We start from the raw sequence: 50,922 nt of genomic DNA on the forward strand, positions 1-50,922 counted from the left end.
TCCTGATCGAAAGGAAGGATCAGACCGTGCCAGTGAATGGACGTCATCTCATCCAGATTGTTGGTCACGTTGATCCTGACGTTTTCGCCTTCCTTGAAGCGCATCACCGGTCCCGGAGATGCGCCGTTGTATCCAATACCTTCCTTCACGAAATCGCCGGTATCAATTTTTACCCGGTCGACCGTAAGGTCGTACTCACCGGCCAAAACCATGGCTGGCATCAGCAGGCTCAAAAATCCTGTCAAAAAGCGTGTTTTCATCTGTTTTGCTCCAAACTGCATTTCGTTGGAGCTGGGCTGGGAAGCCATCACCAGCCCCTGCATTCGTTCGGTACTCAGCGCACTGTATTATTCGAAATTTACGTCACCGTACATTCCTGACTCGTAATGGCCTGGCACGTTACAGGCAAACTCAATGTCACCTTTTTCCGTAAACTTCCACACAACTTCCTTGCTCTGCCCGGGCTCAAGCAACACGCTGTTGGGGTCATCATGCTTCATGGTCTTACCATTGCCCATGTCCATGCTCATCATGTCCTGGTTGAGCTTGCCGCCCTGAATCACACCATGCTCGACCATCATCATCATTTCTTTCTGATGGCCTTCGTGCATGGAGGGGGTGCCAATATTGAACTCGTGAACGAGACTACCTTCGTTCTTCACCACAAAGCGCACGGTTTCGCCGGGCTCAACAGTGATTTCTTCCGGCTCGTAGTAATTATCGTACATTTCCACCGTGATAGTGCGACTGGCTTCGGAGGCTTTACCCAGTTCGCCGCTGCTGGCGCCATGGCCACCGCCATGAGCACCACCGGCGAGGGTCACTGCCGACATCGACATGGCGGCGGCTGCAACAATCAACTTGGATGCGTTCATCTTGTCTTCTCCTTTGTCATACTGACCGGCAAAGCCGGCGCTGGTTAGCCCTGAACATAGAGCAATGCCAAAATAGGAAGAACACCATCGCGCACTAACCTGAATTCTTACTGAAAATATCCAACTATTTTGTCGTTCAGGATGAATTCAGGTTGATCGGCGACACTCGATACACTCTTGACTCAGAGAAAGGGCACCGCGATGCGATTACTACTCGTTGAAGACGACCGATTGCTGGCAGACGGTTTAGGTCGTCAGCTTGAAAAGGCGGGATTCAGCGTTGATACAACCCATACGGCCAGAGAAGCCGCGATTCTGGGCGAGCAGGAAGATTATCGCGCGGTTGTTCTTGATCTTGGTCTGCCAGACGGCAATGGGTTGAACGTTTTAAGGACGTGGAGAAAACACCAGATCGGCTTTCCGGTGCTAATCCTTACGGCAAGGGGCGACTGGCACGACAAAGTAGAAGGACTGAAAGCGGGAGCAGACGATTACCTGGCAAAACCTTTCCAGACTGAGGAGTTGATCGCCCGGCTTAACGCCATTGTGCGTCGAAGCGAAGGGCGCATTCATTCCGTGGTAAAAGCCGGACGCTACGAACTGGATGAGAATCGCCAGAGCCTGAAATCCGACGATGGCAAAGAATACAGCCTCACGGGTACGGAATTCCGCCTGCTGCGCTGTCTGATGAGCCGTCCCGGTCATGTATTTTCAAAAGAGCAGTTAATGGACCAGCTATACAACCTGAACGACACCCCGAATGAGAACGTAATCGAAGCCTACATCCGCAGATTGCGAAAACTGGTAGGCAACGACACCATTTCTACCCGTCGCGGCCAGGGGTATCTGTTCAATGACACTGTTTAGCAAGCCCAAATCCGTCAAAGGAACTTTGCTTTTATTACTACTGCCTGCCGGCATTGCGTTAATGGGGCTTGCATGGCTGGTTCACGGCTTGTTACTGGACCGGATGTCCCGGGAATTCGTTGCGACACGACTTAAGGATGAGGTCGCCTTTCTGGAACACCAGATTCGCGACTCTGGCGGTCAATTGGATGATCTCCAGACCGGCGACTACTTTCAGGAGGTGTTTCACCACGCCTTTGCCATACATTCTCCTTCTTCAACCGTTATTTCCCCGGATTCCTGGGCGCCGGTGTTAACGTCCTTAATTGAATCAGCAGAAGATGGAACCCGTCGTGTGCAGGATGCGGATACCGTCGATGGGCCAAAGGACATTCTCGCGTATCGAAAGTCGTTCCTGGTGGGCGACACCCCTATTATAGTAATCGTGTCCGAGGATCTAGGCGCCCTGAAACGCAGCCAGGCAGAATTGCACGCGTGGACAGCCATCGTCTCTATTCTGCTGATTCTGCTTTTGGTCGTTGTAATCTGGTTCGGTATCAATCTGTCCATGCGCCCCGTTGTCGAGCTAAGAGCCACGCTTAAGCGACTTCAGGATGGCAAGGTCTCGCGGATTCATGTTCAGGCGCCTGAGGAGTTTCGACCGCTGGTCCAGCAGCTCAACCAGTTGCTCGACTCGCTGGATCAACGCCTGGAACGCTCAAGGGATGCGCTGGCAAACCTCTCTCACAGCGTGAAAACACCCATTGCGGCCGTCCGGCAGATTCTTGAGGACACCAGTCGTCCGCTCTCCAACGATCTCCGCCTTCAAATGACCGCGAGACTCAATGACATCGACAAACAGCTTGAAGCCGAGATGCGCCGAAGTCGCTTTGCAGGGCCGCAAGTTGGAAAAAGCGCTTACCCGCTGAAACAGGCGCGGGACCTACTCTGGATGCTGGGGCGGCTATACCCGGAAAAGTCTTTTGAACTGTCGAGCTCCCTGCCGGAGGACGCTCGCTGGCCGATTGAGGAACACGACCTGAATGAAATCATGGGCAATCTCCTGGACAACGCAGGCAAATGGTCAGAACGATGCGTGGAACTGTCACTCGTTCAACACTCCGGAAATCTGCAGATCGGCGTTTCAGACGATGGGCCAGGCGTCATTGAGACTGAAATCGGCAAGCTGGGTCAACGGGGATTGCGGCTGGATGAGCAAACGCCCGGCCATGGCCTTGGGCTGGCGATTGTTCGGGAAATTGTGGAACGTTATGGTGGAAGCCTCCATTTCTCACGCGCCAAAGAACACGGACTTTGCGTGACAGTCGACGTCCCCAGGGCTTCGAGTACGATCAGCTAAAACCGAATATCTGCACCGGAGCCCCCGTTCCGCCAGGCCCGTACAGTACTTCTGATCCCAGAATCCGTCCTCGCGGAGCTTACTGAGGAATCTCTGATCCTGGCTGGCCCACTCACCCAGATATCCAAAGCCCGGAGGTGTGCCAGAATCTTTCACAAGAGACTCACAAGTAATCGCCGCAGGAATTGCCGTTGCCCGATAAAGATCCCGGCGGCCAATTGATACCGAAAGCTTCGGCCCAGCAGCTAATACAGGGTCAAGTGGTGACACTTGAACGTGCGCTGGTTAAGGGGCCCATATCCAAGCATAGGCTAAACATTGACTCTATAGTTACTACAGAGTTTTAAATAGCGTTATTCGAACGAGCACCAGAAACGTGAATATGAGTATCGACCGGAATGAATAGTGTGGCAAATCACCCTATTTTTTAACAGGGTGCATCTTTGAAATAGGGCCGCGGCCTTCAGTCTCTTTGCCGATGGCGGGGGCTGGCACTGGCCGGCGTTCAATCTTGCCGACGTCTTCATAGTCCTGGGTGTGACCATGATTTTTGTCACGGGCTTCAGGGCCGAAAAAAGTGCCGGAAACAACACGAAATGAACAACTACCGAACAAGGAGAAAATAATGGGCCACGAGCATGCTCACATGTCACCGGATACCAAGGACAAGCGAGTTGCAGTAGCCATCTGGGCGAATGGCATCCTGACTGTCGCCCAGATCGCGGGCGGGATCTTCGCCGGTAGCCTGGCGTTGATCGCCGACGCTATACATAACTTTTCAGACATGGCATCGCTGGTTATCGCTTTTGCTGCCCGGAAAATTGCACGCCGCCCGGCCGACTCAAAGATGACCTTTGGCTATGGGAGAATTGAGATCGTTGCGGCACTCATAAACTACACCACCCTGATCATGATAGGCCTCTACCTGATCTACGAAGGTACCATGCGATTCATTGAGCCGACGGAAATCAAGGGATGGTGGGTAATCTGGCTTGGCATTGTCGCACTGGTGGTGGACGCGCTGACCGCGCTGCTGACCTACTCTATGCAGAAGGGCAGCGTTAATATTCGTGCGTTGTTTTTACACAACTTGTCTGATGCGTTTGCATCAATCGCAGTCGTTGTAGGCGGTGCCCTGATTCTCCTGTACGACATGCGCTGGGTTGATCCCGCAATCACAATTGGTATCGCCAGCTACATTCTCTACCTGGGCCTGACGGAAATCGGCGGAACCATCCGAACACTCATGCTGGGAAGTCCTGTGGATATTGACACAGATTCGGTCATTGAGGCTGTATCAAACGTAGAAGGCGTTATCGACCTTCACCACGTACATTTCTGGCAGATGGGTGAGCATGATGCCTCCCTCGACGCCCATGTGGTGGTCGAGATAAGTGCCTGGAATGAACTTGAGAAAGTCAAGGACGGGATAAAACGAACTTTGGAAAACGAATTCAGCATCACTCATTCAACATTGGAGTTTGAGCACCCTGATCACAGTCACAAAGATGCCCATACTTATGGCCATGGCTAGCAGGGCTGCTGAAAAGGGTGCCGTGTGGCAGATCGGCTGCGAATGGCCGACATGCCACACGGTTACGAACACCTTATGCGAGACGTAATTGAACGCCATCAGGTCTGGGCCTACCTCATCGCTGTTTTTTCCGGCCTCATTGCCGGATAGACCTCTTCCCTCGGCGACAGGGTGGAGGAGTGCCAGAGCACCCGAGCCATTGCGGCAACGCCGGTTCTGTTGATTGCTCAACTGGCTCTTCTGCCACTCTACCTCTGGCTTTTTGTGGGCAGTCAATTCGATTTAAATCTGGAGCTTGGGCGACACCTCCTGCCGGCCTTTGTCGGGCTGATTGTTGTCCCGCTTATTCTGGCATTTCTGACTGAAAAATGGGCCGAAAACTCCAGAAAAGCCACCGGGTTCATTCGCTTCATGGGCCTGATGCCGGTCCTTCTGCTTACAGTCGTACTTTTTATCATCACGATGACACAGGTCAGCCAGATCGACAGTGCCGGCCCACTCATCTGGCCCTTGATGATTCTGTTCCCGACCTATCTGCTAGCTGCGGCTCTGGTTGGAAAGGCTCTGCGCCTGGTCTTTCGATTACCGATGGAAACCGGCCGAACCGTCATCTTCAGCCTTGGAACACGCAACTCCTTCATGGTTTTACCTTTGGCACTTTCAATACCAGAGGCCTGGGCTACGGCCGTCGTGGTGATTGTCGTCCAGTCTTTGGTGGAACTGTTTGGAATGATGCTTTATCTGCGGTGGGTGCCTGGTCGGCTGCTACCGGACACCTGAAAAATCTGACACCCATTGAGCTCATCTAAAAACAGGGAGATCTTGTGTGCATACCCGAACAAAGTGCGCCTGATCCTGCGCTAACTATTGTTTCACGAAGGCTCGGAAGGGGCCGTCAAGAACTGGCAACGCTATGTCACTGCTTGACCACCTTCTACCCTACGATTTCTCGCCGCTGACCGTGCTGAGCGCTGAAGAGGTTCGACATGACCTCGTTGCTCTTATTCAGGAGGATTCCTGAATCGAGTTGGAGTTGATCTTAGGGCACATTTCATCAGCTTGACGCCTAAAGGCGACGAAGTCATTTAACCCGGCCACCGCGGATGCAGCTCATCAATCACATACCGGTGGGAATGCTCCGCTCCCGATTCCGTTCTGTGCGGGTGGTCGCGTGGCAGGTCATGATGGCTATGGGCAATCACCAATGGATCATCGGCGGGCCACAGTCGGCTGGCTGCAATCAGGAAGACGAGTCCCAGAACCGCCAACACCATCAGCGTTGGCTGAATGCCGGCAGATGAGCCAAGCCATCCCGCCAGCGGATAGGCAATCAGCCAGCCGGCGTGAGACAGCGAAAACTGGGCGGCAAAAAGCGCTGGGCGGTCTTCGCCATGAGAAGACTGGGTGAGCAAACGACCTATGGGTGTCTGAACCGTTGAGAATCCAACACCAAGCAGCGCCCAGACTGGCATCAGCATGTAGAGGCTGTCAGCAAACCACGCCGCGCCCAAGCCGCCGAGCAACACCCAAGCCCCTGCCAGCATCACCGAACGGTCCTTCCAGCGTTTGAGCAGCGCGGGCAGCGCCAGTGCCGCCAGCATGGAACCCGCGCCGAATGCCGCAAAAGCCATGGCCGTGTGCTGATCGGTCAGGCCAAAACCACCCTGCACGATCACTACGGTGTTCACGATCACCATGGAGCCGGCCATGCTGACCACCACATTCAGCGCTATCAATCCCCGAAGGCGCGGTGTGGCCATAAAGATGCGAAACCCACGACGGGAGCGTTCGTAGATACCCCGACGCTTCTCCGGCGCGGAGCCAGAAGGCAGAGCCACCGATACGACGAGCAACGCTGATGCTATGAAGCCAACCACCGTGCCTGAAAACAGCCCCTGCCAACTGGTAACCAACAACAGCATGCCGGCCAGAGCCGGACTGATCAGGTTTTCAAGATCGTAAGCCAGACGGGAAAGGGACAGCGCCCGCGTATAGTCGTCCTCGTTGGGTAAGGTGTCCGGGATGGTGGACTGGAACGTCGGCGTAAAGGCCGCAGATGCCGATTGCAGCACGGCGATCAGTACATACACCTCCCAGACCTCAGTCACAAAAGGCAAGGCAAGTGCAACGGCAGCTCGCACCAGATCCAGAGAAACCAGCATCACACGACGAGGTATGTTCTCCGCCAGTGCTGCAGCAATGGGGGCAATGAAGACATAGGCGACCATTTTGATTGCCATGGCTGTGCCAACCACCTGCCCCGCCTTATCACCAGCAAGATCAAAGGCCAGAAGGCTCAGGGCAACCGTTGCCAACCCCGTTCCCAGCAGGGCAACGACCTGGGCTAAAAACAGATGCCGGTAGGTGCGATTTTTCAGAATCTCAAGCATGGTTCTCCTGACTAAAGACCCGCAACCGGGCGGTTAGCGGGCCTTTGCTCCATCTCCAGCTTTACATTTTGCCGGAGTGGTTAGCTCCAACGGGGTTGCCGTACTCATCCACAAAGACATACAGGTTCGCTTTGTCTTCGCTGGCAGAGTCAGGATTAGCAAACTGGACGACCCATAGTTTACCCGCCGAGGTAGACCGCTGCTCGGCCTTGCCTCTGGAGGCTTCCGCCCAGCTAGAAGCAATCTGTTCTGAATTGACGAGTTGCTGCTTGACGGCGGCTGCTCGCTCGGTCACCTGTTCTTTCGAAACAGGCTCCGAAGCACCATGGCTATGGCCAGCCCCGGCAAATGCGTAGCCGGAAACCGACAAAACAATGACCGCTGCAAATACGTGAATCATTTTTTTCATGAGATAACTCCTAAGGATCAATAATTGAATTACTTCTTGCTAATGCCGCTGTAAAACCCGCTGGTGTCAAGAACCACAGTGACAGCTGTTTCTCCGCGATTTTCCCAGTACCATCCATGCGTACCGTCAAACGGTGCCTCAAATGCTCCGCTCGCAGACGGCTGGTCGCGCCCCTGCCAGTAGCTGGTGAAATTGTCGCCGTCATTGAACCGTTCACCGTGCATATCGAAGTTCACCGAACCTCCCTCCGTGGTCCAGTTAAAGACCATTCGATCACCCTCGGCCATTGTGGCTTTGACTTCCAGACCCTCGTTTGGTCCCAAAGTGACGGTTGTGGAATCAGAACTCAACCCTTCTGGCGTTTTCCAGACCGGGCCAGCCGACAATGCCAGCAGGTTACCTGACGAGGCCGGTGCTGACTCAGGCTGCGCGGACTCAGCGGCGTTAGCCTGACTGAGTACAGTCAACCCCATGGTCTGGCCGAGTCCCGTGGGATCGATGCCATATTCGGCCGGGAGGATGGTTGTGACCAGAACCACTCCGCCGATAACAGCAGCCACTCCGGTCGCCTTGAACAAGCTTTTTGAGGAAGGAAGTCCCTCACGATTCATATTGGAAATGTCTTGCATGGTCTAGCTCCTCAGGAAACGGTGTACAGGCCAGTCAACTGATAACCCATCAGCATAAAACCGGCACTCATCAACAGAACGTTGGCTGCAAGTGCTTGCCGGGGGAAAACATCCGTCCGGCGCCAGAAGTTCATCGCAATCAGAATGATGCCCAGAGCCATCAACTGGCCAATCTCAACTCCAACATTAAACGCCAGAATGTTCGCCACCAGGCCATCCTCTGCAAGCGTGAAATCCTGGAGCTTTGTGGCCAGGCCGAACCCATGGAAAAACCCGAAAATCAGGACAGCGGCCTTGGTATTGGGCTGAAATCCAAACCAACGGCGAAACGCGCCAAGGTTATCCAGAGCCTTGTAAACCACGGAAAAGCCAATAATGGCATCCACCATATAGGCGTTGACGTTGGTCTCGCTGAGCACGCCGTAAAGAAGCGTGACGCTGTGTCCAACTGCAAAAAGCGTGACGTAGATACCCACGTCTTTCATGCGGTAAAGAAAGAAGATGACACCTGCCAGGAACAGGAGGTGGTCATAGCCGGTGACCATGTGTTTGGCCCCCAGATAGATAAAGGGCAGCAATTGTGCCCCGCTGGCCTGCTCAATGAACGTGGCATCGCCTGCTTCAACACCATGGGCAAATAGCAGAGGAGAAAACATCAGGCCTACGAGCGCTGCCCCTAAAAGGTACAGCCAACGCACGCCAACGCCCACGCCTGTTCGGCGCGGAAACGGCATATGATTCATTCGGTGATCTCCGAAATATCGACAGAAATTTAGATAAAGACGCTGACGCGTCAGTTCTTAATGACGTTTTCAGGCTTTCGGAGGCCGATAAAGTGCGGATGTCTGCTCCGGCAGAGGAGACGGCGTTCTTTGAAGCACAGGCTTGTCCTGCCTGTGGAAAAGCGGCACTGCATCCAGCTTCAGGGGCACGTGCTTTTCGACTGCGCCAATCGCATGGAGTAGCAGGTGGTCCTGGTCCGTCATTTCAACTGTCGAAACATGGAGATGATCGAGAGAGGACGGATGGATATGCCCATGGTTCTGGACAAATTCTGCAAGAGATAGACTCTGTGATGCATCGTGAACGTTCTGATCTGAAGCCCAGGCAAGACGAAAAAGCATCATGAGTGACAGCATGGTCACCACAAAAATACGTCTGCCGGTGGAAAATTGGGCCTGGTTAATGAACACTTCGTATCTCGTTAGCGTCGATCTTTGGACAGGAAGACTATCCAAGTACGATCTGCTTTGCAAAGGTGCGCATTTAAAGCGCCTGGTTCCAGGCAGGGGGCAACCTCTAACCATCCACTACTCAATTTCAGGAGCGCGTCTATGCATCACGAACGACTGGACCAATGGCAACACGATCACGTCTTCGGGCAGAACCACAAGCGCTCCGGCGAAACTCGCACGCTCATCGTTGTGGCCTTGACCCTGGCGATGATGGGTTGGGAAATTTTCGCAGGGATCATTTATGGCTCAATGGCGTTGCTTGCCGACGGCCTGCATATGGGATCACACGCCGTAGCTCTTGGCATTGCCGCTTTTGCCTATACGTACGCACGCAAAAACGCAGGTAGCGCACGGTTTTCTTTTGGCACAGGGAAAGTCAACGCCTTGGGAGGCTTTACCGGGGCGATTCTATTGGCTGTCTTTGCCCTCTACATGGTCATCGAAAGTGTTGGGCGCTTTATCCAGCCGGTCGGAATTTCATTTGATGGCGCAATATTTGTGGCCTTTATCGGCCTGGTGGTCAATGGGATTTCCGCCTGGATACTGGGTGAGAAAGGACATGACCATGGCCATGATCACAGCCACGGGCACGACCATCACAGCCATCACAGCCATCACAGCCATCACAGCCATCACAGCCATCACAGCCATCACAGCCACGATGATCATAACCGCAGGGCGGCATATCTTCATGTGCTCGCCGATGCCCTGACGTCGGTATTGGCAATCGTCGCCCTTCTGGCCGGGAAATACGCAGGATGGAACTGGATGGACCCGATGATGGGCATTATCGGTGCCACGCTGGTGACGCGCTGGTCCTGGCTTCTGGTCAAAGACACCTCAAGGGTCCTCCTCGACGAGCAGCATCAGGACATGGAGGAAGCGGTAAAACAGGCAATAGAGGACGGCGATGCCAAAGTCAGTGATCTGCATGTTTGGGCGATTGGGCCAAACATTCATGCGGCCATTGTCTCGGTTGTTTCCCACCAGCCTGAGTCAGCCACCGCTTACAAAAACCGCATTCAGAACCAGTGCCGGTCACTGGTACATGTAACAGTTGAACCGCTAAGGTGTGACTGAATCCGGGGGCTGACTACTGACAGGCGGCGCAGTCATCCTGGCCACTCAAGGTGCCCCTCAACAATAAGTCGCGATGGCCCGCTTTGTGCATCCACCTCCCCTAGACACCAAAACCGTCAACATTTCCCCAGTGACCATAGGAGGGGACCAATGCCATGTCGCTGCTCACATCGCTGATCAAAGCCAGCACCCAGTTCCAGCAAGCCATGGAAAAGAAACAGCCGGCGGGGTCGGGCAATGCGTTGCCAAAGCCCGCTGCACCAGAGGCACCGGTCTCCGCAACCGATGACCGGTTTACCCTGTCCGAGCGGGCGAGTTTCGATACCGGCCGCCCAAAATCCACCAGGTTGCAGATGGCTGAGTACAAGCAAACCGTCGGGCAGGACCTTGCCTATATGCGGGAGACGCTGCGGCATAAACTTGCCGAATACAAACTCAACCCGGCAACCAGTGTGGAAGTCTCGAAGAACGACGAAGGCAAGATCAGCGTTGGTGGTGGAATCCCAGAGGAAAGCCGTAACCGTATCGAACAGGACCTGAACAACAGCAAGCCGTTCCGGGAGGCATTCAGCCGGCTCAGTGCCAGCGAGCCCACCCTGCACTTTGTGGACAACGCGCTCAAGTTGAACAAGGCATACGGCGTGAACAATTCACTGCTGGACACCCTGGTCAGCGACAACCAGCAATTCAACGGCCTGCAGGACTTGGCGCACCGCTACGACAGCCTGCGCAGGACCATCAGTACCGATCAGGCCACCAACTACGCAGACCGCAAAAATTTCGCCCTGAGCCTGAACACCCGGGCCTGACTCCGTTAAATCCGGAAGGGCTCTGGGTCCCCTTTGCCGACGCGAGTCACCTCCGGTGCATCCCCAGTCATGTTCACCACGGTGGTCGCCTCCAGGCCGCAGAAACCACCATCGATGATCAGATCCAGCTCGTGTTCCAGAGTTTCCCGGATGTCATAAGGGTCAGTCATTGGGTCCTCGTCACCCGGCAATATCAGCGTACTGCTCATGATAGGTTCGCCCAGTTCCGCCAACAGCGCCTGCACAATTGCGTTGTCCGGCACCCGCATGCCAATGGTTTTACGCTTGGGGTGTAACAGACGGCGTGGTACTTCACTGGTGGCGTCCAGAATGAATGTGTAAGCCCCCGGCGTGAAGTTCTTGAGCAGCCGATACTGGGTGTTGTCGACCTTCGCGAACACACCGATGTCCGAAAGGTCCCGGCACATCAGGGTGAAGTTGTGCTTGTCATCCAGGCGGCGAATGCGCTTTATCCGGTCCGCTGCCTGCTTGTCACCGAGGTGGCAGCCAATGGCGTAGGCGGAATCCGTCGGATATACAATAACGCCTCCCTTGCGGAGAATATCCACGGCCTGGTTGATCAGTCGTTTCTGGGGCGTTTCCGGGTGAATCTGGAAGAACTGGCTCACTGGCCACCTCCGGATGCAAAGGCCGGATCGTTCTTGGAGCCGCCCATGCAATTGGGAGAATCGGGCGCTGCCTGGCCGGACGCCTCCCACTCCTGTGGTGAATACACGTGCAGCGCCAGGGCGTGGACGCCACCGGACATTTCGTCCGCCAATATTTTGTAGATGGCTTGGTGCCGCTTGACCTTGCCCTGCCCTTCGAACTCCGGAGACACCAGAGTCACCTTGAAATGGGTTTCAGAGTTCAGCGGCACGTTATGTTTGTGGCTCTCGTTTTCAACCATGAGGTGTTGGCTGTCGAAAGCGCTTGTCAGCTTTTGCTCAATGGCTTGTTGTGTGGACATAAACAGGCCTGCTCCTGATTGAATGTGTTATGGAACAGTCTACTACACCAAACGCTGTGTTACCTTGACAGGATACAGACAAAGCGCCATCTTCGACCCCCACCCGAAAACTGCTTCCGACTTATGCGCCTGTACATTGCTGAAAAACCAAGCCTGGGCCGGGCAATTGCTGCTGCCCTCCCCGCTCCCCATCAGAAGGGGAACGGATGGATTCGTTGCGGCGAAGGAAGCAACGCCAGCACCGTTAGCTGGTGTATCGGCCATCTATTGGAACCGGCGGAACCCGGCCAGTACGACCCGCGCTGGAAAAAATGGCGACAGGAAGATCTGCCCCTGTTTCCCGGGCGCTGGGAGGTGATGCCCAAGGACAGCGTACGCCAGCAGCTCAAGGTATTGGAGTCTCTGGTCCGCAAGGCGGAGACCATTGTCCACGCCGGCGATCCGGACCGGGAAGGCCAACTGCTGGTAGACGAAGTCATCCGCTACACAGGCGCCACTTGTCCTGTTCAGAGAATCCTGATCAACGACCTGACTCCGGCGGCCGTGGCAAAGGCCATCCAGGCACCCAAGGACAATCGTGAGTTTCGCCGCCTGTCCCATTCCGCCCTCGCCCGCCAGCGGGCGGACTGGCTCTACGGCATTAATCTTACCCGTTTTTACACGCTGTCTTACCAGCAGCAAGGCCAGCAGGGCGTGTATTCCGTTGGCCGGGTACAAACCCCGGTGCTCGGATTGGTGGTGGCTCGGGACACCACCATTGAGAACTTCCAGCCGAAACCTTTTTTCCGCGTTCAGGCGACGTGCCACGCGGTGGATGAGGAATCGGACCAGCAATCGTTTACGGCACGCTGGCAGCCCTCGGAAGCCTACCGGGAATACCTGGATGAAGAAGACCGTTTGTTGGACAGCGATGTCGCCAGACAGATCGCCGAGGCCGTAGAAGGACGGCCCGGCAAAGTTACGGAATCCCGTTTCCGCGACAGGAACGAAACGCCGCCCCTGCCATTCTCACTCTCAGCCTTGCAGATCGAGGCGGGGCGACTGTTCCGTATGGGTGCGAAAGACGTATTGGACACCGCCCAGAACCTGTACGAACGCCATCAGTTGATTACCTATCCCCGTTCGGACTGTCGTTATCTGCCGGAAGGACATTTTGACCAGCGCCAGAGTGTGGTGCAGGCCATTGGCAATGTCGCCGATGAACTGGCACCGGCCTGCAAGGCGGCGGACCTGAACCGCCGTACCGAAGCCTGGAACGACAAAAAGGTGGATGCCCACCACGCTATCATTCCCACGGCCAGAAAGGCGCCCAATGGACGTCTGAGCGAGGCTGAGAAGAACATTTACGAACTGATTAGCCGGTATTACCTGATGCAGTTCAGCGCCGACGCCATTCACCGGGAAGGCAAGTTAACTGTCGGGATTGGCGAACACGCGTTCAGGGCGACGGAAACCGCGGTTCTTCAGCCGGGTTGGAAAACCCTGGAAATTCGCCAGCGGGAAAGCCGACAGGAGGCCGCCAAAGCGCCCCTCCCCCGCCTGGAGAACGGTGACCCCATACTCTGTGACTCGGTGGACATCGCCGAGCGCAAAACCCAGCCACCCCAATACTTCACCGACGCCACGCTGCTGTCAGCGATGACCAATATCGCTCGCTTTGTCAGCGATCCAGAGCTTCGCAAAACCCTGCGTGAGACCGATGGGCTGGGCACTGAGGCCACGCGGGCGGCGATCATTGATACGCTGTTCCGGCGCGACTATTTATACCGGGATAAGCGCCACATCCGGTCGACACCTAAAGGGAAAGCGCTGATTGAATCGCTGCCAGAGTCCGTCAGCAAGCCGGATATGACGGCCATCTGGGAAGCCACCCTGGAAAGCATTCGTCGTGGTGAGGGCAATCCCAAGCAGTTTATTGCGGAGCTGAAAGAACAGATACGCGATTTCATCAACACCCCTGAGCAGGAAGCCAAGACTGCCCCACCAGGCGAGGGGCAGCCGCATTGCCCCAAGTGCCGCGCTCCCATGCGCCAGCGCGAGGGCAAGTTTGGTGCCTTCCATGCCTGTACCCGCTTTCCGGACTGCAAAGGCACGCGGCCCATTGAGGACCAGTCGCCGGAGGATGGCACAGGAGAAAAACCCATTCCCTGCCCGCACTGCTTTTCGCCCCTGGTGCGCAGAAAAGGCAAAAAAGGCTGGTTCTGGGGCTGCAGCAGTTTCCCCGGCTGCCGACAAACACTGGATGACGACAACGGAAAGCCTGCGATCCGTTTACGCAACACTACATAACGACACTGAAGCAAAATTGCGGATTTGTAATAATGTAAAGCGGAATTCAATAACCATTCCCCGCCTTCGGTCGGGAAGCCTGAATATGACAATTTTGATGTCGGGAGACGTTTGATGCGAATTGCCCTGCTTGAGGACGAACATGAACAGGCTCAGCACATCCAGTCTGTGTTGTCCGAGCGTGGGCACCACTGCGACAGTTTTCCGTCAGGCCAGGCATTCCTGAGCGCGGTCCTTCACCGCAGCTATGATCTGTTGGTGATGGATTGGCAAATACCCGACATGACGGGAATTGAAGTTCTGGAAAACGTGCGTGCGCAGTTGAACTGGCAGATTCCGGTGGTGTTCCTCACTCAGCGTGACAGCGAGACGGACATCGTGCGTGCGCTGGATGCCGGTGCCGACGACTACCTGGCCAAGCCCGCTCGCGAGGCAGAACTGGTGGCGCGCATCAATGCATTGGCACGTCGCACCAGCCCCGATGCCGACAAAGAATCGCTGCAGTATGGCCCGTTCGAGATCAATACACAGCTTCGGACCATTGCGCTTCACGGCAACGTGCTAACACTCACCGACAAAGACTTCGATCTGACCCTGTTCCTGTTTCAGAACCAGGGTCGGCTGCTGACCCGCGAGATGCTGCTTGAGCGGGTATGGGGACTGGCGAAAGACATCAATACCCGTACCGTGGACACACATATGAGCCGGCTTCGACGCCGACTGGGCCTTAATCCCGAAAACGGCTTCCGCATCAAGACCATTTACCAGCGCGGCTATCGTCTTGAGGCCATGAAAGCCTCTGGCCCGGATGAGAACGTACCGGTCATGGAACAAGCCTGACATGAGTCAATGCGTCACCCTGCGAACACTCACCGGTTTGCTGCTCCTAATCAGCTCCCTGGCGGCGTTGCCAGTACAGGCGGAACTTTCGGTCACCCGGGGCTCCCAGGCGGCCACTGCTACCCCTGAATCCAATGCGACGCCGGAGTGGATCTATACGGTACGACCCGGTGAACATTTTGCGGAGATCGCTGACGCATTGTTGTCCAAGGATATTCCCGCCATTCGCCTGCTACAGCATAACGGCATCGATAACCCCGCCAAGGTGGGCAGTGGAGACAACCTGAGAATTCCCCTTGCCTGGCTTCAGCGCCAACCCAACCCTGCGCGGGTCAACTCGGTGACCGGGTCGGTGCAACTGATTTCCGGTAGTGACGGCACCAAACGCCCCCTGACCAGCGATTCCCTGATTCGGGTGGGTGATGAAATCCGGTCACAGGCTGGCACGGCAACCATCGAACTTGCTGACGGCTCTGTAGTGCGGATATCACCGCATTCCCGCCTCGCCTTCAATCGCCTGACGCAGTATGGGAAGTCCGGCATGGTGGACACCCGCCTGCGCCTCAATCAGGGCGAAATTGAAACCCAGGTGAAACCCGTGATCGAGGGCGGTTCACGTTTTGAGATCGAAACACCCTCCGCGGTGGCGGCAGTCAGGGGCACCATGTTTACCCTCAGGACTGCACCCGGCATGACCGATCTACGGGTTACCGAGGGCGAGGTATCGTTTGGCCCGCCGGGGCAAACACGCCGGATTCCAGCTGGTTATAGCGCCAGCGTTTCAACCGCAGGTGTGGGCAGAATGAGCATCCGCCGCCTGCCCCCAGCTCCGGAGATTAACCCCCTGCCGCAGCAGTTGAAGCAACTTCCTGCACAGTTGAGCTGGACGCCCAACGGAGCCAACAGCCATCGCGTGGATATCTTTGATGCCGAGTCCGGCCGCTGGATTAACAGCAGCGAAGTCAGCGACAATGATTTCGATATTAACCTGCTGGACAATGGCCGCTACGAGATTCACCTTGCCGCCATCGACAATCGTGGCATGGCAGGCATGCCCGGCGTCATGTCTTTCGAAGTCGACCTACAGGCCCGGACTGCCGCACTGGAACAACCGGAACCAGGCGCGACCGTTAACGACGACATGCCCGAGTTCCGATGGCAGTTGCGCGGCGAAAACGAAGTCGCCCGGGTGGAAATTGCGGAGGACAAAGACTTTGGAAACACGATTGCCACCAGCGAGTGGGCGCCTGATGAAAGCGCGCTGCCTTCTCGACCACTGACACCGGGACAATACTACTGGCGGGTGGTCACCGAGGCCGGCGGCAATTCTGTGGCCACGAGTGAGGCACGCTCGCTGGTCGTGAACGGGACCTTGCCACCGGTTCGCATCATCAGTGTCAACTACGTCGATAGCCAGGTAAGGGTATTCTGGCAGAAGGTGGATACTGCAACCGATTATCGCCTGCAGCTGTCTGAAGAACCGGGATTTAACAACATCATCAAAGAGGCTACGCTGTCGGATACCACTGCGGCCTTGCGCCTCATTCCCGGAAGACGGTATTTTGTTCGCCTGAAAGCCCTCTCTGACGGTCCGCTTGAAAGCCGGTGGGGACCAGGGAGGGAATTGTTTCTGGAATAACCCACAATTTCCTGATACCCGACAGCAGGCCCCATGACCCGGAACTGGTTTCCCATTAAAACAACACCTTGGACGCTGGGCCTGCCACTACTGACATTTTTGCTACTGTTCCAGACGACCTCTGCTCCAGAGCGCCTGGACTTCTGGCTTTACGACACCCTTATCACCGCAACACCCGCAGAACCGGCCGATGACGTCGTTGTTATCGCCATTGACGAACTGAGCATGGATCGCCTGGGGCGCTGGCCCTGGCCACGGACAACCCATGCACAGCTCATTGAGAAACTCCATCAGGCCGGCGCCAAAACGATTGTCTTCGACATCCTGTTCCCCGAACCATCGCCGGCAGACCAGGCAATGGCCAACGCCATGCAGAAACACGGCAACGTCATCCTGCCGCTTCATCTGTCGCCGCCCTCCCGGCACTACCTGATCAGCGAACAACTTCCCGCCCCTGCGTTGGCGTCCGCAGCTGCAACGCTTGGGCACGCCCACGTGGAGCTTGACGAAGACGGCTTGGCGCGAGGACTTTATCTGTTCAATGGCCTGGGCGATCAGCTATGGCCCAGCCTGGCACTGGCGGCCTCTGATACACCGTCACCGGGCCCGGAAATATCCAGTGTGCCGCCCTACACAAACGTCAGACAGCACTACCGCGCCATTCCAATGGCTGGTGGTGCCGGGACGCTGCCTTCCCACTCCTATACCAAGGTGCTTGATGGGCAATTCGCAAAGGATGCTTTCAAAGGGCAAACCGTGTTTGTGGGAGCAACCGCACCGGGCTTTGGCGACATCCTGCCCACCCCGTTTTCGGGCCTCAAACAGCCCATGTCCGGCGTTGAGTTCCACGCCAACAGCTATTCCGCATTGGTGAAAGACGAATTGATATCACGGGTATCGAAGCCTATTGCGATTGGTCTCGCCGTTTTTATCATCGCTCTATTGTCGTTCACCCTACCCCGCATGCGACCGGCACGTAGTATTTTGCTCTGTTTGACGAGCCTCGGCTTATTGGCTCTTCTGCATGCGCTGCTGTTGGTCGGAGCCAAGCTCTGGCTACCGATCTCCCACGCCATCGTGATTCCCCTGCTGGCGCTGCCCGTATCCAGCGCACTACGGCTGGCCATGACCAACAGCTTCCTCAACCGGCAGCTTGACGAGCTTGCCCGCGGGCCCACCATGACCCTCGAAGAGCCGTCACTGAGGCACCCACCGCAACTGCTCAGCCATTTCCAGGCCCTGCTTCAACCAGAGGGCTGGCTGTTAGCTGAAGGTGATGACGTGATGACATCTTCTGGTCTGGCCGCCGATGATATCCCGCCACTGGACACCCCGGGCCAATGGCATCACATTGATGGCCAAAGCTGGGTCAGCCTGATACGCAATGGCGTAACCTACAAAATCGGGCTCAAGCTGCCCAACGACCTGAGCCGGGAGGCCATCCAGCGCTACCTCCGCCGTTTGCCGCTGTCCAGCACCCAGGAGCCGGTGCGTAAAACGGGGCCAAGGGAAAACATCTCCGCTCGAATCGAGCGAGTACGCGTGGCGACCGAGCGCATGAGTCAGATGCAGAGGTTTATCAGGCGCAGCTTCGAACGCATGCCGGACGGCATTATCGTAACCGACGAGTTAGGCGTTATCCGCTTTGCCAACGGCCACATTGAAGAATGGTTTCGTGAACCCATGCCAAGCCTTAGCGGCCTGCCCCTGGCCAGACTTCTGGAGGGACATGACCCACGGGACAATCCGCCCTGGCATGAAACCGTCTCGGAAACCCTCACGCTGGCTCAGAGCCGCACAGTGGACCTACGGATTCGCGATATGGATTTCCTGATTCACTTCGCGCCGTTTTCACTGCCTGACAGCGATCAGAACGGCATTATCGCCAACATATCGGATATCTCGGAACTCAGGGAACAACAGCGCCAGCACCGGGAGGCCATCGACTTCATTTCTCACGATGTTCGCTCGCCCCTGGTTTCACAACTTGCACTGATCGAACAGCTCAAGCGGAATCGTGGCCATATCGAGCCGGAACAGCTCGACCAATTGGGTCGGCTAGCGAAGCGCAGTTATCATCTTGCTGAAGAATTCGTGCAGCTTGCCAGGGCCGAACAGTTAACCGAAACCCGCTTTTACGAGTGCGAGTTTTTAGCCATTGTTGAGAACGCCCGCGACAGCGTCAGCGAGCAGGCTGCCGAGAAAGGCATTCAGCTGTTACTTCAGGGAACAGAGGATTTATGGCTGAAAGGAAATGCGGAACTGCTTGAACGTGCCGTGATCAACCTTCTGACCAACGCCGTGCAGTACAGCCCATCCGGATCGATCGTCAACATTCAGGTTTTTCAGGCCGGCCACCAGGCGTGCCTGACTGTAAGCGACGAGGGGGAAGGCATTGCTCCGGAAGAAATCCCCTATCTGTTTGATCGCTATCAGCGCCAGAAAAGCAGCGAGCTGTCTGGCAATCATGGCACCGGGCTCGGGCTGTCGTTCGTGAACGTTGTGGTCGAAAAGCATCGCGGTGAAATAACCCTTCGCTCCCGACCCGGGGAAGGGTCGGCCTTTACCCTCAAACTGCCGATTGCGCATCCATTGGGGTAACAGCAAGGCCGAGCATACACTTCATGTCAGAGATCCGTTGTCTGAACTAGATGGTTTTGCTGACCGGCGCCGATGGCGCGCTCATCAGGCCATCAACATCTTCCACCTGAATCGTGAAGTACCAGGTGCCCGCCGACAAGTTCTCAACGTCATAGCTCATCGTTTCCAAGCCTCCGACATTGTCGACTTGAACTTGTTTGTCGAGGTTATTCCTATCCGTTCCGTACCTGATAACGTAGCGCTCCAAATCGTACGGACTTAGATCATCGCCGTTTTCACGATCGGTGGGCGCATTCCAGCTGAGCGACGCCGAGCGGTCAACCACTCCCTCGCCACCACCGCTCGGTGGTGGATTGCCCTCGGAACCACCTGAGCCAACCCCCGTGCTATCGCCTGTACCTGCAGTGCTCTCTGAGCTACCAGAAGAACCGCCCCCACAGCCTGTGAGGACCAATCCTAAAAACAACGCGGCAATCCATGCCTGTGACACTTTGATGACGCGTTTCATATGTATTTCACACCAATAAATTGCCGAATTTGTTAAATTGTATAAAACGTGGGCAAGTATCGATGTGAATGGTGTCATTTCCCAAGTTACGATTTTGTCAATTTTTCGACAGATAACCGTAATGAAACAACTGAGGATACTGATTAACCGGGCAATTTTTTGCCTGAAAGGCGATAAATGGCGGTTATTTTTGGTACGAAAGTATTAGATTTAAGGAAAGCCGACTGGATAGGAGTTGCAAAAGGGTCGAAAAATATGCAGGGCGGAACTAAATCCTGAAGTAGACCGAACAGGCACAAAAAAGCCGGTCAAAGACCGGCTTTTTATAAGTGGTAGCGGGGGCAGGATTCGAACCTACGACCTTCGGGTTATGAGCCCGACGAGCTACCAGACTGCTCCACCCCGCATCAAACTGGTTGTTTACCGGGGCTTCCCCCGATCAACGTGCGCGTATACTAAGGATTCGACCGGAACCTGTCAATCGATATTTTCAAACAAGTCGCCAGGATATTGCAGTTCCTGATCCGCGGCGCGGCTGTACAAACCCACGGCATCAATCGCTTCCTGAACCGGGCGGAATGAGCGACGATGGTGAGCGGTTGCACCCAATCTACCAAGCGCTTCGAGGTGTACGGGCGTCGGATAACCCTTGTGGCCTGCAAAGCCGTACTCAGGGAATTCCTCATGGAGCACAGCCATCTCCCTGTCACGAGTCACCTTGGCGACAATGGACGCCGCACTGATGGCCTCCACCCGGCTGTCGCCCTTCACCACTGGCTCAGAGGTCCAACGCCATTTGGGGCAGCGGTTACCGTCCACCAGTACATATTCCGGCTCGACATGCAGGCCCGCCACGGCACGCTCCATAGCCACCATGGTTGCCTGGAAGATGTTCAGCCTGTCAATCTCATCGGCCTCACAGCGCCCCAGGCTCCAGGATACGGCACGCTCAATGATCTGTTCGTAAAGAGCCTCACGGCGCTTGTCCGTCAGCTTTTTCGAATCTGCCAGGCCCGGTATTGGCTTTTCCGGGTTCAGGATAACCGCGGCCGTCACCACAGCCCCAACCAGCGGCCCGCGTCCCACCTCGTCCACACCGGCCAATAGTCGCCCCTGATATTGGCACTCAAACGGCGGTAAGGGGCGCTTACTCATACTGCTCCGCCTTCTATTAATGCGGAGATGGCTGCAGCAGACTGCTCGTCAGCCCCCTGTCGCAATTGTTCATGCAATTGTGAAAAAGCGGCTGTCAACCGGGCGCGTTCGGATTCATTTTCAAGGCGCTCAAGCACGGCTTCTCCGAGAGACTCCGGCGAAGCATCATCCTGCAATAGTTCCGGAACCAGTTGTTCCTTGGCCAGCAGGTTTGGCAAGGCCACATAAGGCACCTTGACCAGCCTTGAGACCAATGCATAGCTGACACGACTCAACCGGTAACCCACCACCATGGGCTTCTTCAGCAACATGGCTTCCAGAGTGGCGGTTCCGGACGCAAGCAATACCACGTCGGACGATGCCATCACCTCTCTCGAACGGCCTCGCACAATGGTCACCGCCAGTTTCACGTCCAGGGCTTCCACCAGTGCCCGAACCTGCTTTTCCCGATCCCGGTTTACGCAAGGAATCACCAGTTGCAAATCCGGACGCCTGCCCTGGATCCAACGGGCGGCCTCCAGAAAAAGAGTACCCAGACGCTCCACTTCCCCGCCCCGGCTCCCCGGAAGAATGGCCAGCACCGGCGCATCTTCCAGAAGCCCCAGGGACTGACGGGCACCAGCTGTATCAGGCATCATTGGAATGCGGTCCGCCAGGGGGTGCCCTACAAAGGCCACGGGCACGCCGTGCTCTTCGTAGAAACGGGCCTCAAACGGGAACAGGGTAAGCATAAGGTTGACAGATTTGGCGATCGTGAAGATCCGCTTTTGCCGCCAGGCCCAGACGGACGGGCTAACATAATGGGCGGTCGGAATACCGGCATCACGACACCTGCGCTCAATACCCAGGGTAAAGTCCGGGGAGTCGATACCAATGACGACGTCCGGCGGTGTCGCCAGCAGGTAGTTCATCAGCCGTGCGCGAATATCGAACAGCTCCCGTATTCGCCCGAGCACTTCGACGAGCCCCATCACTGACAGCCGTTCCATAGGAACGAGAGAGTGGAAGCCTTCCGCGATCATTTCATCGCCACCAATGCCGACAAACCGCGCGTTCGGATACCTGAGCCGCAGGGAACGGATCAGCCCGGCGCCGAGGATATCTCCTGACGCCTCTCCGGCCACGATGGCGAAAGTCACTTTGCGGGTGCTGGCTACAGAGTTTTCGTGATGGTCCGTCACCGGGGCATTCACTCCCTGGTTAGCGGATGATGCCGCGGTGTGCACCACGAAGGGAATCGATCAGGGGCGTAACTTCGGGAATATCGGAGTAGGCTTTTTCGAGCTCTTCAACGGCTTGTTCCGTAGTCAGGCCCTGACGATAGATAACCTTGTAAGCACGACGGAGTGCCAACAACACCTCCTTGCTGAAACCACGGCGGCGCAAGCCTTCCACGTTCATACCAAACGGCTGTGCAGATTGCCCGCTTGCCATGATGTACGCAGGGATGTCTTTCAGCACAATACTTCCACCAGCACTCATGCTGTGGGTTCCAATATGACAGAACTGATGAACCATGGTGCCGCCACCCAGTATCGCGAAGTCACCAACGGACACATGGCCGGCCAATGTCGCACAATTGGCCAGGATGGTGTTATTGCCAATAATGCAGTCATGCGCCACATGCACGTAGGCCATGAGCAGATTGCCATTGCCGATACAGGTTTCACCACGATCCTGAACCGTGCCCCGATGAATGGTGCAGTTCTCACGGATGATATTGTCATCACCGATAACCAGCGTGGTTGGCTCACCCGCGTATTTTTTGTCCTGGCATTCTTCCCCGACACTGGAAAACTGAAATATGCGGTTATTGCGGCCGATTCTCGTTGGGCCCTTGATGACCACGTGGGACATCACTTCAGTCCCCTCTCCGATCTCAACGTTCGGGCCGATGTAGCTCCATGGGCCAACCGTTACGTTGTCGGCAAGCTTGGCAGAGGGGTCCACAATCGCCTGAGGATGGACTCCCGACCATTCTTTTGTCGCCATCAAACTTCTCTCTCAGCGGTCAATATTTCTGCCACACAGACGACTTCATCATCAACCAGTGCGCGGCACTCGAATTTATAGATTCCACGCTTTCCGGAAATAACCTGTGACTCCATGCACAGCCTGTCCCCCGGCACCACGGGGCGCTTGAAACGCGCTTTACTGGAACCAGCCAGGTATTGTACCACGCCGTCTGAGGGTTTCCGGCCAACCGTCACAAAGCCGAGAATACCTGAAAGCTGCGCCATGGCTTCGATGATCAGCACGCCCGGCATAATGGGGTTATTGGGAAAGTGGCCGGTAAAAAAAGGCTCATTAAGGGAGATATTCTTATAGCCCTTGATGAATTGTCCTTTTTCCAGCTCTGTTACCCGATCAACCAGCAAAAACGGGTAGCGATGGGGCAGGTATTCCATGATCTCGTCGATATACATCATCAGTAGCGGCCTCAGCCTTCCATTTTCTTTTCCAGTTCTTTAAGCCGACGCGCCAAGGCATCAAGCTGACGGAAACGCACAGCATTTTTACGCCATTGCCGGTTGCTGTCGGCGCTGGTTCCAGACGAATACACGCCGGGCTCCCGAATGTCACCAGAAACCAGCGTCATGCCGGTCAGGTGGACCTGATCCGCAATCGTAAGGTGCCCTGCCACACCCGATTGGCCGCCAAAAACACAGTGGCTGCCAATACGTGTGCTACCCGCGATACCCACCATCGCCGCCATGGCACTGTGATCACCAATACTGACGTTGTGCGCAATCTGAATCAGGTTATCGAGCTTCACGCCATCGCCAATGATCGTGTCGTCCAAGGCTCCCCGATCAATTGTGGTGTTCGCACCCACTTCAACATCGTCCCCCAGAATGACCCGGCCAAGCTGGGCTATTCGATGCCAGGCTCCTTTCTCATTAGCAAACCCGAAACCGTCGGAACCGATGACCGCACCACTGAGGATATGGCAACGTTTCCCCATAACGATATCGTGGGCCAGGGTTACCCGTGGACGCAGTATAGTCTGCTCGCCAATCTGACACCGGGCTCCAATAACACAGCCGGCGCCCACGACAACGTTTTCGCCCACGACAGCCTCAGCCTCAATAACAGCCTGAGGGCCGATGCAGGCCGTATCCGAGACCCTCGCGGAAGACGCCACAACGGCCGACGGGTGAATACCAGGCTCTGGAACTGGCGCCGGGTCAAACCAATGGCTCAGGCGAGCATAGCCGAGGTAGGGGTTATCCAGTAACAGGACGTTGGTAGGACACTGGTCCGCAGTCGATTGCGAGAGTATAACCGCTGAAGCGCTGGTCTCCGTCAGGTAGCGACCGTACGACGGGTTGGCCAGGAAGGCTATCTGGCCCGGAGAAGCCGCCTGAAGCGTCGCAAGCCCGTTGATTTCCGTATCGGGATTGCCCTTGAGCTCCGCGCCAAGCTCAGAAGCAATGTCGCCCAGCCGGTACGAACGCTTTGTCATTGTCAGCTCCACAAGGTTTATCCGGGCGGGCCATTATCCGGCCCTCCGTATCAGCGGTCCAGTTTCTCTAGCAACTCTTCTGTCAGATTCATTTCAGGCTTGACATACACCACCGCCTCGCTGGGCAGGATCATGTCCAGATTGTTCTCTTCCAGGAGCTCCTTAACCGCTGCGTCTACCTCCGGGCGGGCTTCTTCGAGGAACTGTTGCTTGCGATTGGCCACAGTGGAGTCCAGGCGCTGCTTGAGGAAATTGAATTCCTTAACTTTCTCCTGGAACTCAGCAGCCATCTGTTGGCGCTCGGACTCATTCATCATGGCACCGTCTTTCTCAAGCCGTTCCTTGAGCTTGCGGGCGGCCTCCTGGGCTTCACGAACCTTGGCTTCCTCTCCAGCGAAATCTTTCTGCAGTGTCTCGCTGAACGCGCGCGCATCGCTGGACGAGAACAAGGCCTGGCGAAGGTCAACCACACCTATTCTGGTTTCGGCAGCAGCCGGGAATGCGATCAGCAGCATTGACAGAATCGCTGCAACGGAATATCGGAACATGTTGTTTCTCCTGTTTATCATTGTCTTTCGCACCCCCTCCGGCCCTGACGATCAGAAGGTCTGGCCGAGGGAGAACTGGAACACCTGAGTGTCATCACCGCTCTTGTCGTTCAAAGGTTTGGCAAGACTGAACGCCAGCGGTCCTACTGCCGTGATCCACTGGAATCCTACACCGGCCGACAGGCGAATTTCATCCAGGGCCGGATCAAAATTCCTATCGGCATCAAAAACCTGCCCCGCATCCACGAAGAACGCGGTTCTCATGGAACGGGTATCCCCAGCAAACGGTGTGGGGAAAATCAGTTCCAGGCTGCCTTCCGTCAACAAGCTACCACCGAAGGGGTCCGGATCGGAGAAGTCGTTCGGCGCATTGGTAGCAAGCGGGCCGAGAGAGTTTGCCTCATATCCGCGCACCGAACCATATCCACCGGCGTAGAAGTGCTCGTAGAACGGCATCACGCTTCGGCCGTTGTAACCGTCCCCGTAACCAATCTCCGAACGCGCCCTGAATACCCAGGTCTGATTATCATTCAGTGGCTGGTAGAACTCGGTTTTCTGATTCAGCTTATAGAATGTCAGGTCGCTGCCGGGCACCGCTACATCAGCGGATAACGACAGGCTATAGCCGTCCGTTGGAAGCACACCCCTATTTAGTGTGCTGCGCCGCCACGAACCGAACAGGAAATAATTGTTGAAATCGTTGCCTTCTTCATCAATGAAGGTTTTGACCTCTTCTGAGGTGAATGCACCCTCCTTCACCTTGGACAACGTATAACCAAGCCCGAAATTAAGGCGGGTAATGTTGTCCGTAGGATAACCGAAGGTGAGGCGGCCGCCGTACTCATCCAGCAGGTAAGAGGAAATATCCTGTTCTTCAAAGTCGGTTTCACGGGCAAACACGCTGAAACCACGGCTGACGCCATCCACGGTGTAGTATGGGTCCTGGTAGGAAAAATTGGCACTCTTGATGGAGTCACTGACGTTGACGCCAAAGGAGACACGCTTGCCGCTGCCAAAGAAGTTGTTCTCGGACACGTTAGCGCCCAGGATTACCCCGGAGGCCTGCGAGAAGCCGACAGACGCCGACAGACTGCCGGTTGCCTGTTCCGCCACGGAATAGTTAACGTCCACCAAATCATCCGTACCGGGCACAGGAACCGTCTCCACATCGACGGTTTCGAAGAAGCCAAGTCGCTCCAACTTTGTTTTCGAGAATTCGATCCGGTCGGTGGAGGCGACGCCACCTTCCATCTGGGTCATTTCCTGGCGCAACACATCGTCCCGGGTGGAGACGTTGCCATCAAAATTGATGCGCCGGACATACGCCCGCTTACCAGGCTCCACGAAGAAGGTTACTGACGCTGTATTGTCATCGGCAGGCTCCGGCACCGCATTCACGTTTGCAAACGCATAACCTTCGCGGCCAAGACGACGGGAAAGCGCTTCCGAAATCGCCGTCATCCGGGAACGAGAGAACACGTCGCCCTCTTCAATGGGAATAAGCTCCCGCAGCTCTTCCTCAGGTACGATCAGCTCACCGCGCAGGTTGACGTCTGACACCGTGTATTGAGGCCCCTCGTTCAACGAGATGGCAATAAAAACCTGTTTCTTGTCGGGAGAAATCGAGACCTGGCTGGACTCAACCGTAAAGTCGATGTAGCCGCGGTCAAGGTAGAAGGACCGCAGTGACTCCAGGTCGCCGCTCAGGCGCTCCCGGGCATACTTGTCAGCACTGGTGATGGAATTCCACCAACTGGTGGTCTGGAGCTCAAACAGATCCAGCAGCCGCTCGTCGTCAAACGCGTCGTTACCCACAATATTGATGTGCTGGATAGCCGCAACCGTACCTTCGTTAATGTCCAGCTTGATGGCAACGCGATTGCGGGGAAGGTCCTCGGCGGTGGCTTTCACCCGCGCATTGTAACGACCCTGACTGATGTAGGACCGGAGAATCTCAAGCTCCAGTCGCTCAAGGGTCGCCCTGCGAAATACCTGCCCCTCCTGGAGACCCGCTCCGGATAGCGCATCCATCAGCATGGGGGTTTCAATGTTCTTGTTGCCTTCAATGTCTATGGACGTGATTGAAGGTCGCTCCTGAACCGTAAGGATCAGCACACCACCATCACGGCTGGCTTTGATATCGGTAAACAGGCCGGTGCGAAACAGGTCTTTGATCGCATCGGACAGCTCCACCTCATCGACCGGCTCCCCGATCGAAACGGGAAATGCGGAAAATACCGTCCCTGCGGATACCCGCTGAAGGCCTTCTACCTCGATATCGGATACGGTGAATTCATCAGCCAGTGCCGGTTTTATGGTTGAGGTGGCGACTACCAAGCCTACAGCTATACCCAGAAGAGAACGTCTCATTCAATAATTTCGCCTGTTGATGCGCGTAAGGAGTTCGCAATTCTCACAACCGCATCAGGTCGTTGTAAAGTGCAAACACCATTAATGTAAGGATCATTGCCATTCCAATACGCAGTCCGAACGCCTGGGCCTGCTCTGATAGAGGCTTCCGGCGGATGGCTTCAATGGTGTAATAGACAATATGCCCACCATCAAGAACCGGTATTGGCAGAAGGTTCAGCACCCCAAGACTGACACTGAGGTAGGCAAGAAAACGAATAAAGTCTTCGAAACCGGAACTTACACTGGCTTCCGCTATCCTGGCAATGGTAATCGGGCCACTAAGGTTAGTGGGAGAAAGCAATCCGGTCACCATTTTTTTGATCGCGACCAGAGTCAATCGAGTGTCACCCCAGGTTTCAGAGACCGCGTTGGGAATCGCTGCCAGGGGACCATAACTGACATCCCTGAGTACGTGATCAGGCCAGGTCACCTCGCTGACACCCGCACCCACAAAACCGGTAACACTGCCATCGTCTGCCGTTCTTTCCGCGGGCGTCACACGGATTTGTTCCATGCGGCCATCGCGTTCGACCGTTAGCTCCAGGGGCTTTTCGGGCGCCTCGCGTATGAAAGCCACCAGTTCGAACCAGTCCGCTACTGGCTTGCCGTCCACCTCAACCACTCGGTCGCCGGATTTCAACCCGCCGGCCTCAGCCCGGCCACCCGGTGATATCTCCCCCAGCACTGCCGGTACGTCGGGCCGCCAGGGCGTCACACCAAACTCATTCAACGGGTTCGGCGTGTCCTCACTTAGACTCCAGCCATCCAGAGCTCCCCGCAGAGTCCCGCGGTTACCGTTCTGCGAGACATCGATGGTTACCTCACCAAACTCACCCGTGCGCTCAAGCAAGCGCATGTTCACGTCGCGCCAGGATGTCACACGACGGCCGTCGACCTGGTGGATTTCCATGCCGCTGGTGAGCCCGACCCGTTCCGCGACACTCCCCTGACTGACGTCGCCTACAATGGGCGCAACCGTGGTGAAACCAACCACGCTGAGCAGCCAGTAGGCAGCAATGGCAAACAGGAAATTCGCTATGGGCCCAGCGGCAGCAATAGCGATACGTTTCGATGGGGGCTTGGCATTGAACGCCTGATCCTTGAGCTCTTCGGGCACCGGCCCTTCCCGCTCATCCAGCATTTTCACGTAGCCACCGAGAGGGATCGCCGCAACCGCAAACTCGGTGCCCTGCCGGTCGTACCACGAAAACAGAGGCTTCCCGAAACCAACAGAAAACCGCAAAACCTTGACACCGCAGCGGCGAGCCACCCAAAAGTGACCAGCTTCATGGAGCGTCACCAGAATGCCCAGCGTGAGTATCAACGCCAATACGGTTTCAACGATCTGCATAATGCTCTCTGTTGGTGATGATAGAACCGCCTCTCAGGACTCGCATGGTTCAGACAGCCAGCGCCTGTATCTGTTCCCGTGCGACAGCCCTGCCCTCGGCATCCTTCGCGAAGATGGTATCGAAACTGTCTGCCGGTACAACCTCGGTGGCTGCCAACGTACGCTCTATGATAAGGGGGATATCCGCAAAACACAGGTTACCGGAAAGAAAGGCCGACACTGCCTCTTCGTTCGCAGCATTCATTACCGCTGGTGCCGTTCCGCCCTCGTGGAACGCCTCCGCTGCTAACCTCAGGCACGGAAAGCGCTCCAGGTCCGGGCGCTCAAAGTGAAACTGCCCGATGCGAAACAGATCCAGCGGAGCAACGCCGGCTTCAATTCTTTCGGGCCACGCGAGACCGTTAGCAATGGGTGTGCGCATGTCGGGACTACCAAGCTGCGCCAGAACGGACCCATCGGCGTACTCAACCATCGAATGAATGATGCTCTCCGGGTGGACATGCACTTCAATCATTTCCGGCGTGGTATTGAACAGCCAGCATGCTTCTATCAGCTCCAGCCCCTTGTTCATCAAGGTCGCGGAATCGACTGAGATCTTCTGCCCCATCGACCAGTTGGGGTGATTGCAGGCCTCGGCAGGCAGCACATTGCGCAGGGATTCGGCCGAGTGAGTACGAAACGGCCCACCGGAGGCAGTAAGCAGAATGCGAGTAATACCCGCACCACGGGTATCCCGGATCTTGTCCGGCGGCATACACTGGAAGATGGCGTTATGTTCGCTGTCGATCGGCAGAACGTCTGCACCCGACGCCAGAACGGCATCCATAAACAGCTTGCCCGACATAACCAGTGCTTCCTTGTTGGCAAGCAAAACGCGCTTACCCGCCCTCACTGCAGCAAGCGTAGGCGGTAATCCCACGGCTCCAACGATCGCCGCCATAACCGTATCGGAATCATCATCGCCCGCAACCTGGCATAACGCTTCCGAGCCGCCGAGAACCAGGACGGCAGGCAAATCACTTAACGCACGGGACAACGCTTCAGCCGCATTTTCATCGGCCATGACCGCATACCTGGGACGAAACTCATGGCAGAGTTCCACCATGCTGTCGACACTGGTACTGGCGGTTAGCGCTGAAACCGAAAACCGGTCCGGGTGGCGACGAATCACATCGAGTGTACTCAGGCCAATGGAGCCCGTCGCACCAAGTATCGAAACACGACGTTTCACAATAGTCACCATTGCCCCGTCGTCAACCAACCCATCAGCGTGATGATCAGGGCGAACACCGGGATGGCAGCCGTCAGGCTGTCGATTCTGTCCATGATACCGCCATGGCCCGGCAATAGCTGACTGCTATCCTTAATACCCCTGAAACGTTTCAGCATGCTTTCCAGCAGATCGCCAAGCACGGAAACGGCACCGGTAATCAGGCTGGCAACAACCAGAAGCAGCAACTGCATGGTGGTGGCTGAGGCCAGCACACTGATCACAATTGCGAAGATCGCGACCGCCACCAGACCACCCCAGACACCCGCCCAGGATTTTCCCGGACTGACCCTGGGTGCAAGCTTCGCTTTGCCAAACGCACGGCCGGCAAAATAGGCGCCGATATCCGCGACCCAGACCACGCAGAAAACATAAAGAATCAGTAGGAGGTTATTGGCACTGTCGCCGAACTGAAAGCCGCCAGTGCGAAGATGGTTAAGCCCTACCCACGCGGGAACCAGCACCAACAGGCCCATCAGGGCACGGGCAGGCACGCCGCCCCAGCGCTCTGAACCACCGGGGTAGTTTCTTACCAGCAGGAAACTCAGTACCCACCAGAACAATGCCAGCCAAAGCACCGCAACTGCCGGAACGTTCAGCAGTCCGTACAGCACCGCCGCGACCACAAGGGCATATGCAACACGGGCCGCGGGCGCAGTCAGGCCGGACATGTTGGCCCACTCCCAGGCACCAACGGTAATAATGGCCCCGGTAAACAGGGCGAACCCCAGGGGCGGCAGGAAGAAAATTCCGCCAATCGCGATGGGGGCCAGGATAAGCGCGGTAATAATACGGGTTTTAAGCACGATATCGTTCGCTATCTTGTCGTTATTGTTCTGACGAAACGCTGGCTATCTGGTCGTCTGTCTGACCAAAACGGCGTTTCCGACCCGCATATGCCTGCAACGCCTGCCCCATTTCCTGCGCCTGGAAATCGGGCCAGTAAACGGGAGAAAAATACAGTTCGGTATAGGCCAGGTGCCAGAGCATGAAGTTGCTGATGCGTTGCTCGCCAGCCGTACGAATCATCAGGTCCGGCATGGGCAAGTCACCAATAGACAGATGTTGCTGAATAAGGTTATCGGTGATGTCGGAGGGCGCCAGCTCTCCAGAACGGACCTTCTCAGCCACTTTACGACTGGCTTGGGTGATATCCCAATGCCCGCCATAATTAGCGGCGATAACCAGCGTCATCCGGGTATTGTCGCGAGTAAGCGCCTCGGCGCGCTCCATATGTTCCTGCAGGTTTGTACTAAACGCGGAGCGATCGCCGATAATGCGCAGGCAGATGTCGTTGCGGTGCAACTTTTTGACTTCCCGCTCCAACGCAAACAGGAACAGGCGCATCAGGGCCGACACTTCATCCTCGGGACGGCGCCAGTTCTCGCTGGAAAACGCAAACAGGGTAAGTACCTCCACCCCTTCCCGGGCACAGGTTTCAACCACTGATCTCACTGCTTTCACGCCGGCCTTGTGGCCGGCGACACCTTTCAGTCGCCGGGCTTTGGCCCAGCGATTGTTACCATCCATGATAATGGCCACATGCCGGGGCCGGCTACCAGCCGAAACCGGAATCTCTGCGGATACACTTTCCGTCATGCAATCCCCTGTTCAGCCGATACCGGACAACTGCAATGGCACCGGCTGATCATTGTGCTGAATTGGACCGGCTGATCAGACAGCCATCAGGTCCTCTTCCTTGGCCTTGAGCTGCTTCTCGATCTCAGCGATATAACGGTCAGTCAACTTCTGGATTTCTTCCTCACCGTAACGCTCTTCGTCTTCGTTGATGTCTTTTTCCTTCAGCAGCTCTTTCAGCGTGCTGTTGGCATCACGACGCGCGTTGCGGACGGAAACCTTGCCGTGCTCCGCATCAGCCCTGGCCTGCTTGACCATTTCCTTACGGGTTTCCTCGGTCAGCATCGGCATGGGAATTCGAATAACCTCACCGTTGTTGGACGGGTTCAGACCCAGATCCGACATCATGATCGCTTTTTCGATCTTCGGTAACAGCGGCTTCTCCCAGGGCGACACAGCCAACGTACGGTTATCCTCGACGTTCACGCTCGCCACCTGCTTGAGCGGTGTCTCCTGGCCGTAGTAATCCACGGTTACGCTGTCCAGGATGGACGGATGTGCTCGCCCGGTACGGATCTTGTTGAAAGCCCAGCTCAGGGATTCAAGGCTTTTCTTCATCTTCTTTTCAGCATCAGCTTTAATATCGTCAATCACTGCAGCGTCCTCGGATTCGTTGTACAAAATGTCTCAATCAGATTATTCAATCAGTGTGCCTTCCGACTCTCCGGTCACGATACGGGTCAACGCGCCAGAGCGGTTCATGTCGAAGACCCGGAGAGGCATGCCATGATCTCGCGCAAGACATATAGCGGTCAGATCCATCACGCCCAGCTTTTTGTCCAGCACTTCGTCATAGGTGAGACGATCGTATTTTTCCGCAGTCGGATCCTTGTAGGGATCGGCGGAATAAACGCCATCAACCTTGGTTGCCTTCAGCACGGCATCCGCTTCAATTTCGATCCCCCGCAAACAAGCGGCTGAGTCGGTCGTAAAGAACGGGTTACCGGTGCCTGCACAGAAAATCACCACATCGCCGTCTTTCAGGTCGCGTACCGCCCGGCGGCGATCATAATGCTCAACAATACCACTCATAGGGATGGCGGACATAACCCGGGTACGGATATTGGATCGCTCCAGGGCGTCACGCATAGCCAGTCCATTCATGACCGTTGCCAGCATGCCCATATGGTCGCCGGTCACCCTGTCCATGCCAGCGGCGTTCAACGCCGCACCGCGAAACAGATTGCCGCCGCCAACGACCAGGCCTACCTGAACACCAATGCCAATGAGCGAACCAATATCCAATGCCATCCGATCAAGCACTTTTGGATCAATGCCAAAATCGTGCTCGCCCATCAAGGCTTCACCACTGAGTTTGAGCAGGACGCGTTTGTATCTGGGCTGGGTATTGGACGACTTCGGCATGAGGATCCCCTTCTATGTGTCTGGCTTGGTGCCTGGCAGGACAAGCTTCTCAGGCTTGTATCTGACATACTCCTCAATAAAAAGGGGTATCTCAGATACAAGCCCGCCACGAGAACCGGAAAATTCCGGCTAACGTGGCAGACTTGGAAGGTGCCCCGGACATCGCCCTGGCACCTGTCAGAAGGATCAGGACTTGCCGGTACCTGCCGCAGCAGCGACCTCTGCCGCAAAATCCACTTCTTCCTTCTCGATACCTTCACCGACTTCCAGGCGAACAAAGCTAACCAGCTCACCGCCGTTGTCCTTAATCAGCTGACCCACGCTTTGGTCAGGATTCTTGACGAACGGCTGCTCGACCAGGCTGTTCTCCGCCAGGAATTTCTTGATCCGGCCACCCATCATCTTTTCGACGATTTCAGCAGGCTTGCCTTCCATATCAGGCTGGGCCTTGATGACCGCTTTTTCTTTCTCAAGCTCGTCGGCCGGCATGTCTTCCGGCTTGCCAACCCGCGGGTTAACAGCGGCAACGTGCATGGCAACGTCCCGAGCAACTTCAGCGCTGCCTGCGGTGAGGGCCACAACAGACGCAATCTTGTTGGTGCTGTGAACGTAAGCACCCACAACCGGGCCTTCCACCCGTACGATACGACGAACGGTGATGTTCTCGCCGATCTTCTGAACCAGCGCTTCACGCTTGGCTTCCAGATCGCCTTCCATCAGTTCGGCAACGTCTGTTCTGCTGTTCTCAAACGCAACATTCAGAACGTCGTTGGCGAAATTCATGAAGTTGTCATCACGAGCAACAAAATCAGTCTCGGAGTTCACTTCCAGGATGTAAGCGACAGTGTTGTCGTCAGACACCTTGATCAGGGAAACACCTTCAGCAGCGGTACGACCCGCCTTCTTGGCAGCCTTCAGGCCGGAAGACTTACGCAGCTCTTCAATTGCGGCATCAACGCTTCCGCCAGCTTCCACCAATGCCTTTTTGCATTCCATCATGCCAAGGCCGGTGCGCTCACGAAGCTCTTTGACCATTGCAGCAGTAATTGCAGCCATGTTCATTCCTCTTAACTGTTCCGAATTCTGGACCGGTGTGCCCGGAGGTAAACCACGGGCACACCCTACAACCTGTTCGCGAAGGAACTATTACTCCGCAGCGGGAGCAGCACCTTCCGCGTCTTCGCTGACTTCTACAAACTCGTCAGCGCCGGCACCGGCAGACTGGGCCGCTTCGATGCAGGTTTCAGCAACGGCCTGCACGTAAATCTGGATCGCGCGGATGGCATCGTCGTTGCCCGGAATCACGTAATCAACGCCGTCAGGGTCGCTGTTGGTATCAACAACGCCGATCACAGGAATGCCCAGCTTGTTGGCTTCCTTGATGGCGATACGCTCGTGGTCAACATCGATCACGAACATGGCGTCCGGCAGGCCACCCATGTCCTTGATACCGCCGATTGAACGCTCAAGACGGTCCATTTCGCGGGTACGATCCAGAGCTTCTTTCTTGGTCAGCTTGTCGAACGTACCGTCCTGGCTCTGTGCTTCCAGGTCGCGATAGCGACGGATTGACTGGCGAATGGTCTTGTAGTTGGTCAGCATGCCGCCCAACCAGCGATGGTTCACGTATGGCTGACTGGAGCGCAGTGCTTCTTCCTTGATGATCTTGGCCGCCGCACGCTTGGTGCCAACGAACAGGATCTTGTTCTTGTTGCCCGCGAGGTTATGAACGAAGTTCAACGCATCGTTCATGGCAGGAACAGTCTGCTCAAGGTTGATGATATGAATCTTGTTGCGAGCGCCGAAGATGAACTTCGACATTTTCGGGTTCCAGTAACGAGTCTGGTGACCGAAGTGGGCGCCTGCTTTCAGCAGGTCACGCATATTTACCTGAGCCATGATATTTACCTTTTTAGCTTCGGGTTAGTCCTCCACACGTCCGATTGCCCCAACCTGGCTCCGTCGCCTTTATATAGAGACAACATGAGCAGGCACCCTGGGACAACGTGCCGACGTGTGTGCGAATTTGCCGGATTTGTTTCCAGCGGGCGCGTTTATACCATAAATCGCCCGCCGGATTCCATTAATTTGTGTCCCGTAAAGCACGGCAAAACCGCCTCTTCCTTGTACCGGGCAACACTCCCCCTTAAAATGCGTGTTTGATCCAAATCAACGGGAACCCCAATGCAGGTATCGATCAAGACTCCGGAAGAAATCGAGAAGATGCGTGTCGCTGGCCGCCTGGCGGCCGAAGTTCTTGAGATGATTGGCGAACACGTCAAACCGGGCGTAACAACCGAGAAGCTCGACAGTATTTGCCACGCTTATATGGTGGACGAGCAAAAGACCATTCCGGCGCCGCTGAACTACAAGGGTTTCCCGAAATCGGTATGCACCTCAGTGAATCATGTGGTCTGCCACGGCATCCCGAACGAGAAAAAGGTGCTGAAGGACGGTGACATCGTCAATATCGACGTCACGGTAATCAAAGACGGATGGCACGGTGATACCAGCAAGATGTTCATCGTCGGCAAGCCCAAGCCCGGCAGCGAACGCCTGATCCAGATCACCCAGGAGTGTCTGTATAAAGGTATTGAACTGGTGAAGCCTGGCGCCCGGCTGGGCGACATTGGTCACGTGATCCAGCAGCATGCTGAGAAGCATCGCTATTCTGTGGTCCGGGACTATTGCGGCCACGGCATTGGAAAGGTGTTTCACGAAGACCCTCAGGTGATGCACTACGGCAAGCCCGGCACCGGGATGGAGCTGCAGGAAGGCATGACCTTTACCATCGAACCGATGATTAACCAGGGAAAGTACCACACCAAGCTGCTGCCGGATGGCTGGACCGTGGTGACCAAGGATCATAAGCTCTCCGCGCAATGGGAGCACACTATCCTGGTGACGTCGGACGGCTACGAAGTACTGACCAAGCGCACGGAAGAGTCATTCTAGGTGGACCTCAGCGAACTGGAATCCAGGATAAGCAACGACATCTCACCTGTTGTAGCAGCCCGGGAGCTGTTGAAGGAACGCTACAACGCAGACGCAGAAGCGTTCCGGCAGGGAGCTGATGTTCGCGCACTGGTCCATTCCCGGTCCGGAACCCTGGATACCATTCTTGCCCTGATCTGGAACCGCTACGCCTTTGCCGCCTCTGCCGATGTCTCTCTCGTTGCAGTCGGCGGCTATGGCCGAGGAGAACTCCACCCCCATTCCGATATCGACCTGTTGATTCTCACCCGGAGTGGTATAGAAGAGAACTGGCAAGAAGACCTTGGCGCCTTCATAACCCTCCTGTGGGACCTGAAGCTGGATATCGGCCACAGCGTCCGCAGCATCCAGGAAAGCATGGACGCCGCCAGGGAAGATGTCACGATCCTTACCAACCTGCTGGAAACCCGTACCATTGCCGGCCCGGATGACTTACGCGACGAACTCAGTCATCAGGTTTATTCAGACGCCATCAGCTCTGACCGCGATTACTTCATAGCAAAACGGGAAGAGCAGAAGCAGCGCCACGCGAAATACGGGGACACGGAATACAACCTTGAGCCCAATGTAAAAGGCTCTCCAGGCGCACTGCGGGATATACAGACCATCGGCTGGATTACCAAGCGACACTTCGGTCTGCAGAATATCGCGGATCTGACACGCTTCAGTATCCTGACCGAAGAAGAGCACCAGATATTGCTGCAGGGCGAAACCTTCCTGTGGCGACTTCGCTTTGGCCTGCAACTGATTGCCGACCGCAACGAGAATCGCCTCCTGTTTGACCATCAACGGGCACTCGCTCAGATGCTGGGTTACAAGGATGAGGGCAAGCGGCTGGGCGTTGAGTTGATGATGCAGTCCTACTACCGCACCGTGCTGGCCCTGGCGGAGCTGACCGACGTTATTCTTCAGTACTACGACGAGGCCATACTCGGCGCCGGAAGTGACGACGACATCCTGCCCCTGAACAAGCGCTTCCAGATTCGCAACTACTACATTGAAGCCGTCAACAACCAGGTCTTCGCCTACGCGCCCTATGCCATCATGGAAATTTTCGTTCTGATGGCGCAGCATCCGGAAATCAAAGGCATCCGCGCCACCACCATCCGTTCACTGCGGGCGCACCGCCACCTGATTGACGACGCTTTCCGCTCGGATCTGGCCGTTACTTCCCTGTTCATGGAACTGCTGCGGACGCCACACGCCCTCGACCAGACCCTGTCGGCAATGAAGAAATACAACGTGCTGGGCCGCTACCTCCCCGAATTTGGCCAGATCATCGGCCAGATGCAGCACGACCTGTTCCACATCTACACCGTGGATGCCCACACCATGCGGGTGATCCGCAACATGGTGCGGCTGGACAGCGCCGACGCCCGCAATGAATACCCGCTGGCGTCGCGTTTGATTCACCGGTTACCGAAGCTTGAAACACTGTATATTGCCGGCCTTTATCATGACGTGGCCAAAGGCCGGGGCGGCGACCATTCGGAGCTGGGCGCAATTGACGTCGAGGACTTCTGCGAACGCCATCACCTCAGTGAACGGGACACTCAACTGGCCTCCTGGCTGGTGGAAAATCACCTGCTGATGTCGATGACCGCCCAGCGCAAGGACATCTCCGATCCGGACATCATCCATGGCTTCGCACGCGCCGTGCCCAGCCAGGTACACCTGGACTACCTCTACGTGCTGACGGTGTGCGATATTAGCGCCACCAATCCCAAGTTGTGGAACACTTGGCGCGCCTCGCTGTTGCGCCAGCTCTACATCGAGACCAAACGGGCACTCAGACGCGGCTCGGAAACACCGGTAGACCGTCAGGAATGGGTGCGCGCCACTCAGTCCGAGGCACGGGAGATTCTCCACGCCCAGAATATGACGGACGAACAGATCGACGGAATCTGGGAAACCCTGGACGAAGACTACTTCCTGCAGGATTCCACGGTGGACATTGCCTGGCAGACCGCTGCAATCATCCGCCATGGTGATGACCCCGACCCGCTGGTGCTGATTCGTGACACCCGGGGCGGCCCTACTGACGGCTACTCCCAGATCATCATTTATATGAGTGACCGTATTGACCTGTTCGCGGCCACCACGGCGGTGCTGGAACAACTTAACCTCAACATCGTCGATGCTCGCATCAGCTCAAGCGAAGGCCCCTTCTCTATCAGTTCCTACATTGTTCTGGACGAGAAAGGCAAACCCCTGGGCATTGACCCGGCCCGCAAGGATCGGGTTCGCATGCGCCTGATTGAGGAACTGGATGACCCGGAAGATTACCCTGACATCATCCACCGCCGCACTCCCAGACAGCTGAAGCACTTTGCCTTCCCCACGGAAGTGACCTTCTCCAACGACACCATCAACCAGCGCACGGTGATGGAAGTGATCACACCGGACCGCCCGGGGTTGCTGGCCCGCGTTGGACAGGTATTGCTGGAGCATCGCGTGCGGCTAACCAACGCCAAGATTGCGACGCTGGGTGAACGGGTGGAAGACGTATTCTTTGTAACCGACGAGCACGGCGAGCAGATCAGCGACCCCGCAGTCTGCCAGGCCCTGCAGCAGGATCTTTGCCAAATGCTGGATGACACCCAATGAACCCCGACCTGGACAGGCTACACCCCTACCCGTTCGAGAAATTGACCAAACTCAAGTCCGGCATCAGCGTTCCCAAGGACCTGACGTCGATTTCCCTGGGCATCGGTGAGCCCAAGCATCCGTCTCCGGAATTCGTCAAACAGGTAATCGCGGATAATCTGGACAAACTCGCCAACTACCCTACAACGAAAGGCACCGACGAACTGCGTCAGGCCATCGCGCGCTGGGCCACCCGCCGCTTTGAACTGACACCCGGATCACTGACGCCTGAGCACCATATCGTTCCGGTGAATGGCACTCGCGAAGGCATCTTCTCGCTGGTGCAATCGGTGGTGGAATCCAGCCAGAGCGCCACCGTGGTCAGCCCCAACCCGTTTTACCAGGTCTACGAAGGCGCTGCGTTCCTTGCCGGCGCAACGCCCCATTACCTTGCCTGCGACGCAGACAGCCATTTCATACCGGACTTTGACAAGGTTCCGAAATCCGTATGGAAAAACTGCCAGGTGCTGTTCCTGTGCTCACCGGGCAACCCCAGCGGTTCGGTGATTCCCCGGGAGACATTGGCGCGGGTCATCGAACTGGCGGACGAGCATGACTTCATCGTCGCGTCCGATGAATGCTATTCCGAGCTCTACCCGGACGAACGTCGGCCGCCGGAAGGATTACTGCAAACCTGTGCCGCTATTGGCCGCAACGATTTCGCCCGCTGCGTCGTGTTCCACAGCCTGTCGAAGCGGAGCAACTTGCCGGGCCTGCGGTCCGGTTTCGTGGCCGGCGATGCCGATATCCTCAAAGGCTATCTCAAATACCGCACCTACCATGGCTGCGCCATGCCCATACACAACCAGCTGGCGAGCATTGCCGCCTGGAGCGATGAAGACCACGTGCGGGAGAACCGGGCGGCCTACCGCGCCAAGTTTGAGGCAGTGGTACCCATCCTGCGGGAAGTGATGAACGTGGACTTTCCCGATGCCGGGTTCTACCTCTGGCCGGAAACCCCGATGGACGACGAAACGTTCGCGCGGGAGTTGTCTGCCCAGCAGAATGTGCACGTACTCCCCGGGCGCTACCTCTCTCGCACTGTCAATGGCCATAATCCTGGTGAAAACCGGGTAAGGATGGCCCTGGTGGCGCCGATTGAAGAATGCGTGGAAGCGGCAAAACGCATTGTGACTTTTGTAAAGGCAAACAGGACATGAAACTCTACGGCATCCGAAATTGCGACACCGTCAAGAAAGCCCGGAAATGGCTGGGCGACGCCGGCATCGACTACGAATTCCACGACTTCAAGAAGGACGGCCTGGACACCGACCGGCTCAGCCAATGGGAACAGGTCACCGGCTGGGAGTTGTTACTGAACCGTCGCGGCACCACGTGGCGCAAACTTTCGGACGATGTTCGTGATAATATTAGCGCCCAATCCGCCCACGACCTGATGCTCGACAATCCGTCCATCATCAAGCGGCCCGTGGTTGAGCACGGCGACACGGTCAGCGTCGGCTTTAATGCCGATGATTGGGCCGAACGATTCAAACACTGAGAACCAGGAGCACATCAATGAGTTTTGCATTCGGAATTGGTATCGGCACCCAGAACAATCAGGGCGAGTGGCTGGAAGTGTTTTACCAGCAGCCGGTCATCACCCCCGATAACGGCCTCATCGAAGTGGCTCAAAACGTTCTGGATTACCAGGGAGGCAATCAGGCGGTATCGGTGACGCCCGATCAACTCAAGGCGCTCTCGGACGGATTACGCCAACTGGGCCAGATGGAACAGTCCGCCCTGGCGGGCAAAGCTGCCGAGAGCCGTCGCCCGGTCGTGGTGACCCTACTGGACACCGACGACACTGCGTCCAGCACGCCAGAGGTCTACCTCAAGCTGCACCTGATCTCCAGTCGCCAGGCCAGACCCCATGAGCTGAAACTGGACGGCATTTTCGGCCTGCTGCCAAACCTGGCCTGGACCAGCGAAGGCGCCATCGACCTTAACGAGCTGCCAGAGCGCCAGCTCAAGGCGCGCCTCGAAGGCCGCACCCTGGAAGTGAAGTCCGTCGACAAGTTCCCGCAGATGACGGATTACGTGGTCCCTAAAGGCGTGCGCATCGCCGACACCGCCCGTGTTCGCCTGGGCGCCTATGTGGGTGAAGGCACCACCGTGATGCATGAAGGCTTTATCAACTTCAATGCCGGCACCGAAGGCACCAGCATGATTGAAGGCCGCATCTCCGCCGGCGTGATGATCGGCCAGGGCTCGGATCTCGGCGGTGGCTGCTCCACCATGGGCACCCTGTCCGGCGGCGGCAACATCATCATTTCCGTTGGTGAGAACTGCCTGATTGGCGCCAATGCCGGCCTCGGCATTCCCCTGGGTGACCGCTGCAAAGTCGAAGCGGGCCTGTACATTACCGCCGGCACCAAGGTAGCCCTGCTGGACGACAACAACGAACTGGTTGAAGTCATCAAGGCACGGGATTTGGCCAACAAGCCGGACCTTCTGTTCCGCCGTAACAGCCAGACTGGCGCGGTTGAATGCAAGACCAACAAGTCCGCCATCGAGCTGAACGAAGAACTGCATGCAAACAACTAATTCCGCCGAGCTTTCCCCAACCCTCAGGCTCGCCGTTGACCTGATCCGCCGGCCGTCCGTTACCCCGGACGACGCCGGCTGCCAGGAACTGATGATGTCACGGCTCTCCGCCCTGGGCTTTAAGGGCGAGGCCCTGCGCTTTGGTGAAACCGACAACCTGTGGGCCCGCAAGGGTTCGGAAGGCCCACTGCTGACGTTTGCAGGCCATACGGATGTGGTGCCTACCGGTCCGGAGAAAAACTGGCGTCATCCGCCGTTCGAGGCGGTGATAGATGATGGTTTTCTTCATGGCCGGGGCGCCGCCGACATGAAAGGCAGTCTGGCGGCCTTCGTCACAGCCTGCGAGCGGTTTGTGACGGATCATCCCGATCATCGGGGCTCCATTGCCTTGTTGATCACCAGTGACGAGGAAGGTCCGGCCCAGGACGGCACCGTGAAAGTGGTGGAAACCCTGGAAGCCCGGAATGAGAAAATCGACTGGTGCCTGATTGGTGAACCGTCCAGCACCCGTGAGGTGGGCGATGTCATCAAGAACGGCCGTCGGGGCTCACTCCATGGCTATCTCACAGTACAGGGCACTCAGGGGCACGTGGCCTACCCGCACCTGGCGGAAAACCCGGTGCATACCGCTGCCCCGGCACTGGACGCCCTCGCGAAGGAATTCTGGGACAATGGCAATGATTTCTTCCCGCCAACCACTTTCCAGATCACCAAGATCGAAGCTGGTACCGGGAGCAACATCATTCCCGGAGAGTGCCTGGTTCACTTCAATTTTCGCTACTGCACGGAAAACACAGCGGAAAGCCTGGAAGAACGAGTGGTTGCCATTCTCGACCGTCATGAGTTGAAGTATGACCTGCAATGGCATCTGAGCGGCCGGCCATTCCTGACCGATAGCGGATCACTGGTTTCGGCGGCAAAAAGTGCCATCCGTTCCGTCACTGGCCGGGAAACCGAGCTGTCTACCTCTGGTGGTACGTCGGATGGACGCTTTATCGCCCCGACCGGCGCCCAGGTTCTGGAACTTGGCCCGATCAATGCCACCATCCACAAAGTCGATGAGTGTGTAAAAGCCGCAGACCTGGACACCCTGTCGGAAATTTACGAACAGGTTCTTGTGGAACTGCTGGCCTGATCAGTAGTGAGGAGGAGGCGTTTCGTCCTCCTCCTTTCTGATGTTCGATGACGATACTTCCTTGAGCTGAGTGTTCAGCTGCTTCTTCGCCTCCCAGAGTTCCCGGATATCCAGCTCCTGACGTGCCACCTGCTCGCTCAGGGTATGAATGATGTCGTCCTGGAATGCCAGACGCGTTTCCAGTTCGTCCAGCCGGGCCTGCAGATCTTTGTCGCTCATAAAGTTTTTGGTTCTCCGGGAAGGATTCCCATCAAGGTATTGTGTGATCAATTTGGTGTCGGCGGACACGCCGCTTGGTCAGCGCTCCCCGTTATCTGGTATCATCCCGCTTTTGCCCGCCGGGGAACCTGAAAGACCCGTTTATGTCTTGCAGGCCCCCAGCGGTTTTCACCGCCGGAGACCCGATTTTACCCGATATCCGGCTCTTTATCGTTAGCGTTAGATGAATGGAGAAAATTCAGTCCATGCAAAACCCAGCAAAAGCGATCGTCCTTGCTCTCCTGGTCGCGATTCCGTCACCTTTTATCCTCGGCTTTCTGTTGGTGACTTTCACCCCGGAACTCTTCCAGATTCTGTCTCAGGCCGGCACTAGCGAGGAAGCAACCAGTACCACGTTTGTATTGGGCAGCGCCCAGGGCATCGCAGCCTATATTATTGCGGTTGTCCTTTTCGGCCTGGCAGGCTTCGTAACCGTCGCTCTGGCGGCCAAGAAACCCTCAGCCGTGAAGCAGCAAGCGCCTCGCGCCAGCACGGCACCTCGCCAGCCTGCCCCGCGCAAGCAGCAATCCCAACCGGATTACGAGGACGACGATGACTACGACGACAGCACCCCTGAAGGCAATGAGGAAGGCACCGTCAAGTGGTTCAACGTCAAGAAAGGCTTCGGGTTTATTGTCCGCGATAGCGGCGATGAAGTCTTTGTACACTTCCGCGCCATTCGTGGCCGTGGCCGCCGGGTACTGCGCCAGGGCCAACTGGTCCGGTTCAGCGTTGTCGAAGCGGACAAGGGCCTTCAGGCGGACAACGTGTCCATCCTGAGCGACTGATCCACGAGAACGTTCATCACAAAAAAGGGGGCAGCCGACCGGCTGCCCCCTTTTTCGTTGCCGGGAAAAAACTCAGTTCCAGACCGCCAGTTGCTCTCCACGCTGGTCCAGCCGCCACCATTTCTCATCCTCCACGGGCTCGCCTTCTTTCCAGTCACCGGGGCTGCAGCGAATCTCGGTATCCATGGCACGCCAGGCACTCCGGGCGCAATCGAGGTCGGACGCCCAGGGCAGATCTTCACCCTCAAGGATCACAGAGGTGTATCGCTTGCCACCTGCACCGGGGTACAGATTAATGCGGACTCTATGCGCCCGATAATGAGCTGACCCTTTCACCGCCCTGTCACCCAGCGGGTCATCCCTGAGCTCAATGTCGTCCAGATGACTGGCAAGCCAGCTAGATACCGCTGACGACTCCAGGTCACGAATGTAGATTTCGAGATCCCGCACCTTCTGTATCTCCTGCCGGTTGATCACAATGGACCACATAGTGAACCGGCCCGGGGCGGGCTGCAACCCAGCGTTCGAGTTCATGGCGCAGGTCATCCATTTTCAGTGTCCTGAGCGTGCCCTCCGCCTTTCGCTCATGCCAGGCCACCTCCGCCGCTGCACGCTCGACGGCCAAGCTTTCAAGGGATCGCTCCAGTGCTTCCGTCGGTTGTTGCCTGGCCATTGCTACCAGTGACTGTCGTCGCAGCGTATCGGTTTTTCCGGCGAGCGCCATACCCTTAATAGGGCCGCGTTCGGCAAACAGGTTCAATCGGGCGGCTGCACGCTCTACCCACTGGATCATACCGCCAGGCGACCCGACCAGCCGACTCCGGCTTGAGGCGGCATGGCGGACAAGCGTTTGGGACAATTCTATGTTCCAGCGCTTTTCAATCGCTGGCTGATGAGCCGTCAGGATAGCAACCTTCTGGCCGGTACTCGTGCCGGGCATGTCAAAGATATCGAAATCCCGGCCCAGCCACCGTTCGAGTTGCTCAATGGCACCGCCTGCCTCCGGTGAATCAGACCCCAGCATGACCACAGGGCCCGGATATCCGGTAACCAGACTGCGGGCCACGCTGAGCTCGGGCGCCATCATTGCAGCCAGGTCCACCGGAGAAACGTTATCCAGAACCAGCGCGGGATAATCCTTGCGGTCGATGCCTTTGGACGGGATGGCTGGATTATCGCTGGCCATGATTTCCGCCTCATTGCGAAGGTCCAGCCTTATAAAGCCACAATACAGGAACGGCAATAGGGCTTGTAACCAGCTGGTTTTACCGGTGCCTCTCGCCCCTTTCACCCACACCAGTGCTCTTGGAACCGAGACCAGGGTAATCGATACATCTTCCGCCAGTTCCAGCCATTCCAGGTCGGTAACCACAACGGGCACATCGCCTTTGTCGGAGATTTCGGCGACTTGCTGCTGTTCGTCCGCAGCGGGCCACCGGTCGACCAATTCCAACACCGCCACGTAGGCTTTCTCCTGCAGGCGTTCGGCGTTACGAGTCAGCACCGACAACAGGATGGGCCAGTCAAGCCAGGGGGCACTGCTCAGCTCGCGGGCGGAAGAAAACCAGTACATGAGCTGTGAGGACAACTGGCCCTCTCCGCCCACTTCGGTCACGATGGGTTGCTCACATTGGATGGTGCGGGTCAGTTCGTCGATATCGACACCACGGCCACGAAGGAAGCCGCAAATGGCGGGTTCATCATCCAGCAGCGCCAACAGGAAATCCTCAACGGTGATCGCGTAACCGCCACGTTGGGCTACGCTGTCGCGAGCCCGTTGCAGTGCGGTTTGACAGAGGGGGCTCAGGCATCCTTGCCAGTCTTCCATTCACTTCTCCTTGTGGTCAGCGGCATCGTCCTGATGCCATTTCATCAATACCGGTCAGACCCGGTTGTAGGTGTCCTCAAAACGCACAATGTCGTCTTCACCCAGGTAGCTACCCGTCTGCACTTCAATCAGTTCCAGGGGAATAACGCCAGGGTTGGTCAGCCGATGGGTCACACCCAACGGAATGTAGGTGGACTGGTCTTCGGTCAGCAACAACACATCGTCACCGCGATTGACCGTTGCGGTTCCCTTGACCACCACCCAGTGCTCGGCACGATGATGATGTTTCTGCAACGACAGCGACGCGCCCGGCTTAACCGTAATGTGCTTGACCTGGAAACGTTCCCCCATGGCGATACCTTCATAGGTGCCCCAGGGGCGGTGGACCTTCTTGTGGAACCGGTGTTCATGACGGCCCTGAGCCTTGACCTGGGCAACCAGCTTCTTCACATCCTGAACCCGGCCGCGGTCCGCCACCAGCACCACATCATCCGTTTCAACGATGACGTGATCCGTGATGCCCAGCGCTGCAATCAGACGGCCCTCTGAGTGAATGTAGGAGCCAGAAACGTCTTCGGTGATCACATCTCCCCGGCACACGTTGTTGTTCTCATCGTGGGGCTGAATATCCCAAAGCGCGGACCAGGAGCCCACATCCGACCAACCGGCATCCAGGGGCACCACCACCGCATCGTGGGTCTTTTCCATCACTGCATAGTCGATGGAATCGTCCGGGCAAGCCCTGAAGTTCTCGGCACCCACGCGGGTGAAATCCATGTCGTCGTTGCGTTCCTTCCAGGCAGCCAGGCAGGCTTTCATCATCTCGGGTTGCTGACTTTCCAGTTCCTTCAGATAGCGATCGGCGCGAAACAGGAACATGCCGCTGTTCCAGAAATAATCGCCCTCTTCCAGATACTGACGAGCGGTTTTCTCGTCCGGCTTTTCCACAAAAGCCGCCACATCGTTGTACCCTTCGTGGGCCGCACCAGCCTTGATGTAGCCGTAGCCTGTGTGAGGCGCGCTGGGCACAATACCAAAGGTAACCAACTTGCCGGAACGGGCGGCTTCAGCGCCCTGACTGACCGCCTGGCGGAACACATCCTGGTTCTTCAATACGTGATCCGAAGGCATCACCAGCAGCAACTCTTCCGGGTTTTCTTCCGCAGCCGCAAGGGCCGCGAGTGCAATGGCCGGGGCAGTATTGCGACCGACCGGCTCGAGAATGATCCCGGCGGTACGCTCGGGTGCCTGGGCCTGCAAATGGGCCGCAACCACAAACCGGTGCTCTTCATTGGTGATGGCCAATACCCGGGCTTTGTCATCCAGTGCCAGGCCACGATCGATGGTTTCCGCCAGCAGGGAATCGTCAGACACCACCGGTAGAAACTGCTTGGGATAGGCTTCACGGGACAACGGCCAGAGACGGGTGCCGGAACCACCAGAAAGAATCACTGCAAGCATGGGTCGTCCTTGTCTTGAATTTTCACGAATTTTACCTCAAAAACCGTCAACCTGTCCTGCCGATGGCGATTAAACCGGTTCCAATCTTGCAAACCTTCACGCCCTCTTACCAGGTGCCAATGTTTTCCATGCTGGCCCAGGGTTCCTTCGGTGGCAGTGACTCCCCTTTCTGGAGCAGTTCAATGGAAATGCCATCAGGCGACCTGATAAACGCCATATGGCCGTCGCGCGGTGGACGATTGATGGTAACGCCGTTGGCCCGCAGGTGGCTACACAATGCATAGAGATCGTCCACCCGATACGCCAGATGTCCGAAATTGCGACCACCGCTGTATTCTTCCGGGTCCCAGTTATAGGTGAGTTCGATCATCGCGGCCCGGTCCTCCCTGGCCCGAGCCTCATCCTCCGCGGCCGCAAGGAAAACCAGTGTGAAGCGCCCCTTTTCGCTGCTTTTTCGGTTGATTTCCACCATGCCGAGTAACTCGCAGAAAAAGTGCAGGGTCTGTTCCAGATTGCTGACCCGGATCATTGTGTGAAGATACTGCATATTGCGCCTCCTGAAGGATCTATTCGATAACAACCAATGAGGACTGATACGAGCAACCGTTTGGGTTATCCTGCCCTCATGAACCAAGGTCCCGAACGCCTCGCCCCTCACCAGTACCACGTGCCTGCCGTGCGACACCTGGCTTGGATGTGTCGTGCCCCCCAGCTTATCAGCTCCCCAATGGGTTTTAATCCGGAAAATATTCTGCCGGATGACACAGAGGAGCGCCTGAAGGCATGGGACCGTGCGCCTCAGCATGGCCCGGAGGTACTGACGGAAGAGCCGGCACGACGCTTGGGACACTATTTCGAACGTCTTTACGAGTGCCTGATGAGAGACCTGCTTGGTTGGGAAATACTACTCAAGAACCAACCGGTCAGAAATAATGGCATCACCCTGGGTGAGCTGGATTTTGTGGTCCGAAATCCTGCGGATAACGTCGTCGAACACCACGAAATTGCTGTGAAGTTTTACCTGGGCCATCTGGAAACCGGCCAGGACAAACCACTCTGGTACGGACCCAATGCCCGGGACCGACTGGACATCAAAACCAGGCGGCTGACAGACCACCAAAGCCAGCTGACAGAAAAACCAGAGGCCCGCAACCTGCTGACATCCCTGGGTATTGATACGCCCGCGCGGCCCCGGATATTCATGCCCGGGTATCTTTTCTACCATCTGACAAACGCCTTGCCCTCACCCGACAACGTACCGCCAGGACATCTGCGCGGCCATTGGCTCTATATAGACAACCTGGACGCAAAAGAAACGACGGGAAACGAGAAAACCACTGACACGAAACACTGGGTCCCGCTGATCAAGCCACACTGGCTTGGCCTCTGGCGTCAGGAAGAGGCCCCTGATCAAAACCAAACGGAGGACGCGCTGGAGGAGGTCCGCTCTGCCGGCATTCCCCGCCTGTTTGCGGCCCTTGAGCGATCTGAGGACGGGGATTGGCGGGAAATGTCACGCGTGTTTGTGGTCCCCAGTGAATGGCCGGGGCTCCCCCGTCGCGGTTGATGCCTTGATGGGCTAACCTGCTTCCAGCTCCACGCGATTCCTGCCACCCTCCTTGCTGCGATAGAGTGCGCGATCCGCACGACTGATGGCTGAATTCAGATTGTCGCCCCGGCGAAACTCACTGACGCCAGCACTGATGCTCAGATCAATGGGCTCATCGGTTGTCGCCAGCCAGTCATGGGCCAGAAGCGCTTTTCGCACGCGCTCCGCACTGGCTTGAGCGCTATTCAGGCTGGTGTCTGGAAGCACCGCGAGAAATTCCTCACCGCCCCAGCGGGAGATCAAGTCCTGAATGCGTAGTTGAGCCTCGATTATGTTGGCGACTTCAATCAACACCCGATCACCAATCTCGTGTCCATGCCGGTCATTGATGGCCTTGAAGTGGTCGATATCAAGTACCAGGAACGCAACGGGTCGCCCCGTCCTCCGGAAACGCGCCAGCTCCTTTTCAGCAAGGTAGGTCATGTGTCGCCGGTTGAAGAGGCCCGTCAACGAATCGGTTGTCGCCATCCGCCGCAGTTTCCGGTTTGCCGTGGTCACCATGGTGAGGTAGAAGAACGACAGGTAGCTGAACATGGCAAACACCACACTCAGGTTAAACAGATAAACGGCAAGCAGGGCTCCAGGGGCAACGGGCTGCAGCGGTTCGATGAACCACATCATCAGGTACAGGGCGATGTAATAGCTCCACAACGCCACCAGGCAGATCACCGCTGACCGCAACGCCATGCTAACGAACAGCGCCGGTATAAACATCAGCAAGTAATAGTGAAAGCCGCTGTCCCAGCCGATAAGCACAATGCCCAGCCCGGCGTGGATAATCACTTCCGCCCAGATCAGGCCAATGGCCAGGCCATTCTGCTTCCTGCCCAACGCCCTGTATGCCACGACATACATGGTGACACTTACAACATTCACCCACGCCAGGATAGGCGAGCCGAGCATGTGGAACAGAAAGAAAAATGCCACATCAACCGTGGCTGCAATCTGACAACAACGCTTGGCCACCTGCCAGAATTGCGGACGACGCTCCCTGATTGATTCCCTGGCAGACATGGATCTGGCCTGATTCATAAACAGTAACTTCCAAAACGGGTATCTTCAGGTTACCCCGAAAAGCACAAGCCTGCTCACCACAAACGTAAAATACTGAAAATCTTTGAAACCCCCGTACGAAGCGTGAAGCTCATGCAACCAGAACCCTACTCCAGCAACCGGTTTGTGGCAGAATAATGCCCATCAACAATGAGAGGATGGACCACTATCATGGACGACCACAGCCAGTTCCGGCTGCTTTCAGAGCGACGCTTCCTGCCGTTCTTCCTGACCCAGTTCTCAGGCGCCTTTAACGACAACCTGTTCCGCAACATTCTGCTGTTGCTGATTACTTACACGGCTGGTGGCCTGCTGGGCCTGCCCATTGATGTGGTGGTCAACATCGCGGCGTTGCTGTTTATCCTGCCTTTTTTCCTGTTTTCCGGCATCGCTGGCCAACTGGCGGACAAGTATGAAAAGTCCCGTGTGATTCGCTGGGTAAAACTCGCGGAGATCGCCATTATGGCGCTGGCCGCCGCCGGGCTCTGGGTCGGCTGGTACGAATCGCTTCTGCTGTTGCTGTTCCTGATGGGCGTGCAATCCACCTTCTTCGGCCCTGTGAAGTACGCCATCCTGCCACAGGTGCTTCGGGACGATGAGCTGGTGGGCGGAAACGCGCTGGTGGAAATGGGCACCTTCGTGGCTATTCTTGTGGGCACACTCGCCGCAGGCCTGCTTATGGGCAGCGACCAACCGGAGAAACTCGCAGCAATCGGGGTCCTAGCCCTGGCCGTCATCGGCTACCTGGCAGCGCGGCAAGTCCCGGTGACCGGCACCACCAATCCCGACATGACCATACGCCTGAACCCACTGCGGGAAACCTGGCATCTGATGCGCCTGGCCGCAGACAACCACTCGGTGTTGCTGTGCATCATGGCCATTTCCTGGTTCTGGTTCCTCGGCGCCGCCTACCTCACCCAGTTCCCCAGCTTTGCCCAGACCGACCTTATGGGTGATGAAACCGTGGTCACCCTTCTGCTGGCCATCTTCACCATCGGCATTGCGTTAGGCTCTGTCGCCTGCGAACGGCTTTCCGGCCATCGGATAGAACTGGGCATTGTGCCCATTGGCTCACTGGGCATCAGCCTGTTCGGGCTCGACCTCTACTTCAACATGCCCGCCAACCCGGTACCAACCGACTGGTGGATGATGATCAGCGACAGCCAGCACCGGCAGGTGGCCATCGATCTGCTGGGGATCGGCTTTTTTGGTGGCCTGTTTATCGTGCCCCTTTACGCGTTTGTGCAACGGGAAACCCCGGAGGAACGGCGCGCCCGTGTTATTGCGGCACTGAACGTGTTCAACGCCCTGTTCATGGTGGTCAGCGCCATCATGGGCGTAATGATGCTGGGCGTGATCGGCCTCAGCATCCCCGAGTTCTTCC

General features: G+C 56.5%; 50 protein-coding genes, 1 tRNA gene and 1 pseudogene. 20 read left to right on the top strand and 32 right to left on the bottom strand.

What is annotated here, in order from left to right:
- On the bottom strand, positions 1-260 hold a 260-nt coding region (locus tag AXW11_RS10855; RefSeq protein ID WP_286792278.1), incomplete at its 3' end, for a multicopper oxidase domain-containing protein.
- A gap of 87 nt (positions 261-347) precedes the next feature.
- A complete protein-coding gene (locus AXW11_RS10860) occupies positions 348-875 on the bottom strand; it encodes a cupredoxin domain-containing protein (RefSeq protein WP_041335181.1) in 528 nt (175 codons plus the stop codon).
- A gap of 201 nt (positions 876-1,076) precedes the next feature.
- Between AXW11_RS10860 and AXW11_RS10865 the strand changes: the two genes are divergently transcribed.
- The 5 genes and pseudogenes from AXW11_RS10865 (at position 1,077) to AXW11_RS10885 (ending at position 5,395) form a co-directional block, all read left to right on the top strand.
- Positions 1,077-1,742: a response regulator transcription factor gene (locus AXW11_RS10865; RefSeq protein ID WP_036206201.1), complete on the top strand. Its 666-nt coding sequence runs from the start codon at positions 1,077-1,079 to the stop codon at positions 1,740-1,742.
- Positions 1,729-3,081: an ATP-binding protein gene (locus AXW11_RS10870; RefSeq protein ID WP_036206199.1), complete on the top strand. Its 1,353-nt coding sequence runs from the start codon at positions 1,729-1,731 to the stop codon at positions 3,079-3,081. The genes AXW11_RS10865 and AXW11_RS10870 overlap by 14 nt, the downstream gene beginning before the upstream one ends.
- Positions 3,082-3,600: 519 nt before the next feature.
- Positions 3,601-3,681 (top strand): annotated as a pseudogene (locus AXW11_RS20850) (signal peptidase II); the annotation flags it as partial.
- Positions 3,682-3,706: 25 nt separating this feature from the next.
- On the top strand, positions 3,707-4,615 hold the full coding sequence (locus AXW11_RS10880) for a cation diffusion facilitator family transporter (protein WP_036206197.1): 909 nt from the start codon (positions 3,707-3,709) through the stop codon (positions 4,613-4,615).
- A 171-nt stretch (positions 4,616-4,786) separates the two neighbouring features.
- A complete protein-coding gene (locus AXW11_RS10885) occupies positions 4,787-5,395 on the top strand; it encodes a hypothetical protein (RefSeq protein ID WP_051946857.1) in 609 nt (202 codons plus the stop codon).
- A gap of 305 nt (positions 5,396-5,700) precedes the next feature.
- Here the strand turns inward: AXW11_RS10885 and AXW11_RS10890 are convergent, their stop codons facing one another.
- The 5 genes from AXW11_RS10890 to AXW11_RS10910 all read right to left on the bottom strand — a co-directional run bounded on the left by AXW11_RS10890 (position 5,701) and on the right by AXW11_RS10910 (position 9,236).
- Positions 5,701-7,005, bottom strand: coding sequence for an MFS transporter (locus AXW11_RS10890; protein ID WP_036206195.1), 1,305 nt, complete (start codon positions 7,003-7,005; stop codon positions 5,701-5,703).
- 61 nt (positions 7,006-7,066) lie between these two features.
- Positions 7,067-7,414 (bottom strand): DUF6488 family protein, encoded by a 348-nt coding sequence (locus tag AXW11_RS10895; protein ID WP_036206192.1) that lies wholly within the window; start codon positions 7,412-7,414, stop codon positions 7,067-7,069.
- Between the two features lie 29 nt (positions 7,415-7,443).
- Positions 7,444-8,043: a hypothetical protein gene (locus AXW11_RS10900; RefSeq protein WP_036206189.1), complete on the bottom strand. Its 600-nt coding sequence runs from the start codon at positions 8,041-8,043 to the stop codon at positions 7,444-7,446.
- 11 nt (positions 8,044-8,054) lie between these two features.
- Complete coding sequence (locus AXW11_RS10905; protein ID WP_036206186.1) at positions 8,055-8,786, bottom strand: HupE/UreJ family protein; 732 nt, start codon at positions 8,784-8,786, stop codon at positions 8,055-8,057.
- 69 nt (positions 8,787-8,855) lie between these two features.
- Positions 8,856-9,236: a hypothetical protein gene (locus AXW11_RS10910; RefSeq protein ID WP_036206183.1), complete on the bottom strand. Its 381-nt coding sequence runs from the start codon at positions 9,234-9,236 to the stop codon at positions 8,856-8,858.
- A gap of 141 nt (positions 9,237-9,377) precedes the next feature.
- Between AXW11_RS10910 and dmeF the strand changes: the two genes are divergently transcribed.
- The gene (gene dmeF, locus AXW11_RS10915) at positions 9,378-10,358 is read left to right on the top strand and encodes a CDF family Co(II)/Ni(II) efflux transporter DmeF (protein ID WP_091642424.1); all 981 of its coding nucleotides are present in this window, start codon (positions 9,378-9,380) and stop codon (positions 10,356-10,358) included.
- A 155-nt stretch (positions 10,359-10,513) separates the two neighbouring features.
- Entirely contained in the window at positions 10,514-11,167 is a 654-nt protein-coding gene (locus AXW11_RS10920; protein ID WP_041335173.1) for a hypothetical protein, read from the top strand.
- A gap of 5 nt (positions 11,168-11,172) precedes the next feature.
- On the opposite strand, the gene AXW11_RS10925 is transcribed toward AXW11_RS10920, so the two are convergent.
- Together AXW11_RS10925 and AXW11_RS10930 are read right to left on the bottom strand one after the other, a co-directional pair.
- Positions 11,173-11,796, bottom strand: a complete 624-nt coding sequence (locus tag AXW11_RS10925; protein ID WP_007151771.1) for an L-threonylcarbamoyladenylate synthase — start codon at positions 11,794-11,796, stop codon at positions 11,173-11,175.
- Positions 11,793-12,137, bottom strand: coding sequence for a BolA family protein (locus AXW11_RS10930; RefSeq protein ID WP_041335170.1), 345 nt, complete (start codon positions 12,135-12,137; stop codon positions 11,793-11,795). The genes AXW11_RS10925 and AXW11_RS10930 overlap by 4 nt, the downstream gene beginning before the upstream one ends.
- A gap of 123 nt (positions 12,138-12,260) precedes the next feature.
- Here AXW11_RS10930 and AXW11_RS10935 point away from each other — a divergent pair, with 123 nt between their 5' ends.
- The 4 genes from AXW11_RS10935 to AXW11_RS10950 all read left to right on the top strand — a co-directional run bounded on the left by AXW11_RS10935 (position 12,261) and on the right by AXW11_RS10950 (position 19,506).
- The gene (locus AXW11_RS10935) at positions 12,261-14,426 is read left to right on the top strand and encodes a DNA topoisomerase III (protein WP_041335167.1); all 2,166 of its coding nucleotides are present in this window, start codon (positions 12,261-12,263) and stop codon (positions 14,424-14,426) included.
- Between the two features lie 114 nt (positions 14,427-14,540).
- Entirely contained in the window at positions 14,541-15,266 is a 726-nt protein-coding gene (locus tag AXW11_RS10940; protein ID WP_041335164.1) for a response regulator transcription factor, read from the top strand.
- A gap of 1 nt (position 15,267) precedes the next feature.
- Entirely contained in the window at positions 15,268-16,905 is a 1,638-nt protein-coding gene (locus AXW11_RS10945) for a FecR family protein (RefSeq protein ID WP_041335161.1), read from the top strand.
- A gap of 33 nt (positions 16,906-16,938) precedes the next feature.
- A complete protein-coding gene (locus tag AXW11_RS10950; RefSeq protein ID WP_041335159.1) occupies positions 16,939-19,506 on the top strand; it encodes a CHASE2 domain-containing protein in 2,568 nt (855 codons plus the stop codon).
- 46 nt (positions 19,507-19,552) lie between these two features.
- Here AXW11_RS10950 and AXW11_RS10955 read toward each other — a convergent pair whose 3' ends face one another.
- From AXW11_RS10955 to rpsB, 17 genes are all read right to left on the bottom strand, one after another.
- Positions 19,553-20,014 (bottom strand): fibronectin type III domain-containing protein, encoded by a 462-nt coding sequence (locus tag AXW11_RS10955; protein ID WP_227517763.1) that lies wholly within the window; start codon positions 20,012-20,014, stop codon positions 19,553-19,555.
- Between the two features lie 330 nt (positions 20,015-20,344).
- Positions 20,345-20,421, bottom strand: a tRNA-Met gene (locus AXW11_RS10960).
- A 70-nt stretch (positions 20,422-20,491) separates the two neighbouring features.
- The gene (gene rnhB, locus AXW11_RS10965; RefSeq protein ID WP_041335156.1) at positions 20,492-21,169 is read right to left on the bottom strand and encodes a ribonuclease HII; all 678 of its coding nucleotides are present in this window, start codon (positions 21,167-21,169) and stop codon (positions 20,492-20,494) included.
- Positions 21,166-22,350, bottom strand: coding sequence for a lipid-A-disaccharide synthase (gene lpxB / locus AXW11_RS10970; protein ID WP_052479682.1), 1,185 nt, complete (start codon positions 22,348-22,350; stop codon positions 21,166-21,168). Before lpxB ends, rnhB begins: the two co-directional genes overlap by 4 nt.
- Positions 22,351-22,369: 19 nt before the next feature.
- On the bottom strand, positions 22,370-23,161 hold the full coding sequence (gene lpxA / locus AXW11_RS10975; protein WP_036206145.1) for an acyl-ACP--UDP-N-acetylglucosamine O-acyltransferase: 792 nt from the start codon (positions 23,159-23,161) through the stop codon (positions 22,370-22,372).
- Positions 23,161-23,598 (bottom strand): 3-hydroxyacyl-ACP dehydratase FabZ, encoded by a 438-nt coding sequence (gene fabZ / locus AXW11_RS10980; RefSeq protein ID WP_036206143.1) that lies wholly within the window; start codon positions 23,596-23,598, stop codon positions 23,161-23,163. Before fabZ ends, lpxA begins: the two co-directional genes overlap by 1 nt.
- Before the next feature lie 11 nt (positions 23,599-23,609).
- Positions 23,610-24,635 (bottom strand): UDP-3-O-(3-hydroxymyristoyl)glucosamine N-acyltransferase, encoded by a 1,026-nt coding sequence (gene lpxD, locus AXW11_RS10985; protein ID WP_036206901.1) that lies wholly within the window; start codon positions 24,633-24,635, stop codon positions 23,610-23,612.
- Between the two features lie 50 nt (positions 24,636-24,685).
- Complete coding sequence (locus AXW11_RS10990) at positions 24,686-25,183, bottom strand: OmpH/Skp family outer membrane protein (protein WP_041335153.1); 498 nt, start codon at positions 25,181-25,183, stop codon at positions 24,686-24,688.
- A 51-nt stretch (positions 25,184-25,234) separates the two neighbouring features.
- Positions 25,235-27,553 (bottom strand): outer membrane protein assembly factor BamA, encoded by a 2,319-nt coding sequence (gene bamA / locus AXW11_RS10995; RefSeq protein ID WP_036206138.1) that lies wholly within the window; start codon positions 27,551-27,553, stop codon positions 25,235-25,237.
- 43 nt (positions 27,554-27,596) lie between these two features.
- Positions 27,597-28,946 carry an RIP metalloprotease RseP gene (gene rseP / locus AXW11_RS11000; RefSeq protein WP_041335150.1) on the bottom strand — a complete coding sequence of 450 codons (1,350 nt, stop codon included), beginning with the start codon at positions 28,944-28,946 and terminating at the stop codon, positions 27,597-27,599.
- Positions 28,947-28,995: 49 nt separating this feature from the next.
- A complete protein-coding gene (ispC, locus tag AXW11_RS11005) occupies positions 28,996-30,189 on the bottom strand; it encodes a 1-deoxy-D-xylulose-5-phosphate reductoisomerase (RefSeq protein WP_174447637.1) in 1,194 nt (397 codons plus the stop codon).
- Entirely contained in the window at positions 30,183-31,022 is an 840-nt protein-coding gene (locus tag AXW11_RS11010) for a phosphatidate cytidylyltransferase (RefSeq protein WP_091642428.1), read from the bottom strand. Before AXW11_RS11010 ends, ispC begins: the two co-directional genes overlap by 7 nt.
- Before the next feature lie 22 nt (positions 31,023-31,044).
- Positions 31,045-31,815 carry a polyprenyl diphosphate synthase gene (gene uppS / locus AXW11_RS11015; RefSeq protein ID WP_041335147.1) on the bottom strand — a complete coding sequence of 257 codons (771 nt, stop codon included), beginning with the start codon at positions 31,813-31,815 and terminating at the stop codon, positions 31,045-31,047.
- Between the two features lie 75 nt (positions 31,816-31,890).
- Complete coding sequence (gene frr, locus AXW11_RS11020) at positions 31,891-32,448, bottom strand: ribosome recycling factor (protein WP_040474182.1); 558 nt, start codon at positions 32,446-32,448, stop codon at positions 31,891-31,893.
- 42 nt (positions 32,449-32,490) lie between these two features.
- Entirely contained in the window at positions 32,491-33,219 is a 729-nt protein-coding gene (gene pyrH / locus AXW11_RS11025) for a UMP kinase (RefSeq protein ID WP_007151790.1), read from the bottom strand.
- A gap of 186 nt (positions 33,220-33,405) precedes the next feature.
- Complete coding sequence (gene tsf, locus AXW11_RS11030; protein ID WP_036206125.1) at positions 33,406-34,275, bottom strand: translation elongation factor Ts; 870 nt, start codon at positions 34,273-34,275, stop codon at positions 33,406-33,408.
- Between the two features lie 90 nt (positions 34,276-34,365).
- Entirely contained in the window at positions 34,366-35,118 is a 753-nt protein-coding gene (gene rpsB / locus AXW11_RS11035) for a 30S ribosomal protein S2 (protein WP_036206122.1), read from the bottom strand.
- 285 nt (positions 35,119-35,403) lie between these two features.
- Here rpsB and map point away from each other — a divergent pair, with 285 nt between their 5' ends.
- From map to dapE, 6 genes are read left to right on the top strand one after another with little or no spacing between them, the layout of a single operon-like run.
- Complete coding sequence (gene map, locus AXW11_RS11040; RefSeq protein WP_041335145.1) at positions 35,404-36,174, top strand: type I methionyl aminopeptidase; 771 nt, start codon at positions 35,404-35,406, stop codon at positions 36,172-36,174.
- Positions 36,175-38,820: a [protein-PII] uridylyltransferase gene (locus tag AXW11_RS11045; protein ID WP_041335142.1), complete on the top strand. Its 2,646-nt coding sequence runs from the start codon at positions 36,175-36,177 to the stop codon at positions 38,818-38,820.
- Positions 38,817-40,019 carry a succinyldiaminopimelate transaminase gene (gene dapC, locus AXW11_RS11050; protein ID WP_041335138.1) on the top strand — a complete coding sequence of 401 codons (1,203 nt, stop codon included), beginning with the start codon at positions 38,817-38,819 and terminating at the stop codon, positions 40,017-40,019. Before AXW11_RS11045 ends, dapC begins: the two co-directional genes overlap by 4 nt.
- Positions 40,016-40,360 carry an ArsC family reductase gene (locus tag AXW11_RS11055; RefSeq protein ID WP_041335135.1) on the top strand — a complete coding sequence of 115 codons (345 nt, stop codon included), beginning with the start codon at positions 40,016-40,018 and terminating at the stop codon, positions 40,358-40,360. The genes dapC and AXW11_RS11055 overlap by 4 nt, the downstream gene beginning before the upstream one ends.
- A gap of 17 nt (positions 40,361-40,377) precedes the next feature.
- The gene (gene dapD, locus AXW11_RS11060) at positions 40,378-41,406 is read left to right on the top strand and encodes a 2,3,4,5-tetrahydropyridine-2,6-dicarboxylate N-succinyltransferase (protein ID WP_041335133.1); all 1,029 of its coding nucleotides are present in this window, start codon (positions 40,378-40,380) and stop codon (positions 41,404-41,406) included.
- Positions 41,393-42,541, top strand: coding sequence for a succinyl-diaminopimelate desuccinylase (dapE, locus tag AXW11_RS11065; protein ID WP_041335130.1), 1,149 nt, complete (start codon positions 41,393-41,395; stop codon positions 42,539-42,541). The genes dapD and dapE overlap by 14 nt, the downstream gene beginning before the upstream one ends.
- Here the strand turns inward: dapE and AXW11_RS11070 are convergent, their stop codons facing one another.
- The gene (locus tag AXW11_RS11070) at positions 42,542-42,760 is read right to left on the bottom strand and encodes a SlyX family protein (protein WP_007151799.1); all 219 of its coding nucleotides are present in this window, start codon (positions 42,758-42,760) and stop codon (positions 42,542-42,544) included.
- Between the two features lie 245 nt (positions 42,761-43,005).
- Between AXW11_RS11070 and AXW11_RS11075 the strand changes: the two genes are divergently transcribed.
- Entirely contained in the window at positions 43,006-43,587 is a 582-nt protein-coding gene (locus AXW11_RS11075; protein ID WP_036206100.1) for a cold shock domain-containing protein, read from the top strand.
- A gap of 72 nt (positions 43,588-43,659) precedes the next feature.
- Here the strand turns inward: AXW11_RS11075 and AXW11_RS11080 are convergent, their stop codons facing one another.
- The 4 genes from AXW11_RS11080 to AXW11_RS11095 all read right to left on the bottom strand — a co-directional run bounded on the left by AXW11_RS11080 (position 43,660) and on the right by AXW11_RS11095 (position 47,423).
- The gene (locus AXW11_RS11080) at positions 43,660-44,037 is read right to left on the bottom strand and encodes a hypothetical protein (RefSeq protein WP_091642431.1); all 378 of its coding nucleotides are present in this window, start codon (positions 44,035-44,037) and stop codon (positions 43,660-43,662) included.
- Positions 44,009-45,415, bottom strand: coding sequence for a hypothetical protein (locus AXW11_RS11085; protein WP_041335128.1), 1,407 nt, complete (start codon positions 45,413-45,415; stop codon positions 44,009-44,011). Before AXW11_RS11085 ends, AXW11_RS11080 begins: the two co-directional genes overlap by 29 nt.
- Before the next feature lie 54 nt (positions 45,416-45,469).
- Complete coding sequence (locus tag AXW11_RS11090; RefSeq protein WP_041335125.1) at positions 45,470-46,876, bottom strand: mannose-1-phosphate guanylyltransferase/mannose-6-phosphate isomerase; 1,407 nt, start codon at positions 46,874-46,876, stop codon at positions 45,470-45,472.
- A gap of 106 nt (positions 46,877-46,982) precedes the next feature.
- A complete protein-coding gene (locus AXW11_RS11095) occupies positions 46,983-47,423 on the bottom strand; it encodes a VOC family protein (RefSeq protein WP_041335123.1) in 441 nt (146 codons plus the stop codon).
- A 78-nt stretch (positions 47,424-47,501) separates the two neighbouring features.
- On the opposite strand from AXW11_RS11095, the gene AXW11_RS11100 reads away from it, so the two are divergent.
- The gene (locus AXW11_RS11100) at positions 47,502-48,443 is read left to right on the top strand and encodes a DUF1853 family protein (protein WP_052479681.1); all 942 of its coding nucleotides are present in this window, start codon (positions 47,502-47,504) and stop codon (positions 48,441-48,443) included.
- A gap of 12 nt (positions 48,444-48,455) precedes the next feature.
- Here the strand turns inward: AXW11_RS11100 and AXW11_RS11105 are convergent, their stop codons facing one another.
- Positions 48,456-49,517, bottom strand: a complete 1,062-nt coding sequence (locus AXW11_RS11105; protein WP_052479544.1) for a GGDEF domain-containing protein — start codon at positions 49,515-49,517, stop codon at positions 48,456-48,458.
- Positions 49,518-49,709: 192 nt separating this feature from the next.
- Between AXW11_RS11105 and AXW11_RS11110 the strand changes: the two genes are divergently transcribed.
- Positions 49,710-50,922, top strand: a 1,213-nt coding sequence (locus AXW11_RS11110; protein ID WP_286792277.1) for an MFS transporter, incomplete at its 3' end; no start/stop codon positions are given.

Source organism: Marinobacter sp. Hex_13, assembly GCF_001566815.1.
Lineage (GTDB): Bacteria > Pseudomonadota > Gammaproteobacteria > Pseudomonadales > Oleiphilaceae > Marinobacter > Marinobacter salarius.

Coding starts and splice junctions, on each gene's coding strand:
- AXW11_RS10990 (WP_041335153.1), bottom strand. CDS start 25,183: ATGTTCCGATATTCCGTTGCAGCGATTCTGTCAATGCTGCTGATCGCA.
- AXW11_RS10895 (WP_036206192.1), bottom strand. CDS start 7,414: ATGAAAAAAATGATTCACGTATTTGCAGCGGTCATTGTTTTGTCGGTT.
- AXW11_RS11105 (WP_052479544.1), bottom strand. CDS start 49,517: ATGAATCAGGCCAGATCCATGTCTGCCAGGGAATCAATCAGGGAGCGT.
- AXW11_RS10870 (WP_036206199.1), top strand. CDS start 1,729: ATGACACTGTTTAGCAAGCCCAAATCCGTCAAAGGAACTTTGCTTTTA.
- AXW11_RS11055 (WP_041335135.1), top strand. CDS start 40,016: ATGAAACTCTACGGCATCCGAAATTGCGACACCGTCAAGAAAGCCCGG.
- map (WP_041335145.1), top strand. CDS start 35,404: ATGCAGGTATCGATCAAGACTCCGGAAGAAATCGAGAAGATGCGTGTC.
- AXW11_RS10940 (WP_041335164.1), top strand. CDS start 14,541: ATGCGAATTGCCCTGCTTGAGGACGAACATGAACAGGCTCAGCACATC.
- lpxD (WP_036206901.1), bottom strand. CDS start 24,635: ATGACAAAGCGTTCGTACCGGCTGGGCGACATTGCTTCTGAGCTTGGC.
- AXW11_RS11090 (WP_041335125.1), bottom strand. CDS start 46,876: ATGCTTGCAGTGATTCTTTCTGGTGGTTCCGGCACCCGTCTCTGGCCG.
- AXW11_RS11085 (WP_041335128.1), bottom strand. CDS start 45,415: ATGGAAGACTGGCAAGGATGCCTGAGCCCCCTCTGTCAAACCGCACTG.
- AXW11_RS10905 (WP_036206186.1), bottom strand. CDS start 8,786: ATGAATCATATGCCGTTTCCGCGCCGAACAGGCGTGGGCGTTGGCGTG.
- pyrH (WP_007151790.1), bottom strand. CDS start 33,219: ATGCCGAAGTCGTCCAATACCCAGCCCAGATACAAACGCGTCCTGCTC.
- rnhB (WP_041335156.1), bottom strand. CDS start 21,169: ATGAGTAAGCGCCCCTTACCGCCGTTTGAGTGCCAATATCAGGGGCGA.
- AXW11_RS10955 (WP_227517763.1), bottom strand. CDS start 20,014: ATGAAACGCGTCATCAAAGTGTCACAGGCATGGATTGCCGCGTTGTTT.
- AXW11_RS10865 (WP_036206201.1), top strand. CDS start 1,077: ATGCGATTACTACTCGTTGAAGACGACCGATTGCTGGCAGACGGTTTA.
- dapD (WP_041335133.1), top strand. CDS start 40,378: ATGAGTTTTGCATTCGGAATTGGTATCGGCACCCAGAACAATCAGGGC.
- AXW11_RS10945 (WP_041335161.1), top strand. CDS start 15,268: ATGAGTCAATGCGTCACCCTGCGAACACTCACCGGTTTGCTGCTCCTA.
- AXW11_RS11070 (WP_007151799.1), bottom strand. CDS start 42,760: ATGAGCGACAAAGATCTGCAGGCCCGGCTGGACGAACTGGAAACGCGT.
- AXW11_RS11075 (WP_036206100.1), top strand. CDS start 43,006: ATGCAAAACCCAGCAAAAGCGATCGTCCTTGCTCTCCTGGTCGCGATT.
- AXW11_RS10860 (WP_041335181.1), bottom strand. CDS start 875: ATGAACGCATCCAAGTTGATTGTTGCAGCCGCCGCCATGTCGATGTCG.
- AXW11_RS10900 (WP_036206189.1), bottom strand. CDS start 8,043: ATGCAAGACATTTCCAATATGAATCGTGAGGGACTTCCTTCCTCAAAA.
- AXW11_RS11095 (WP_041335123.1), bottom strand. CDS start 47,423: ATGCAGTATCTTCACACAATGATCCGGGTCAGCAATCTGGAACAGACC.
- AXW11_RS10890 (WP_036206195.1), bottom strand. CDS start 7,005: ATGCTTGAGATTCTGAAAAATCGCACCTACCGGCATCTGTTTTTAGCC.
- rpsB (WP_036206122.1), bottom strand. CDS start 35,118: ATGGCTCAGGTAAATATGCGTGACCTGCTGAAAGCAGGCGCCCACTTC.
- AXW11_RS10930 (WP_041335170.1), bottom strand. CDS start 12,137: ATGTCCACACAACAAGCCATTGAGCAAAAGCTGACAAGCGCTTTCGAC.
- tsf (WP_036206125.1), bottom strand. CDS start 34,275: ATGGCTGCAATTACTGCTGCAATGGTCAAAGAGCTTCGTGAGCGCACC.
- uppS (WP_041335147.1), bottom strand. CDS start 31,815: ATGACGGAAAGTGTATCCGCAGAGATTCCGGTTTCGGCTGGTAGCCGG.
- rseP (WP_041335150.1), bottom strand. CDS start 28,946: ATGCAGATCGTTGAAACCGTATTGGCGTTGATACTCACGCTGGGCATT.
- ispC (WP_174447637.1), bottom strand. CDS start 30,189: ATGGTGACTATTGTGAAACGTCGTGTTTCGATACTTGGTGCGACGGGC.
- dapC (WP_041335138.1), top strand. CDS start 38,817: ATGAACCCCGACCTGGACAGGCTACACCCCTACCCGTTCGAGAAATTG.
- fabZ (WP_036206143.1), bottom strand. CDS start 23,598: ATGATGTATATCGACGAGATCATGGAATACCTGCCCCATCGCTACCCG.
- dapE (WP_041335130.1), top strand. CDS start 41,393: ATGCAAACAACTAATTCCGCCGAGCTTTCCCCAACCCTCAGGCTCGCC.
- AXW11_RS10950 (WP_041335159.1), top strand. CDS start 16,939: ATGACCCGGAACTGGTTTCCCATTAAAACAACACCTTGGACGCTGGGC.
- AXW11_RS10920 (WP_041335173.1), top strand. CDS start 10,514: ATGTCGCTGCTCACATCGCTGATCAAAGCCAGCACCCAGTTCCAGCAA.
- AXW11_RS10880 (WP_036206197.1), top strand. CDS start 3,707: ATGGGCCACGAGCATGCTCACATGTCACCGGATACCAAGGACAAGCGA.
- lpxA (WP_036206145.1), bottom strand. CDS start 23,161: ATGGCGACAAAAGAATGGTCGGGAGTCCATCCTCAGGCGATTGTGGAC.
- bamA (WP_036206138.1), bottom strand. CDS start 27,553: ATGAGACGTTCTCTTCTGGGTATAGCTGTAGGCTTGGTAGTCGCCACC.
- AXW11_RS10935 (WP_041335167.1), top strand. CDS start 12,261: ATGCGCCTGTACATTGCTGAAAAACCAAGCCTGGGCCGGGCAATTGCT.
- AXW11_RS11100 (WP_052479681.1), top strand. CDS start 47,502: ATGAACCAAGGTCCCGAACGCCTCGCCCCTCACCAGTACCACGTGCCT.
- dmeF (WP_091642424.1), top strand. CDS start 9,378: ATGCATCACGAACGACTGGACCAATGGCAACACGATCACGTCTTCGGG.